Genomic DNA, 56354 nt, shown 5'->3' with positions numbered 1-56354 from the left:
CGGATCCCCTGCGTTAACTACGCATTCAGCATCCTGGAGAAGCTTGCCTATGATTTTCATTTGTGCGGCAGCATCTTTTCTGACCGAGGCATTAAAGGCGTTTGGTAAAATGGGCAGGTCTTCTTTTTTCCAGGCTTTATATTTTTCATCATATGCTTCGGGCTGATCCATTTCCAACAGATGGCCAAAGCACCAGGTCACGATATCCGGACCGCATTCTATGTAACCGTTTCTTTTTTCGGCTTCCCCCAGGCCTGCGGCAATGGCCCGGCCAAGGGATGGTTTTTCTGCTATGAAAAGTCTCATGGTTTCTTTCTCCTTTCAGATTACTTTGTTCTTTGTGGATTTTTATTTTTTCAGCATCTGTCTGCCCTTCAAGAAACCCGGCATGCCAGCTTAAGACCTCTGTGTTTTCCGGTTCGGCTTCCTGCTTCCGGAGTCCTGCCTCATAGCCCTCTTGCCAGGATTTTTTATCAACTTTCATAATTTGCCTTCATACGGTTCGCTGAACTCTAAATCTTTAACTGCTATGATGTTCAGGCGATAACCGGGCCGGATGGTTAACGTGGGGGACATGTTCATGTGTTTTTCAAGCAGCCCCATGGTTGTTCGCCCCATCTGGTCGGCAAAGGCCGTTCCCATGGACTCATTAAGCGTTGTTGTTTCATCACTGTTATCGCTGTCCAGGGTGTTCATGGCATAAGCGGTACCGCCGGTGACAAGGCTCATGAGCAGGGCATGGCCGTAAATCCTGAAATAGTGATTATTCACCTTGTCTTTCAGGCCGGCGTAACCCAGCTGGTCCCCGCCGGGCATATCCTTCAAGGTCATGGCCCGGCCATCCGGGAATATTAACCGCTGCCAGACGACAAACACCCTTTCCTGGCCCATGATGATATTGTTCTGATATTGGCCAAAGACTTTGGTGCCCTGGGGGATAAGCAGGTTATAACCGGTTGTGGTATCCCATACATTTTGACTCACCTGGCCGCTGATATAGCCAGGCAGGGTGGAATCAATCCCGGTGATCAGCAGCACCGGGATAATGGACCCGGTTTTAATGGATAAGGCATTGGTATCCTGATCCATGGAATAACCGTTATCCCACATTGAATCATCATTGCTTCCGGTTTGATTTGCAGATATTGATGCTGGGGAGTGTGACCCGGCTCCCCCAGGGCCAAGACTTGCTTTGGCGTTTGCAAGTTCACTGTTTAAGGCTGACAATCTTGCTGAAGATCCGTATTGCTGGCTGGTTTGGTCAAAAACACCGGCAGAGGTGCTGATATCCATTGAGGCATTTTTTTTGTAAGCAACCGGGTTGGACTCCAACGCCTGGCGTTGTTTTTCGAACCGGTACTGCAGTACAGTGACAAGCTCTTTTTGCCGCTGCTTATCCAGGGCTGCTTTTACAGGGTCCTGGGGAGGGGCGTTAGCGCGTACAACCTCAATAGGTTCAAGCACCTTTTGATCCCCCTTTTTGCCCGGGGCGTTCATATCGGTTTCAGAGGCAAGGCCCTTGCGTTCCTTCGGGGCTTTGGGCAGGTTAAGCCCTTCTTCGTCGGTTGATACGGATGACTGCCGGGGTTCTATCAACAGGGTCTCCTGGTCCTGGCCACTGTGGTTCTTATTTCTTTTGCCTTGATCAAAGATTGAAAAAAGCAGCAGCAATACAATGATGGCAATGAACAGAAACAGCAGCAATATAGGCTTTTTACTCAATACGGTTGTCATTACGCCCGGCCTTTGCAGCCCTCGCGGTGCGCTCATTTTTTAACCTCAATTTGGGTATAGGTGTCAGCCAGGTCATAGCCGGGCAGGCGGAACATCCGGCTGAAACCGAATCCGTCATTGCTTTTAAGATGAAAGTATCCGGTGCCGGGGGGGTCTGATAACACGTCAATGACATAGCTTATCCTGACAGCGGTTTGGGCCTGGCTGATGGTATAACCGGCCCGCCGGGCCTGTTTTTCAATCAGCTGGTCAAAGGTTGTATTGCCGCTTTTAAGAAGCCTTATCGTGGTTTTTGCCGGCGGATATTGCAGGGTCAGGCGGCTGATGATTTCATCACAAAGCTGTAACGGCGGCTCAGAACCAATTCTTACCCATGATCCTTTAGGGGAAAGGTGGGTGCAGGAAAAAAGGTTTAACGCCATAAAAAAAAGAAGGATCAGTCTGGTCAGCTTTTTCATTATTTCGCCTCCAGCCTGCTCAGGGTTAATTCTTCCTTATCCTTGCCCACACCCAGGATTAAATAGGCTTCGTCAAAGATCCGGTCCACAATGAAGCAGTTGTCTTTTACCCGGTAGTTTACAAGGCCCTTACCCGCAGTGGTTTTAACCATGAACATGGGCATTTCCTGCATTTTGGGCAGCTTGATATATGTTTTTATGCCGTTGTCAAAAACCTGTAAGGGCTTCCAGCCGGCATCCCCGGATATTTCATAATCAAAGTTCAGCCTGGCCATATCAAAACCTTCAGGGGTGGTTCTTTTCTCTTTTTCTTTAATCTCTTTTTCCCGGGCCGCCCGGGTGGTTGCGATATGATCTTCGGGGTAAATAAATCCTGTGTACAGCATGTGTTTGCTGCGGTCGGACTTGAGATTGATATGATAAACCCGCCTGTCAGTGGTGATCACGGCGGTGGTGGTGAGCCCGGAATCCAGGGCTTTAAAAACAACGTGACTGATGCTGATATCGCCGCTGCCGGAGAAAACGATTTCTGCGAACCATCGTGCGTTATCGCCCAGGACCATGGAATTAATCACCTCTCCGGGCTGCAGTTCCAGGTCAGCCACTTTATACGGGGTAACAATGATGGTGGGAGTTGAATGGCCGTAAACAAAACAGGTCATGCCGTTTCTGGCTGTGATCGGGTCCATGGTGTTTTTTTGCCATCTTGACTGCAGGGCTAAAGATTTCTTTTCTTTGCTGTCCAATTGGGCTGATACAGGGCTTACGAAATCCGCAGCCCGGCATGTTGCCAGGCCTGCAAAGGATACTGCCATTGCGATTATTAGAAGTTTTTTCATGGTTTAATCTCCTATTGTATTTTTTTGCTGTGACTGATTTCCGACACATATATGCCGCTGGCGTTATTGATGATTTCCTGTTGTGTTTCAGGAAGTTTGCGTTTGATGATAAGGTTGGCCTGAAAAGTGGTCCGGGAGAGTTCAACCCCTTTATGTGTCCGCTCTATTTCTCTCCATTCGACCAGCCAGGTTTCTCCGCTGACATAAAGAGGCAGGGCCATTATCCGCACCTCCACCAGTTTTTCTTCGCTGGAGATGTATGGATTGTTGTCTGCATACCATTTAGCCAGGATTCTTTTTGCAGCACCAATGGACATGAAACTTGATTGCTTTATATATTTTTCCTGCAGGGCGATATCCGCCGTGACTGTCCGCCAGGCCGTGATAAACTGGCCCAGGCTGTATTGAATCATCTCCTGGCTGGTCTCAAGCTTTCTGGCCATCTGTCCGCCGCTGATCCGCCCGGCCCGGTCAACCTCAACCATGTACGGGATCACTTTTTGCTGCCTGAGCTGTATGATATTTGCCGTGCAAAGCAGGACCGCAACAATCGAAACAAGCAGGGTTGACATCCGCCAGAGGTTTCTTTCCCTGATGAACGATCCATACATTTCTGACCAGGCTTTACGGCCTGCCAGGTAATGGTTTTCTTCCGCTGGTTGTAAAACCTGTTCCTGGTGTTCTGTGGCATTAATCATTATTCTTTTCCTCTTTGGGTTTTACTGCTTCGGCTATTTTTTCCAGGGCACTCAATGCGCCGCCCCTGGCACCGCTGAATGCCCCGGCCATGCCGCCGCTGGCAGCGCCGGCAGCGGCACCGACGCCCATGGAGGCCGCACCCGCAGCCATACCTGCGCCTGCCGCCATGGCTCCGGTCATGGCTCCGGCACTGCTGCCGCTGTGCAGTGTGACCATTTTGGCTATTGTGTCGGGCAATACTTTAATGAGAAACGCCAGAATGAAGAAACAGGCTGTGATAACAAGGGTTTCTGTAAAACTTTTAAAGGTGAATAACACCATATCTGCCAGGAATGAGCCCAGGATATATAGCAGGCAACGGATTACGAATAATTTAAGGCCGACACTGAGGGTGTATTTTAAAAAACCTGTGGCAAAGCCTCTGGTGTATCTCATACCGCCAAAGCCTAAAATAAAAATGCCAAGATTAAAGGATATGTAGGATTCACAGAGAATCACCAAATACATGCCGTAGATAAAAGCACCACATACGGCACTGCAGATTGAACACAGGCAGATGGCTGGAACTAACATAGGATTCCAGGAATACATCATGTTATCTGCGACCTTGAGGGCATCGGTGAAGACTTTTGCAAAGAACGCCTCACCAGGCGGCGAACCGCCGCCCGCAACATCCTGAGCCATTTTCAGCATACCTTGAATTAAATCAACACCCCAGGCCTGACCTTTTATGATGAGAGCCCAAAAGATACCGCCAAAAATTGCCGTCATGACAAGGTCTTCTACAACGTCTTGTAGTGTGGATTGTTTGAACCCCAGCTTTACGGCCATTACAACAAGCTGGATAACGAGAAGCCATTTCAGTAACCATAAAGCGTGGGTTTTGACGTTGTCGCCCCAGGTAGAACCTACGTCTTTGTATCCTTGTATGATTTTTTCGATAACTGTCTGATTAATATCAGCCATTGCTGAATTATTGAAAATAATTAAAGAACTTGCTATTATCAAAAAATAAAGACAAATTTTAACAGGAGTTCTTTTTATGTCTAAAAATTTGATCATCCTTACCATCTCCATCGTTGTCGCTATTAGTATCAGTGTCGGCGTTTATATCCGTGTGTCCGGTGACTCTGAGCCCGAGTGGAAAAGAATCGAAGCACAAGAGAAAAAAGTGGGGATAGATAGAGCTGACGCGGTTATAGTTCCTTGATTTATGGAATGATAACTGCATCTGTTCGGTCTACTCCAATTTTCATTTCCTGCTGCAAATCAGCATCCTTCAACTTTGCAGCATTGTGTTCTTGAGCCAAAGCGGCAGTCTGAGCCTGAACATAATTAGACAACAATGCCCTTGTCTGTCTCAATTCATGGACGGTGAGGGCGTTGATCTGGTTGCCGGCTTCAATTGCCTGCTGTCTGCCGGTTTTGCTTGAAAGAAGATCGTTCAAGTAGTCATCAAAATCCCCTGAATCCTGCAGGTCTTGTAACTGCTGGCCGCTAAGCTGGAAATTAGACTGTAAAACATTGTCAATTTTCTCAGAGGCCTTTGAAAACTGATCTAACTGCATTTGAATACGATCCTGCATCAATATGTCATCAATTTTTAAGTTCCGTAATTCAGGCCAGGTGTCAGTAAAAATTGTCAGCAGCGCTCCCATATCAGCCTTGTAAGAGTTCAGACGGTTCACATTGGCAACAGCTGCCCTGATTTGAGATTGAAGGTTGGGAAGCAGGTTGCCGGGCAGGTTCATGGTATTGGTGATGGCGTTTTCTGTTTGTTGAACGAGTTGTTCGTATTGTTTGACTGCTTCTGCCAACTGTTCAATATCTTTTATATATTCCAGGGCCTGGGTGAAATTCGTTGAACAATTCACACAAGTAACGGGTATCCCGGCCAGAGACACATTGACAAAGGCAATAACGGACAATAAAGCGATTGTGGTTTGGATTTTGTTTTTCATTTTAAGGCTCCTTAAATTTTAGGGATTTTATACTTCTGGCATGCAGCCATTGTGTCGGCCATTCAGGGCCGTACTCATTTATTAAATTCTTGATTGCGGCAATGTCTTCTTTGCCTGATACTCCGGCAAATGACAGGGCCAGGGGGGATAAAGATAAATTGATCAGGCGGCAGCCCTGTGAAGAGGTCACGTAATATTCACGTTTGGGGCGGGCCTGTGCGATGATTTTAACCTGGGTGGAATTGAGGCCCAGGCCGTGATAGAGTCCTTTTTGCGTCTCTTTCTCTGCATCCTGGTTTGGTAAAAATATCTTGGTTGGGCAGCTTTCCGACAACACATCTAAAATGCCTGAATTCCTGGCATCAGAAAGGCTTTGTGTGGCAAGCACAACGGCACAATTCGCCTTTCTGAGCACTTTTAACCATTCCCGTATTTTTTGCTGGAAAACAGGATGCCCCAGCATGATCCAGGCTTCATCCAGGATCAGCATGCTTGGCTGCCCTTTAAATGCTTTCTCTATGCGGTGAAAAATATACAAAAGCACCGGGATTAAGTTTGCTTCGCCAAGATTCATCAAATCTTCGATTTCAAACACTGTGTACTTTTCCAGGGTCATGGAATCGGCAGGGGCATCAAGGAGTTTGCCCATGGCCCCCTGGTTTGTATAATGCTGGATCGCCTCTTTGAGTTCCTGGTGCTGGATATAATGATACAGGTTGCTTAATGTGCGGTGCTGATCCGGGGAGTTCCTGATTTGTGTAACAGCGTCATGTATAGCTGTCCGGTGTTCAGGCTTGATATCAACTTTTTGCAGGGTGGCCAGGGTGGTTATCCAATCTTCCGCCCAGGCTTGTTCAGCATCTGTATCAATATATTTTAAAGGGCAAAAAGCCAGCCGGCTGTCATCGCCGGCAATGTGATAATGGGTGCCGCATGCTGCAGAGACCATGGGAAACATAGACAATCCCTTATCAAATGCAAAAATACACGCATCCTTATACCGCCGGAATTGTGCTGCGATCATGGCCAGCAAAACGGATTTACCCGCACCGGTAGGGCCAAAAATCAGGGTGTGGCCTAAATCGTTGACATGCAGGTTCAGCCTGAAAGGGGTTGATCCGTCTGTGGCGGCATACATCAGCGGCGGTGATCCCGGCGGATAAAAAGGACAGGGTGCTGTCGCAGATCCGGCATATATTGTTGACAAGGGTAAAATGTCGGCAAGATTCAGGCTGTGTAAAATAATGCGGCGCAGGTTGGAATAACTGTTGGCCGGGTGGGTTCCAAGCCAGCCTTCCAGGGCATTGAGGGTTTCCACCCGGGCAGAGAAGCCCTGGGATAAAACCACTTTCCGGATATCCCTGGTTTGCGTCTGCAACAACTCTTTATCTTCATTCAGCAGAATGATATTGCCGGAAAAATAACCGAATCCCACAAATCCGGATTGATTAATTAAATAGGCTTCCTCCGCATCCACGGCCATCAGGGCGGCATCTTTGTTTGGTTTTGCTTTGGCGTTATTGAAAAGCTTGTCAAAGAAACCAATGATTTTTTGGGACCAGCTTTTCCTGTAATTTTCTATCTGCTGCAAGGCTGTCCATTGATCCATACAGATATAACGGGTGTTAAACCGGTAGGGTATGGATAAACTGTCTAACCCGGACAGCATCATCGGGTAAGATTCTGCAGGGAAGCCGTCAATGGCAACGACACTGATATATTTATCCGCGATTTTCGGGACTATGCCGCCGGTGACATCCTGGGAGGATAAAAGATAATCAAGATACATAGGGATTTCCGGCAGTTTTATTTTGTGGCGTTCCCCTGTGATAATAAAGTTGATAATTTCCAGAACTTCTGAATATATGCCATTCTGGAGGGTTATATCCTTGAGTTGCCGGAGCCTAAAAGACAACGAAAGCCTGTCTTCGATTTCGACCAGGTTGTTTTGAAAGGTTTTTAACGCCTTGACACCGGCATCATCACCGTTTTTTCTCTGGCGTTCCTCCTTTTCTTCCGTATATAAAAAGGAATCCATTTTCTGCGCTGATATATCCGGCTTCCAGGTGATAAACAGATAATGGGTTGTGCGAAAATGCCTGCCCTTTTTAAAATATATTCTCCTTTCATCATCAATGGCTCTGGTGATCCTGTCAGGGAAATGATTTTCATTTTTATCAGGATAATAATCTTCAGGGCTCCGGATGCAGTCAAAATGCAGGGTGAAACCATCGCCTAAGTTTTTTAAAGATGCTGATATAGAACTTGAGAAGCTTTCAAGGTCTGTATCGGTTGAACTGGCCGTATCCCGGGTTGTTATTTCATAGCCCACCAGGAACGAACCGTTTTTACAAAGGATAATCCCGTTATCCGCCATCACGGCATACTGCAAAAGACTTTGCAGGCCCTTTTCTTTTCTGCCCATGGCATTGTAATGGATGGATTTATGGGGCAACTGCGGGCTGTCTTTGGCCGGGTAAAATTTTTTGTGCTGTACATGCTGCCGGAAAACCTTTGAGAGGATCGGCTCTTTTTTATTTGCTTTCCTGGCCAGGGCAAAGCCGCCCGACAGAATTACCAGACCTATCAGTATCTGCCAGGGGCGGTTGCCGCTGGATACAATCAGCACGCCGGCGGCAATACCAATGGGGAAAAGCAAATCCCGCTCTATGCCCATGATCAGGTCTGAACGATGCAGTGACCTATGTATTGCTATCCTTCGCATTATATTAATGCTCCGCTGCCGAATGTGAACAGCGTATCAATGATCGGTTCCGCCAGGGCCAGCACGGATATGATGCAGACAACAACAAGAAAACCTTTTGTCATCCCGTCCAAATCATCTTTTTTGAACCACATCACAAAAGCCGCCGCCAGGATCATCAGTATGGCAACGGATTTGGCCCACGGCCCGCGCAAGGTTTCCATCAAGGTTTCTGCCGGTGTTTCAAATTCCGAAATTGTTGATGCAAACGCAGTATCAACAAAGGTGATAACGCCAAAAAAAAGAAAGGTTGGTACAAGTAACGGTAAGACTCTTTTCATTTCTAAAACTCCTCTTTAAATAACCAGGTGAATTGACAGGCCTATAATGATGCCGAAAAGCACGGCGATCACCATATTCAGCGGGTTTGTTTTTTTGTTCGCCTCCTTGAATTTTTCTGCAAGAATATCTTGCTGGTCAGAAAGTTTTCGTGAGTATTCTTCGGCCATAAGCTCACACACAGTTGCAACGATCCAGACAGGATCATTGTCACTCACTGTCATTTTGTGCCTTTTGGCTATTTCCGCCTGGATTCTGTTTTTCATTCCTGCGGTTCCCGGGCCTCAATGATCAGGCCGGATTCATCCAGGATGTTCCAGATTTCATCCCTGGCTATTTTAAGCCGCTGTTTAGCCATGACGTTGAATTTGCCGGAATTGATTGCCTGGGCAAATGTCAGGCGGGACTTGAGCATCAGCTCCAGATCATAGCCAAAGGTTTCTTTTTTATACGTGGGCAAAACAATGGTGGTGCCGCCATGATCCCGGTTGGCCTTTTCCAGTTTGTGGTCTTTAAAGTCAATTTGACCGAAGAAAGGGTTTACCCATACTGTTATGGGGGTGTCCGGAAAACCTTCCATCAGGGAGGCAAGGCCCTGGATGGTATCACCTTCAGCCTGGCCGCCGGTGATCAGGGTATGCAGCGTGAGGTTGTGGCCGCTGGCTTGCAGGAAATTGGCAACATTGTTTTCCGACATGTAAGCAGCCAGGGGAACAAATGTGCTGGCACCGCTGTCAACAACGGCGAAGGCCTCATCCGGCAGCTGGATTAATTTTTCTATCATCGTGTCAAATAACCGGCTGTTAATGGAATCTCCTTCCATGATTTCTATTTTGGTCGCCTTTAATGCTTCATAGGCTGTCAGGGTTGCATTAACCGGATCAGCGTCCAGACATGCCAGTAACTGGTCTCTGTCAACCAGATATTGGCTTAAAAGACTGGCTGTAAAACTTTTCCCGACACCGCCCTTGCCCTGAAGGATCATATGTATTGATGCCATTTTTTCTCCCTTTATAATTGGTTATGGATGCAACTTGCTTTGCAGCATCCGGCTTTATCGCCAAGGCACATGGCATACATGGTGCCCCAGGCTAACATTATGATTTTTTGAAAATCCTTTTTGGAAACTTTGGTGAAATCTTCGAACCGGTGTTCTTTTTTGAATTTGTTGAATAAAAACTCATAGCTGATCCTGTCCTCGTAATAGGCCATGAAATCAAACAGCCCCCTTAAAGGCTGTAATTCATCTTCTGTGCAAAGATCTATAAACTCGTTCTGCAGTGTTTGTATTCCTGACCAGATGTACTCCATGGCGTTTTCATAACTTGATGTGGTGATGCCTTTCAGGTTTGTTATCTGCATAAAGGCACATAATTCAGCTTCAAGATTTTCAGCCGTGGTATTTTCAATCCATGCCCAAACCGAAATCAACCCTTTGAGCGCAAGCATCTTTTTTTCAGAAACATCGGCCCGCCGGAACCGCGGGGTAACACTTTGAACCGGCTGGGCCTGGACAGTCTCGACCCGGTCTTTTTGTGCGGTGACAGCCTTTAATTGTTCATACCCTTTTAATTGTGCAGCCCTGGCTGCCTGGCTGCGGAGGATATGCCCCATCATGCCAAGACCGGCCAAGGTGATCCCGTAGCCATCCTCTCTTGGGCCGTGATCTGCCACATGGCCCATTGGGATAAAATTTTCTGCCTTGAATGCAGCGGGGATATCAAGATAATGGATTTTTGTTGCCAGGGCATTGTGGGGCTGGTCAATTTCCCGGGCCAGTTTCCAGCTTGAAATGCCGAACTCGCCGGTGGGCAATAAAACTGTCAGATCGCTGTCTATTGGTATTTGTAACGCGGCTTTTAAATATAATTTATCCTTTTGAGCCCTTTCCATGGCGTTAAAAGCTTCAATGTATTTAATTTTCCACGCCATGGCTCTTTTGCCTGTAAAACCCATAACAAGCAAAACAAAACCATCACGGGTCATATTAAAAGCTGGTCGTTCCTCGCCTTTTGCATCGACATATTTAACGTCCTCAAAATTGAGGGCGTTAAAATCTTCTGGTATTTCAAGATGTTGAATTGTTCGGATAATATTATCATGTCTTTTTTTGAAATGTTCTGCCACCATCATTGAGGAAACCGTAAGTTTTCCGTTTGTGGTTAGAATATTGATTTTTTGTTTTTCTATTTCCATGTCCATCGTTAAACTCCCAAAAAAAATTAATGCTCTGTTTTAGGCTCCTCAAAACTGAGGAGTCTAAAATCAATAAATAATAAGAAATGCTTATTCTCCCTTCTTGATGAGGTTAAACGGTTTTTCATGTTCTTTTTCCGCCACAATAGAGTCAGTTGCATCTTCAATTGGGTACGGATCATTTGAATGGCTGAACTTTCCTTTTTGGGGGCTGGAGATTTGCCCTATGGTTTTTCGGGCTGTGGAAGTCTTCTTTTTTCGAGAGAACGGTGAGTTCTGGTCGTAGTTATCAACTATTTTCACCCAGGCTTTGTATGACATTGTGATTTTTTTCTGGGACACAAAATAATCAAAAACTGATTTTTTAGTGTAACCCTGTTCCAGAAGCTGCCGGGCTTCACCGTGAACTGCCAGATACTGACTTTTACATGTCGGTTTTAAATTCATTTTAAAGCCTTATTGATATCGAGTTTGTGGTGTTTTCTGACGTTATACTGGCGGCAAATTTCTGTGAAATTGGCATAACTGGTATTCCACTTGCCTTGTTTTAGAAGCATTCTATGAATTTGGGCCTTGGAGTATCCCTTGTTTAAAAGCACAATAATTTCATGCTTATTGGCCTGGAACTCAATTTCTCTGTCTCGGGCTATTTTAGGTCCCCGTTTCGGTGCAAGCCTGGGCGCTGGCGACTCGGCTAAAGATACATAAGTTTCTGTATAGTCTTTAAAAAACTTGGTAAAATGCGTGTACGACAAGGATATTTTACCGTCCTGACTAAGTTTTTGATGAATATGACTTATGGATAGGCCTTGAGAGAACAGCTGTGATATTTCTTCTATGTTTTCTTTAAATTCTTCATACCTAGTGGACTGAGGTTTAACAAACGGTTTCCAATAGGCGTCAAAAGCCCCTTTCAATTTTTTATACAGCCGTTGTATTGCCCTGCAGTCATCAAGCGCATTGTGCGTTTTGAGGTCAGACACATCAATACCCTGCTGCCGACAGGCCACTTCTAATTTTTGCCACTTCCAGGTACCGTAATATTCGTTGAATTCAATCTGAGCTATATCCGCATATGCTGCCCTTAAATCCCTGCATGGCGGGATAACTTGCGGCCAGACACGATCAAACGCCTCTGCTGTCTGCCGCATTAACCTGAAGTCAAAATCACAGTTATAGGTCATGATCGACTCTGCATTTTTTATGATCTCAAGAATATGGTCATGGTAATCCGCCCAGGTCTTGATGTGTGCCAGGGCACCAAGGGTAATGCCGTGTACAGATGCAGCCTGTTCCTTTATAAAAACAGATGGTTTGAACCTTTGATTAAAAAGTGTTTGGGTTGTATCTGCATCAATAATTGCCAGTTCAATAACCTGATCCTGGCTTTCCGTGCCGGTGTTTTCTGTACTAAGTATTAATTTCATCTAACCATCGTCTTTCTTTCAAAAACTTTGATAGTCCCGGTACCCAGCGGCCATTATCACGCTGCCAGTCCTGGGACATCTTGTTTTTTCCAATGATTTGTAAAAGTTCTGATGTTTTTGGTATCTCTCCAGCCTGAACAAGTTTTTTAAAATTGATCCAGGCCTGCCATTTCCCGGCTTTCCGGGGATATTGATTTAAAAGAACTTCAAATTGTTTTTTGAGAGGCAAACTATTTAATTCAGCTTCCTGCTGCTGTTTTTCAGCCAGAATCCTTTCCTGCTGTTCTTTGTGCTGCTGCCGTTGAATTTGATCCTTCAGCTTTTGATCGTCATCTTTTTTTCTTTGGCGTTCTTCCGAATAGACTTTAAAGACAAGGGTTTTAACGCCAAAAAAAGAAAAATCATCTTTGAGTATTTGACCGTAATGTTTTTCGATTCTTTGTAATGCTATTTCGTTTGGCCCTGACAGAATCACACTATCGTTCTTGATTTCAGCCTCCAGGCAGGGAAGCATTTTAGCTGCTAAATTAAGTTGGTCTTTTTCGATAATATACTCTCTGATTTTTGCCCAGGTTGCAGGCTCCTGGCGGTCTTGATTTGTGACTGATTCTGAGGGGGGTAGTGGGGGAGTATTTATATATAATCTATCTAGGGTATAATCCGACAAATTGCCGACATTTTGTTGATCCACAGCATGACACTCCCGGGTGGTCTCCAGGCCGCCGCCTTCTGGTAATTCTTGCTCAGCTTCAAACTCAATCTCCGCGGCCGCTTCCGGTTGAACCGGCGTGGGTGTTTCATCCGGTTTTTGATGAGGATTTGTTTTACCAGCCCTTAATTCCCTGAATTTAATGATTACAGGATGGGCAAGAAAATAATAGACCGTCTGCATCCAGCCGTTAAGTTCTTCCCTTACGGCGTTGATCAACCCTGCTTCCTGAAGGATCTTGACGTGTCTTTCAATGGTTCGATGGCATACATTTGTCCGGTTGGCTAAGGTTTCCATATTCACGAATGTATGGTCCTCACCAACCGCACATCTGACCATCGCCTTAAAAGTTTTTTCGATCCCTGCAGTCATTTTTCCACCATCTTTTCTTTCGATTTTCCCAAACCACAAATCAAGGTCATTCGCATAACCATGCGAAATTGTGAAAGTATTTGATCAGCGTCAATTATAATTCCCGCCGAACGACAATTAAAATTCCCGAAATTTAAAGAATCAAAAAATGGTAAAAGCATCCAAATTTTACTGAAGGAGTGATTTGGATGGTAACAAACCAACAAGTGAGGAGGTTGTTCAAGTTGATTCAATCTGAGAAGGATTTCGGGATCGCAGCAATGAAAGCAGGTATGGATGAGAAGACGGCTCGAAAGTACCGTGAAATTGGTAAATTACCAAGCGAGCTTCAACAGGAGCACGACTGGCGTACACGTAAAGATCCGTTTGAAGAGGCATGGGATAGTATCAAAGAAATGTTATCAATAAATCCGGGGTTGGAAGCCAAAACCATTTTTGAGGATATGCAGCGCAAACAGCCCGGCCGATTTGCCGATGGTCAATTAAGGACTCTGCAGCGACGGATCAAGCATTGGCGGGCCACAGAAGGTCCAGGCAAAGAAATATTCTTTGCACAAATACATAAACCAGGCGAACTATGCCAGTCTGACTTCACGCATATGGATAAGCTGGTGTCACCATAGGCGGCGTTCCCTTTGATCACATGATCTATCATTTTGTTTTAACCTTTTCTAACTGGGAAACCGGGAGCATATGTTTTTCTGAAAGTTTTGAAAGCCTGAGCCATGGCCTGCAAAATGCCTTATGGAACTTGGGCGGTGTTCCCCATCGTCACCGTACAGATTGTTTGGCGACGGCTGTTAACAAGGAGACCCATCCGGAAGAGTTCACCCGCAGGTATCAGGATCTTATGGACCATTACGGTCTGACACCTTGCAAAACGAACCCATCCAGTCCCAATGAAAATGGTGATGTGGAGCAGCGCAATTATCGATTTAAAAAGGCTGTTGACCAGTCCCTTCTGTTAAAAGGCCACCGGAATTTTAAAGACCGGGAGGAATATGAGTGTTTTCTGTCCAAACTGTTTTGCCAACTGAATGCCGGGCGAAAAGACCGCCTATCAAAAGAACTTGAAATTTTGCATCGGCTACCCAAAACCCGAATCGACTCATGTAAAAAACTGGATCTCAAAGTCGGTCCCGGCTGTACCATACGAGTTAATCACAACGTATACTCAGTGAACAGCAGGCTTATAGGAGAAAAAATACAGGTCCGCCTTTACATGGAATACCTGGAAATCTGGTACGGGCAAAAAAAGGTCGATACCTTGCCACGGTTACGGGGGGAAGGGAAGTACAAAATCAATTACCGGCATATCATTGACAGTTTGGTCAGAAAACCGGGGGCGTTTGAAAATTATCGATATCGTAATGACATGTTCCCCACCAGCCGTTTTCGGATCGCGTATGATTACTTAAAAGAGCGCTATACCGTTCAAAGCGCTGCGTCAAGATATCTGAAGATTCTATACCTTGCCGCAAAAGACAGTGAAGTGGCTGTAGACAATGCCTTGACGATTTTAATTAATGAAGGCCATGAGATCAGCAAAGATGCGGTCCAGCGGCTTATGAAATCTAATGCCCCTGTTGCCGGGCCGGATGATATCCATATCCCGGCCATTGATTTAAGCAGTTATGACCAACTTCTCAAAATGGTGGAGGCATGATGAGCGACAGAGACCAGATTGTAAACCATCTTAAAAGTCTGCACATGCCGACCATGCGCCGCAGCTATGAAGAAATGGCAGATCAGGCCCGGGCTGAGTCATGGGGGTATGAGCACTATCTTTTGCAGTTGCTGAATCTTGAATGTGAAGGGCGCTGGCAAAACCGGATAGCACGGAACCTGAGGGCATCCAGGCTGCCACCCTCGAAAACCTTTGAGAATTTTGATAAAAAGCGTCTTCCCATAAAGGTCGCTAATCATTTGAATGTACTGATCGACGGCTCTTTTTTAAATCAATCTGAAAACATTTTGGCCTTTGGAAATCCTGGAAGCGGGAAAACCCATCTGTTATGTGCCATTGGTCATGAATTGATTGCACAAGGAAAACAGGTCCTTTTCATCCCATGCAGCCATCTTGTCCAGGATCTGCTGATCGCCAAAAGGGAACTTGAGTTGACAAAAAAGCTCAAAAGTCTTTCCAGATTTGATGCCGTGATTATCGATGATATCGGATATGTCCAGCAAAGCCGGGAAGAGATGGAAGTTCTGTTCACCTTCCTGGCAGATCGGTATGAACAAGGCAGCCTGATGATCACCAGCAATCTTCCCTTTTCTAAATGGGAACAGATTTTTAAGGACCCTATGACAACTGCTGCGGCTATTGACCGGCTTGTTCACCACAGCATTATCTTCGAATTGAATGTTGAAAGCTATCGTATGGAGCAGGCCAAAAAGGAGGCAGAATCATGTTAGTGCATGAAATGAATACTCCGTATACCCGGGAAGAGATCGTAGAAATTGTCAAAATGATACGGCTACATTTATACAATAATGGGCTTCATTGTGGTGCCCGTGTTATCAGGGAGGACATGGAAGATGAGAATGTCCAGCCATTACCTTCTTTAAGCACTATTGGGCGTATCTTGTCACGCCATGGCTTAACACATGGCAGAACCGGAGTTTATAACAATCCCGTTTAAAAATAGGCGGATAATAAATAGTCATTTTTTTTATGCGAAAATCACCTGTATTTTTTGTAAAGCGTAATACATTTATCTATGGTTCTTTCATAGCAGAGCTTTCGGGTGTTTTTTCAAAGGAGACGGTATGCGTGGTGGATATAGAGGAAAACCAAAACCCAAATTGCCGACACATCTAAAGCGGGTTCCTGTAAATGCACGAATCCAGCAGTGGATGCTTCATGAACTCAAAAGAAGAGGTGAGGTTGGGATAGTTTTGGAATATATACTGATTGAAGCGGGTTTTAAGTACCAACCAGAAAAATGAAGAAAGGCCCAATGCCTCCGGCGGCCCTACGGAGTATTTGTTTCGCGCTATGGCGCGAGGATTTTACGCATTAAAGACAAAAACATGGGGGAAGGACAGCATACAGTAAAGTGCATACTGCCCCCCATGTCTTCGTCACCAGTCACGGCGCTCGGGGTGCTTCCCAGCAGTTGCCCTATCCTCCGGGCTGGGGTGGGGGATATTATCAATGTTACAAAAAATAGCAAGGGAATAATGGAAAACAAATACAAAATAAACAGGTTATAAAGAATGGGGAACGGGAATTTTAATTGTCGTTGAGGGGAAAAAATAATTGTCGTTGATCAAGATTCAATGTTCTCCTTCCTAACCGAAAAAACAAAACACCTCACCCTTCGCTTGACAAAACTCTTTTTTTGAGTTAACTTCTAAATTGAAAGTATTCAATTTAGAAGTTCAAGCTTCTACAGAAGGACCTCATCGGTGACCGCCGATGGGGTTTTTTTGTTTTTAGCGGTTACCTTTCTTTAGAAATAAGTTCACTCTCCATAAAAAAAATTTTATAATAGAGCGTAATGTAATAAAGAAAGAAGTTAGACGGGCGATCTGGTATTGTTTTCCAGACCACCACGTAAGGAGAGCCCAAATAAAAAAAGGCTCAGAAGAAAGAAATCTTCTAAGCCCTTAAAATTCGGTTTGGAGGCGGCTCCCGGATTTGAACCGGGGAATAACGGCTTTGCAGGCCGTCGCCTTACCCCTTGGCTAAGCCGCCATGTGGAGCGGGAAACGGGATTTGAACCCGCGACTTCGACCTTGGCAAGGTCGCACTCTACCACTGAGTTATTCCCGCTCAGCAACAGGAAATGTTTATAGTTGGATGCGCTGCGTTTGTCAATGAAATTTTAACATCATACTCATTTCTTCTTCTTTTTTTTCTTTTTCCAGTCTGCCAGGAAAGATTCGATGCCCTTGTCCGTCATATGATGGGCGGCCAGTTTTTTAAGCACGTCATAAGGGATGGTAGCAATGTCCGCACCCATCAGGGCGGACTGCAGGACATGCAGCTGGCTTCTCACCGAAGCCACAATGATCTGGGTGTCAAAATCATAGTTGGTAAAAATCTGGACAATTTCTTCAATGAGCCCCATGCCTTCCTGGGCCAGGTCATCAAGGCGGCCTACAAATGGAGAAACATAGGTTGCACCGGCCTTGGCAGCCATCAGGGCTTGGAGCGCGGAAAACACCAAAGTGACATTGGTGTTGATGCCTTCGGCAGATAATGTTTTAACCGCCTTAAGCCCGTCCACGGTCATGGGGATTTTCACGGCAATGTTATCGGCAATTTTCACAAGTTCCCGGGCCTCCGCGACCATGCCCTCATATTCCAGGCTGATTACTTCTGCGGAAACAGGACCGTCAACAATTTTGCAGATTTGGGCAATAATGTCTTTGAACTCACCTTCTTCTTTGGCGATCAGGGACGGGTTGGTGGTCACACCATCCACCATGCCCATATCATTGGCATCCTTGATCTGTTCAATATTGGCTGTATCAATAAAAAATTTCACGGGTCTCCTCCTTGGCCAGGGCAATCACCGCCTGGCTGTCATCTATTTTAATTTGTTCAAACAGTTCACCCACGGTCAGGCCGTTTACCGGGTGAACCAGATTCCTATCTATGTCGCAAAGGGGTTTCAATACAAAGGCGCGTTCATGCATTCTGGGATGGGGAATCACAAGAGTCGCCGTGTTTATCACGCTTTGACCGTAAAAAACAATGTCCAGATCAATCTTTCGCGGACCAAATCTGAAGGGTTTTCCGTTCGGATTCTGCTCTTTTTCAATGGTTTGCAGGACGTCTAAAAGCTGTTTGGGAGAACAAGTCGTTTGGATCTTAATGGCTGCATTCACAAACCAGTTCTGATCCGTATAATTTTGGGGCGCTGTCTTATAAAATTTTGACAGGGCCTCTATAAAAATCCCTTCTGTTGCCCCAAGGCGCCTGATGGCCAGAGCAATGTTGGCAATTTTATTTCCCACATTGGCACCGATGCTTAAAAATGCAGGCGTCAGGGATAAGGAATCAGGGAAATTCAATATAAAGGGTATCCGATACCTTACTTTTTATATTGCCATGCCCCAGGGCCTGGACCCTGAAATAATAATGAAGGTCCTTGTCAAGGGTGTATACAAAACTTTTCCCGGGCATGGGGACCACGCCCAGAGATTTGAATATAAAGGGGCATCCTTGGCAGCCATCCAGGGGTTTGGTGGCCATGAATATCTCAAACGCTTCAACCTTTGCCCCTTGTTCCTGATCCTGCAAAGGTCCACAGATCCATGAAAGAGTCAAATTACGATCCTTGAGCGTATATTTCAGATTTGTGGGAGCAGCAGGGATGTCAGCGTCCCGAATCGGGGCCACGGGCGGCCCTTTTTTACCGCATCCCGGGGTCACAAAAAGAATGCCTGCCCCCCAAAAGACAATCAAAACAGATATGACTATTCGCTCAAATATTCGGTTCAAATCCCGAGATCCTTTTTTGCCGCATCCACGGCCGCAGATACGTTCTCAAATCCGGTCCCACCATAGGAGTTACGCCGGGCCACCGTGGCATCCAGGCTGATAAAACCATAAACATCTTTTTCAATAAGATCACTGAAGGCATGCATCTCTTCAAGCGTCAAATCATCCAATTCCTTTTCCTGCTCTATGGCAAAGGCCACCGCCTTTCCAGCAATCCCATGGGCCGTTCTGAAGGCAACGCCTTTGTTAACCAGATAATCCGCAAAATCCGTGGCATTTAAAAAACCGGTCATGCAGGCAGCCCGCATCCGCTCCTTATGCACCTCAATGTGCGCAAACATTCGGGTATACACCTCAAGACAAACTTTCAGGGTATCAATGGTATCGAACAAGGGTTCCTTGTCTTCCTGCATATCCTTGTTATAGGCCATGGGCAAGGATTTCATGGTAGTTAAAATCGCCATAAGATTACCCACCACGCGCCCTGTCTTACCCCTGACAAGTTCGCACACATCCGGATTTTTTTTCTGGGGCATAATGGAAGAGCCGGTGGTAAAGGCATCGGAGATGGTGATAAAAGCAAATTCTGATGTGGACCATAAAATCAGCTCCTCGGACAACCGGGACAGATGGATCATGCAGATGGAGGCATGGGAAATAAATTCCATGACAAAGTCACGATCAGACACAGAATCCATGGAATTTTCCGATACCCGGGAAAAGCCTAGAACCTGACAGGTATATTCCCGGTCAATGGGAAAAGTGGTGCCGGCCAGGGCGGCGCAGCCCAGAGGCATCACATCCAGGCGCTTCAGGGAATCTTCCAGCCGCTCCACATCCCGCTTGAACATCTGATAGTATGCCAGCATGTGATGAGCAAACAATACGGGTTGGGCCCGCTGCATATGAGTATATCCGGGCATCACTGTTTTTTTGTTGGCATCGGCAAGGGTCACCAGTGCCGCCTGAAAATCTTTAAGCATCTGGATAAGGGTTAAGGTCTCGTCCTTGAGATAAATACGCACATCCAGAGCCACCTGGTCATTACGGCTTCTGCCCGTATGCAGTTTCCTGGCCACAGGGCCACAGACATCGCCTAAATGTTCCTCCACATGCATGTGTATATCTTCCAGGGCATCGGTAAATTCCATTTCATTATTATCAATACGGGCTTTTACCGTGTCCAGGCCCTGAACCAGGGTTTCTGCATCCTCTGATGAGATAATCCCCTGTTTTGCCATCATTTCAAGGTGGGCCTGACTGCCTTTTATATCGCTCTCATAGAGACGTTTATCCACGTTTATGGACGCGTTAACAGACTCCACCAGTTTATCCGTGGATTCGGCAAACCGACCGCCCCATAATTTCTCGCTCATTATTTTTTCTTCCTATGTAGATCTTCTCTTTCAGCCTAAAATTAAGCACTCGAGAATGGCCTTGTGCATATGCCGCTTATTTTCCGCCTGATCCCAGAACGCTGCATTTTCAGCTTCAAGAACAGATTCGGCAATCTCCTCCCCCCTGTGAGCGGGCAGGCAGTGAAGCACCAGACAATCATCCTTGGCGCCCTTGAGCAGTTGCTCATTGACCTGGAATCCCTTGAACGTTTTGAGTCGCCCTTCAAGCTGGTCTTCCTCACCCATACTGGCCCATACATCCGTATACACAACATCGGCACCCTTAACAGCCTCTTTGGGGTCATTGGTGAACACAATATTTTTCTTTGTGTCCGCCCCGGATGCGGCAATGATATCGGGCTTGATATGGTGATTGTCGGGACAGGCCACCATCAGCTCCAGCCCCAGCACGGAGGCTGCATTGACCCAGGAATTGGCCACATTATTACCATCTCCTACCCAGGCGATTCTAACATTTTCATACCCGCCTTTATGTTCAATCACGGTCATGATGTCGCTTAAAATCTGGCATGGATGATAGGTGTCTGTCAGCGCGTTAATCACTGGAATCGTCGAACTTTGGGCAAATTCTTCCACCAAATGGTGGTCAAAGGTTCTCATGGCCAGGCAGTCAATGTAACGGGATAAAACCCGGGCCGTATCCTTTGCCGGCTCATTTCTGGATATTTGGGTATCCTGAGTACTCATATATATGGAGTGTCCGCCCAGCTGGATCATGGCCGTTTCAAAAGCAATGCGAGTCCGGGTAGATTTCTTATCAAAAATGAGGCCCAGGGTTTTGCCGGCCAGAAGAGAATCGAAAATACCTTTTTTATGACGTTCCTTCAGACTTAAGGCCCTTTCAAAGAGGGTTATAAAATCCTGGGGTTCAAGATCCAGTAAACACAATAAATCCTTCTTCAATGATCTTCTCCTGCAAGCAGGCTGTCCAGCGTGGCAACCAACTGATTAATTTCGGCCGTCTCTATAATCAGGGGAGGTGCAAATCTAAGAATTTTATCTTGAATTGCATTAATAATAAAGCCTTTTTTGAAGCACTCAGACACATACTCTGTGGCTGTTTTCCCCTTGGAAATATCAAGCTCCATGCCGATAAGCAGGCCTTTTCCCCTGACATCCACCACTTTGCGATGCTTTTCTTTTAAACTATTGAGCTGCGCCATAAAATAAGCGCTTTTCTCACGGACAGATGCCAGAAAACCCTGTTCAGAAATCAAACGAACCACTTCAAGGGCTGCAGCCGTGGCAAGGGGAGTGCCGCCAAAGGTGGAGCCGTGGCTACCAATTTCAAATCCCTCGGCGGCCTCTTTATTGGCGAGCATAGCGCCGATGGGCACCCCATTGGCCAGGGCCTTGGCAAGGGTCATAATGTCAGGTACGACATCATAGGATTGGTGTGCGAACAGTGTGCCGCAACGGCCCATGCCGGTCTGGATTTCATCAAAAATCAGCAGAGTGCCGGTATCCGTGCACAGCTGCCTTACGGCCTTGATATATTCGGGATCGGCAGGGACGACCCCGCCCTCCCCCTGGACAGGCTCCATCATTACCGCACACACCGTATCATCTACAACAGCTTTAAGCGCCTCAATATCATTGAATGGCACATGGGCAAACCCATCCAGCAGGGGATAAAATCCCTTTTTGATTTTGTCCTGACCCGTGGCGGACAGCGTGGCCATGGTCCGTCCGTGAAAGCTTTGCTGCATGGTCACGATCTTGAACCTGTCGATCTCCCCCTTTGCCTGAAAAAACCGCCGGGCAAGTTTGATGGCAGCCTCGTTGGCTTCGGCCCCTGAATTGGCAAAAAACACGCGGTCAGCAAAGGATTTTTCAGTTAAAACCTTTGCAAGTTCGGCTTGAGGTCTTGTGTAGAACAAATTGGACACATGCAGCAGAGCGCCGGCCTGGGCACAAATGGCTGCGGTGAGATCGGGATGGCAATGCCCCATATTACATACGGCAATGCCGGCCAAAAAATCGGTATATACATTTCCCTGATCGTCATAAAGTTTGCTGCCCCGACCTTTGACAAAGGGCCGCCCCTCACGCAAATAGGTCTTAAACACATGATCTTGGGTAAGTTGAATGCTCATTATTTTATTTCCTTAATTATTAAACTTTTTGGCAAACAGCTGGGTGCCTATCCCTGAATCCGTAAACAGCTCCAGCAAAACCGCATGGGCAATTTTCCCGTTAATGATATGGGCTTTTTTAACGCCGGCATTCAAGGCGGAAAGTCCGCATTCCACCTTTGGAATCATGCCTCCTGAAATCCGGCTGTCCCGAATCATCTGGCGGGCCTGCTGCTCATTTAACGAAGAGATAAGCGTCTTGTCACTGTCCAGCACCCCGTCTACGTCCGTGACAAGAATAAGGCGCTCGGCACTAAGTGCGGAAGCGATTCTTGCCGCCACCACATCTGCATTAATATTGTATGTTTCGCCTTTGGTGCCCACACCCACCGGCGCAATAATGGGGATAAAGCCCTGGTCGCTCAACGTGTGAATGATCTCCGGATTTACCCGGGACACATCCCCCACCATGCCCGGATCAATGATCTCCGGTGGCTTGGTTTCATCTTCCTGGTGATAAATGGTCATTTTTTCGGCCAGGATCAATCCTGCATCCTTGCCCGTAAGACCTACGGCCCGTCCGCCTTCCAGGTTGATTCGGGAGACGACATCCTTGTTCACCTTGCCGCCTAAAACCATTTCCACCACATCCATGGTGGCATCGTCCGTATACCGCATCCCCTTGATAAAGGTAGATGTGATCCCCATGGCTTTGAGCGCTTTATTGATCTGGGGACCGCCGCCATGGACCACCACAGGATTGATTCCGATGGTTTTAAGCAGGATAATGTCCTTGGAAAATTTGGTTTTCAGTTCCTCATCTACCATGGCATGTCCGCCATACTTGATCACCACGGTTTTTCCGGAAAATTTTTGGATATAGGGTAAGGCCTCTATCAATATGTCTGCAACAGTATTTTTCATAAGATATACCTGCTTAAGTCCTGGTTTCTGGCAATAGTTGACAACTGTCGTTCAACAAAATCAGAATCAATGGTAATACTGGTGTACTCCACATCCGGGGCATCAAATAAAATCTCTTCAAGCAGCCGTTCCATAAGTGTATGAAGCCGCCTGGCCCCGATGTTTTCCATGGATGCATTCACCTCAACGGCAATCCGGGCAATTTTATCCACAGCCCCCTGGGTAAAACTTAATTCCACCCCTTCGGTGCGCAGCAGGGCTATGTACTGCAGCACCAGGGCATTTTTAGGCTCGGTGAGAATACGGGTAAATTCCGATGCGCCTAAAGAGGAGAGCTCCACCCGGATGGGAAATCTTCCCTGTAACTCCGGAATAAGGTCCGATGGTTTGGACACATGAAAGGCACCCGAGGCAATAAACAGAATATGATCTGTTTTGACGGTACCGTATTTGGTAGGCACGGAACTGCCTTCCACAATCGGCAAAAGATCTCTTTGCACCCCTTCCTTGGAGACTTCGGGTCCGTGACTCTTTTCTTTACCCGCAATCTTGTCGATCTCGTCGATGAAAATGATGCCGGACTGTTCGACCATTGTAATGGCATCGTTTTTGACCTCGTCCATATCCACCAGATGGGCCGCCTCCTCCTGGGCAATCAGGGCAAGGGCGTCTTTGACTTTTACATTGCGGCGCTTGGTGTTTTTGGGCATCAAATTGCCAAGCATATCTTTCATATTGATACCCATCTCCTCGATGCCGGCATTTGAAAAAATTTCCACCATGGGGAAATTTTTTTCCGGGACATCAATATCTATTTTACGGTCGTCAAGCTTGCCGTCATCAAGCATTTTACCAAGCTTTTCGCGGGTATGGGCGGAATTATCTTCAGGCTTTTGTGAATTATCATCCCCGGTATCCAGCCCGAAGCCGGGACTGCTTTTTGGGGAAGGCAACAGAATATCAAGCACCCGCTCCCGGGCGATTTTTTCCGCCTTTTCCTGAACCGCTTCCTGCTGACGGCATTTGAGCGTGTTTACCGTAAGTTCAACCAAATCCCGGATCATGGATTCCACGTCCCGGCCCACATACCCCACCTCGGTGAATTTGGATGCTTCCACTTTGTAAAATGGGGAATCCGTCAAATTGGCAAGGCGTCGGGCAATTTCGGTTTTGCCGACGCCTGTGGGGCCGATGAGGATAATATTTTTAGGTGCAATCTCATCCTGGAGATCCGGTTCGACTTGCCTTCTGCGCCATCGGTTTCTCAAGGCCACAGCCACTGATTTTTTGGCGGCATTCTGACCGATAATGTACTTATCCAATTCTGTTACAATCTGGTGGGGTTTTAAATCCTTCATTCAATGGTTTCCAATGGTTAAACGGACAATTTTTATTAACTTTCTCTTTATTAACTTATATTATTTCACTCTATGGTTTCAATGGTAACATGGTGATTGGTATATATACAGATATCTGCGGCAATTTTCATGGATTTTTCCACAATCTGCACCGGTGAAAGATCCGTATTTTCAATCAGGGCCACGGCTGCAGCCTGGGCCGCGGTGCTGCCCGACCCGATGCTGATGATGCCTTCATCCGGTTCAATCACATCCCCGTTACCCGAAAGAAGATACAGGTTTTCTTTATCGGCTGCAATCATCATGGCCTCAAGACGGCGAAGATATTTGTCCGTACGCCACTCCCGGGCAAGTTCCACACAGGCCCGGGTCAGGCTGCCACTGTACTGATCCAGTTTCTCCTCAAGCTTTTCGGCCAGGGTCAGTGCATCGGCCGTGGCCCCTGCAAATCCTGTAATAATCCGGTCATGGTAAATCCGTCTGACCTTCCGGGCTTTATGTTTTGTTACAACATTGCCTAAAGTAACCTGTCCGTCACCGGCGACCACCACCATGTCTCCGGTTTTAATAGCAAGAATTGTGGTACCGTGAAATTGTTGATTATCCATATATGCGTCTCTCCTGATTCTGTTCGCCATAAAATATGCCGACAGTCCGGTTTTTTTGATTAAATGTTATAAAATATTTATCTTCGAGGATGGGCTTTGTCGTACACGGCCATCAAGTGATCCATGCTCACATGGGTATACACTTGGGTGGTGGACAGGCTGACATGGCCTAGGATTTCCTGAATACCCCGAAGATCTGCGCCTGAATCCAGCATATGAGTGGCAAAAGTATGCCGCAGGGTGTGGGGAGATATTTTCAGACCCAAGCCGCATTCCATGACCACCTTATCAAGAATGCGCCGTATGGAGCGTCTGCCAAGCCTTCGAAAGTCTTTGTTTAAGAATACCGCTGGGAAATTTTCCTTGAAATGAGCCCGGTAGGTTTGAACGGCATCAAGAGCCCGCCTGCCCACGGGCATGATGCGTGCCTTGTTTCCCTTGCCCAAAACCCGAATCAGTCCGGCATGAAAATCAATATCCTGAATATTGAGCATGTGAAGCTCGCCGATTCGCATACCCGTGGAATAAAACGTTTCAAACATGGCAAGATTACGTCGCTCCATCCAGGTATCACGTTTCATGGTGTCCAACAGCCTGAAAATATCATCAATCCCCATGGCCTTGGGAAGGGTTTTCTCAAGTTTTGGGAAGGGGATGGTGTCGGCAGGATTTAACCCGATCAACCCGGCCCTGACCAGGTAATCAAAAAAAGATTTTAAGGCGGACAGACGCCTTGAAAGGGTTTTTTTACTTTTTTTCAAGGCTGTCTGGGCGGCAAGATATCTGCGCACAATCATCTTGTCTACCTGTTGGACCCTTTTTTCAAAGGCCTGTTCCCAGTTTTCATCATTGCAGTTACAGGTATCCAGATAAAAAAGGATAAAGCTTTTTATATCCGTAAAATAGGCCCGAAGCGTATGGGCGGAATACCCTTTTTCAGCTTCCAGAATATTCACATAGTCATTAAGAATCATGGCGGTCCAATCCTGTACAGGCCATGACCTGTTTAAGATCGTCCCAGGCCTGGCGTTTCAGGGCAGCGTTTTTCACAAGCACCGAAGGGTGGTGGGTGACCATGACCGGCACCCCGTGGCATTGAAAAAAATTTCCCCGGATTTCTGCCAGGGGATCATCCGTCTCCTTCATCATCCGGCAGGCCTTTTCTCCGAATGCCACCACGGCCAAAGGCTTATGCGTCAGTATGTGGCGGGAAAGCAACGCGTTGTCCGCAGCATTGCAGATATACACATCTGAAGGTGTGAGATGCATGGCGGCAAGCATCTTTATCAAAAGGCCGCCGGGCTCGCCCTTAAAAAAGGTTCCTTCACTGTCCACGAGAACAATGCGCGCATCCTCAGGGCCCTGGGCATCAAAAGGCGGCGGCGGCCATGACGGGGTACCCCATGTTTCAAGGATATGAAAAGCGTCCCTGCCCAGGACTATGGAGTGATTTCCTAAACTTTTTTGAAACTTTAGAAACCGATTTAACGCATTTAGGGCCTGGACAACCCCATGGCCGCAGTCTGAATCCTGAGCTGCATTCCCGTCAAAAATATCCATGGTTTCAAACGACCGCCTGGACAACAGCGTCCAAAATGGCGTGGGCGACCTTCTCCTTTGTCATCAAAGGCAGATCCGTGACTTGTCCGTCCCGGGTGAACAGTTTGACTTTATTGGTGTCTGCCTTAAAGCCGGAACCGCTTTTACCCACAATATTGGCAACAATCATATCCAGTTGCTTTTTCTCCATCTTGCCCACCGCATAGGTTTCAAGGTCACGGGTTTCTGCAGCAAACCCGACCAGGTACTGATTTTTTCTTTTTTTGAGCCCAATGGCCTTTAAAATATCCTTATTCTGGGTCAATTCAAGGGTGACAGCCCCTTGAGTTCCGCTTTTCTTGATTTTATGGGCCTGGACGGACACCGGTTTGAAATCACCCACAGCCGCCACTTTAATAATGATATCGGCCTGGTCCAAAGATTCAAGCATGGCATCATACATCTGATCGCAAGAGCCCACGGATACGCGTGTCACACCAACAGGGGGATCAAGGCTGACAGGGCCGGACACAAGGATAACATTGGCCCCTCTTTTTTCCGCAGCCCCGGCAATGGCATACCCCATTTTACCCGAGGAGTGGTTGCTTATAAAACGTACCGGATCAATGGGCTCAACCGTGGGGCCTGCAGAAACCAGGACGGTCTTTGCTTTCAGGTCCTTTTTGTAAAAAAGCGCACAAGCCCGGTCAAAAATAAACCAGGGTTCAGGCAGACGCCCGGCACCGGAGGTTCTACAGGCAAGCACGCCTGAATCCGGGTCCAGGATATGAATGCCTGTTTCTTCGAGCAGATCCAGGTTTTTCTGCACCCTTATGTTCTGATACATATCCGTGTTCATGGACGGGCAGATCAAAACAGGGCAGGTCATGGCCAGCATGGTGGTGGTCAACGCATCGTCGGCAATGCCGTGGGCCAGCTTGCCGATGCAATTGGCTGTGGCGGGCGCGATGACCGCAAGATCGGACCTTGACCCCACTTCAATGTGGGCAACGCCGGAACCGGGCCCTTCCCACAAATCCAGCAGCACCGGATTTTCCGAGAGCACCTCAAAGGTGGCAGGCCCCACAAACCGGGTGGCAGCCCGGGTCATCGCCACGACCACATCGGCCCCGGCCTTTTTGAAAAGCCTAAGCAGTTCAACGCATTTATACGCGGCAATACCGCCGGTCACCCCTAAAAAAATGTGTTTACCATTCAATGTCATCAATAGGTCCCATCGCTTGTGGGATTTTCCGATACGCCGCGGAAAATTGGGGCTATACCGATTTCAACATAGGTATAAATCTGCTCTTCACGAATTGTAATCACAGCACACCGGGTGGCCTTTTGAAATACCATGATAGTGGTTTCCGGGGCTTTAATCCTGGAAAGGACCGCCCAGTTGTCCTTTTCCATGCTCATGGAAAAAAAACTATAAAGGGAGTTTGGCTCCACCCGCCCTTTAAGGGTAAGAAGTCCGGATCTGAATCCGGGCGTTGACACCACAACCGTGCGGTTTCTAATAATTGTCAACTCCTCGGGCACCAGCACATCCTCAAAATCATGGTAAACAGCAAGGGGTTGCTTCGCTATCCCCGACTGGGGGGGCGTGACCTGATCCGAAGGAGATGCCCCCTTAGAAACCCCGCACCCTGAAACAAAAATAAGGGCTGTAAAGACCAAAGAAACTAAAAAAGCTGATGCCGGACAATGACGAATTTGCATTAATTTTCTCCAGGTTATTCGTTAGCGCAAATGCTATTTCTTCTAAAACGAATCTCCTTAAATGTCAATTCAATGATTAAAACCACAAAGTTCATGAAGAACACGAAGTTTAGGACGCGAATCTCTTCGTGAACTTCGTGTTCTTCGTGGTAAACACTCAATGCTTAAGCAGATTCGCCGTACGTTTAACCGCGCAAAAATCACCACACATGGTACAGACCTCTTGTTCCTCGGGTTGCGAAGATTTTCGGAAACTCCTTGCCTTTTCCGGATCCAGGGCACAGTCGAACTGACCCTCCCAGTCCAGCTCACCCCGGGCTTTGCTCATTTTATGGTCAATAATCTCGGCCCCTTTAAGCCCCTTGGCCAGATCTCCGGCATGGGCGGCGATCCGCGATGCCATAATACCTTCTTTAACATCGTCTGCGGTTGGCAGTCGCAGATGTTCGGCCGGGGTGACATAACATAAAAAGTCGGCACCATGCATAGCGGCCAGGGCTCCGCCGATGGCTGAGGTGATATGATCGTAGCCGGGGGCAATATCGGTAACCAGGGGGCCAAGCACATAAAACGGGGCGTTGTGGCAAAGCTTTTTCTGAAGTTGCATGTTCATTTCTATCTCATGCAGCGGCACGTGACCTGGGCCTTCAATCATGACCTGCACATTTTTTTTCCAGGCCTGCTTGGTCAGTTCTCCCAGGGTGATCAGTTCCTCGATCTGGGGGGCGTCTGTTGAATCCTTTATGGCACCCGGTCTTAGTCCGTCCCCCAGGCTGATGCAGACATCATGGGCCTGGCAAATATCCAGTAACCGGTCAAAGTGTTCATAAAAAGGATTTTCGTTGCCGGTTTTTTCCATCCATTCGAACAGGATGGACCCTCCCCGGCTGACAATGCCGCATAACCGGGGATTGGTTTTTATGCTTCGGGCACATTTTTGGTTAAGTCCGGCATGAATGGTAATAAAATCAATCCCGTTGGCAGCATGGATCTCAACGGTTTCAAACCACTCTTCCAGGGTTATCTCCTCTGTGGGTTTTCCGGTACGGGTTAAGGTGTCATAAATGGGGACCGTACCGATCATCACAGGGATTTGTTCCACCAGACGCTTTCGAAATGTTTCAGTGTCGCCGGATACGCTCAGGTCCATGACGGCATCTGCCTGGTATTCTATGGCCAACTGCGCTTTCCGTATTTCCGAATCAAAACAGCAGACATCTTTGGATACGCCTAAATTGACGTTAATTTTGGTTTTAAGTCCTTTTCCCACACCTGCCGCTTTCAGGTTTAAATGATGTTTATTGGCAGGGATGGCAATTCGACCCTGGGCAAGGCCATCCATGAGCTCCTCTTTTGAAATGGATTCATTGGCGAGAACCTGTTCCATCTGAGGGGTGAGAATGCCTTTTCGGGCTGCATCCATCTGAGTCGTATATGACTGTGACATATGTACATCTCCTGTTTTATATTTCTATCTATAAATATAGGGGGGAAACTGAAACGGAAGGGCCGGGAAATGACAGACAAGCTCTATGCCAAAGCTTCAACCACATTTCCTACGCCGGTACGAACCGGATCAGGTTCCAAGGGTTGAAGTCTTGAGCCAACTTCTCTCAGCTTTTACGAAAGCACCCCCGTGATTAACTGGAATGTCACATACTTGATTCGGAAGGTTCTGTCAATGGATTAGGTTTTCTACACGGTTAAAACAATGATTGAAAACCAATGATGCCTGTAGTATTAATTTTATTTCATGATTTTGGTGAAATTTAACCATGACGTCAGGCAACTTCTATACATTTTGCCTGGCTACCATCCGGAAAATTAAATATCTCTTAAAAAAAAGACAAATTTTAGATACATATACATGGGCTTAACATACCCGAAATAAGCGTATTAAGGTATGGTGAAAAAACCATGCTAATTTGTTCAATATTTCGTTGACGATGAGACTGAATGGAATGATTTTTGCTTTAACATTCAGCATATTTATAAAATCCGGTCTCAAATGAGGGCTTTCCCCGATTATAGCCTGATGGTTGAAAACCTGCCCGGATAATATATATAAACAACAAATTAAAAAAAATAACATGATTAAAAAATTTTTACTGAAAATGATGCCCAGACAACAACACAATGGGGGATTTACACTGATTGAAATGATGATTGTCATTGCAATTATTGGAATTGCCGCGTCAATAGGTGTTCCGAACCTGATGCTCTGGTTTGACAATTTAAGCGTCAAATCTGCCGCAAGGGACTTGTATTCCGCCATGCAGGAGGCCCGCATGATTGCGGTTAGGCAGAATGCCGATACGGCCATTGTTTTTGATACGGCAAACAGCCGTTATGAAATTCGCAGCGACTGGGGGAGTGGAAATAACCTTGAATCAAGAGTATTGCTGTCTTCATATAAAAACAAAGTTCAGTTTGGCAATGGCAATGCAACCGAAACCGAAACCGGGGACGCAGCCTTTGGTGACTTCATCACGTATGCATCAAATGTTCTCGTTGTTAACTCAAGGGGTATTGGCACGGCCGGATATGTCTATCTGGCCAATCCGAACAACGGCACTGCCTATGCCGTAGGCACACGGTCCAGCGGTCTTGTCAGACTCTCAAAATGGTATGGAACAGCAAAATGGCAGTAAACAACCAGAAGGGATTTACCCTAATCGAAATGATGATGGCCCTGGTCATCGGTGCAATGATCACAGCGGCGACCTATGCCACCTACTCTTCCCAGCAAAAAGCCTACCAGACCCAGGACCAGGTGGCTGAAATGCAGCAGAATCTTCGTGCAGCGCTTTACTTAATTATAGAAGAAATCCAAATGGCAGGCTATGACCCTGAGGACAGTGGAAATTTTTCCGTCACTTCGGCAATGCCAGGAAGAATCCAGTTTGAAACAGATAAAGACGAGGACGGCGACAGTGCAGATGAAGATAATGTAAATGATTCAAAGGAGACCATTGACCTCGGCCTGTCTCGCACTTTCGATGCGAACGGGGACGGTATTCCAGATACAGACAGTGACGGGGACGGAGTACCAGATCCTGTGGATATTGGCATTCAGACCGGCGGAGCAGGCGGATTTCAGGACATTGCCGAAAATATCCAGGCAGTTGAATTTTTATACCTTGATTCTGCAGGAATCAATCTCGCCCTGGCACCACCGGTAGATCTAAGTGCTATTCGTTCTGTTCAAATTACGATACTTGCAATAGCTGAACGTTCAGATCCTAAATTTATAAATTCCATGACATATACCACCCCTTCAGGCCAAAACTGGGGACCATACAATGACAACTTTCGCCGCCGGCTGCTCACAACCACAATAAAATGCCGCAATTTAGGAATATAAAAACATGACATTTTTGAGAAATAATCAAGGTTTTACGCTGATAGAATCTCTCATAGCAATGTTTGTACTGGCGGTTGGGATCCTGGCACTGAATACAATGCAGATAAGCAGCATAAGGGGGAATACATCTGCGAACAAGCTGACTGTAGCCAGTACACTTGCGGGGAACAGTTACGAACGCTTATTAAATGTTTCATATAATGATTCAACAATGGATCCTGCCACAAATCCTCATAGTGACGCGGAGCTTACCGGGCTGCAGTTGCCTTCTCATGTTTCTTCGGTTTCATGGAATGTTACTGAGTGGACAAATTCAGATGGCGTAGACAATGATGGAGATGGCGTCACCGATGAATCCGATGAACTGAACATCAAAGTTGTCTCACTTAATGTCAATTACAACGATGGAAGTCCAAAAACATTAACAATCAGTTTTTATAAAAGTGGAATGTTATGATCAAGCATATTCAACAGCCTGTCAAAGATATTCATAATGAAAAGGGATTTGCACTTATTACTACGCTTCTTGTTCTGTCAATTCTGACTTTTATAGGGATAGCAGCAACAAACACTACGAACTTTGAACTTAAAATAGCTGGGAATGAACGTGTTGCATACCAGAGATTCTATATAGCTGACAGCGGATGGAAGCAATCCGGCCCATTCTTAAACACCCTGGCTACGCCGCCTGCTTATATCAACGTGAACCCCGCAGATGTTGACTACAACTATGTGTGGGACGATTATAAACATCTTGTCCGCAATTTTGGTGACCGCACAGATTTTCCAGATGCAAATGATCCGCCGGAAGATTACCCTGTTGACGGGTCGGTCAGCGGTCTGCCCTACTGGTACCGGATACAGCATGATGGCGACCGGCAGGCTGCCGGATTTGGACCAGAATACCGCGATTTTCGGTATCAAGTGTCCTGCAATGCCGATGGTACGACTGAGGTCAATACAATAGTCCGAAAAGTGTACAAGGTAGGATATTGATCGGGCAACCATTCTGCAAAGGAGAAAACATAATGACAAATAAAGGCGCAAACCATCTTTTTTTTATTTTGATACTGTTCATTACACTCTGGATGATGCCCGGGCATGCCCTTGCCCTTTGCAGCATTGATCCAAACGGAACCTATATTGAAGCAGAACATTTCACAGGTGATTACCAGCTGGATCCCTGGTATCACCAATCAGGTGATTATTTTGAGTTGCATCCTGACAATTCAGCCAACGGAGAGATAATTCTTAAATCCGGAAGCAGCGGTGCTGCTGACAGCACTCCTGAAAATGAAGTGAAAAAATATGACGTAAATTTCACTGCAACCGGCACCTACTATATCTGGATGCGTGGAAAGGGATTCAACGGCTCTGAGGATTCAATGTTTTTCACTGTGGATAATGACTCCTGGAAGGCCTGGAATTTCGGCGGAAATTATGGGCGTTTTATCTGGACAGGTTCCATGCAGATTGGAATTGGGAATACAATCAGCATAAGCACGACAGGCCCCCATACCATCAAAATTGCCATGCGGGAGACCAATACGGAAATTGATGGTTTCTATATTACTAAAGGAACTGAAACTCCGACAGATGCAAGCGTCCCCTCGAAAGAGAACACCATCAATCCCCAAGCAGGGTGCAGTGGGCCGACCTGGGCAACAGATCCGTTACAGCTGGAGCCCACCTGCTTTGTAGGATACAATGCCACATCTTTAACCTTTGATATAACAAATACGGGGACAGCAAATGACACCTCCAGCGCCACTATCTCCAGTAGCGAAACCTGGGCCACAGTAAATAACAGCACCGTGCCGGCACTGGCAGTTAATGAATCCCACACCGTTACCGTGAATTTCAGCACATCTGCTCTGGCTGCTGGCACACACACAGCGACCCTGACCATCACCAGCAGCGGCAATGTGGAGAATTCACCCCTTGAGATTCCCATCACCCTGCTGGTAAAAGCTGCGCCATCCTCGGCCGCATGTGGAGAGATCCCACTGTATGCGGAAAATCTGGTTAACCCCGCCATCATGGTTCAGCTGGATACTTCAGGAAGTATGGATAACAAAATGGATACTGATGATGGATATATGACCCGGATTAGCATTGCAGAGGATGTATTAAAAGAGGTGTTCTTAGACCGCAGTATTTCCTGGGGATTTGCTACCTGGGCAGGCGGAAGTGGACGCTCTAACGATAGCGAGGGTTCGCCCACTTATTATACAAACTATCGTATCGGCTGCCATGACCATGATGAAGAGCATCAGGACGCACTCCAGAGCAAGGCAGATGATGGAAGTGCCTCCGGATACACACCCCTTGTCCCCGCCATGAAAGCAGCCCTTGCCTATTTTCAAGGAAATCGTCAGGATAATCACTATAATGAAAAATTCACCCAATTGTCATGTCAGCCCAGAATCCTGGTGCTGGTGACGGACGGATTGGGAAACACAGCAACAGACAACACTAAAATAGGTGCGATTACCGACAGCTTGATTGCCGAAGGCATCACCATTGTAGCCGTGGGGTTTGGCCTTGATGATGCGACCCAACTGGACCTCATTGTAAAAAAAATGAAGACTGCGGGTGAAGCCTCTGAAGATGATTATCTTTACCATCTGCACAATGAAGATGCCAACGGTGTTGCCGAGCCGTTCATGGCACAGAATCGGCAGGAATTTATCAATGCGATGAACGACATTGTTACAAGCGTCAAAGCTCAGGTGTTCCATGGGGCATCTCCAGCTCCCACCACCTCTGTGGATAACGGAGCGATTCTTTTGAATGCCAACTTTGATGCCTCGGACTGGAGCGGTAACCTGAAAGCAACATTGTTTAATGCCTTCACCGGCGAACTGGAATCCACGACCACCTGGGAAACGGCTAAAACTGTGACCAAAAACAATATTAACGCCTTTATCTATGATGCTGCCCAAGCAAATCACGTCAGTGAATATACGGAGGCTTCAATTTCCGGGGATAATTACCTTTGCAAGGCCATGGGAGATATCATCAACTCAACCCCTGCTATTGTTGGAGCCCCCCCCTACTTCTATAAATTTGGCAATGATACTGATAAAGACCTATATTATAATTTCAAATACAGTGCCGCCGTCAACAATCGGGATGAAATGGCCTACTTTGGCGCCAATGACGGCGCCCTCCATGCGGTTTGCGTGTCAGATGGTACTGAAAAATGGCGGTTTTACCCAAACAGCGTGATTTCAAAAATGGCCCTGGCAGACACAGATCCAAGTAAGGATCCCTGTTCAAGCGCCTATTGCCATCAATTTTTGTTGGACGGAACCCCCCAACCAGCGGATATTTATGTAAACACCACAACAAAATGGAGAACCATTCTGGTGACCGGGCTTGGAAAAGGCGGCAGCGCTTTTTTTACCCTGGACATTACCTATGGTAAAGATTTTGATGACTCGAGTGTTCCATCTCTATATTTGTGGGAATTCAACGAAACTGATGATGCAGAGCTGGGGTATGCGACCTCCTGGCCCACCATCGCAAGGTTGAGCAATGGGACAGGAACGGGATGGGCAACTGTTTTCGGTTCAGGGGCGGCAGAAAATGATCTGTTGCAGACTGGCAAGGAAGCTTATCTGTTTGCGGTAAACAGTTATGACAAAAGTAAGGTCTGGAAAGATGAAAACGATGACCCTGTTTACAAAATTAAACTTTCAAGCAGCGAGTTAAAAAATGACGTCCCCTCCTCACCACATCTGGTTGATATTTACGATGACTCTTTGTATGACCGGATCTATGTGGGCAACCTGTATGGGAATTTATACCGTGCCAAAAACATCGGTTTTGGTCAAAAACCCGAGGTCGAACTGTTTTTTAATTCAGAAAACACTGATCACCGGAATCCCGTCACAGCAAAGGCGTGCAGTGGATACGACGCCGGTAACGACATCTGGCTCTTTTTTGGAACCGGAAGATACCAGGACCAGATTGACAAAATCACTACGGATCAGCAGTACTTTTTCGGACTGTTTGATGAAGGTGCATCCAGGTCAACACCTTACACAAAATCAGATCTCGTTGAAATGCAGACGGAAATCGTTGAAGCGTATGCCCTGGATGATAATGGAAATCCCGTTGATCTGGACAAAGATGGAAATGATGACCTGAAACAATACCGGACTATCTCCTGTGATTTGCCCGATAAAGAAGGCAGATGCAACCCGGACAATAAATCGTGGATGCTTAAACTTGCAATCCCGAGCGGTGGGGCCAGCGAAAGATCTATTTCACAGCCTCTGGTCGTGGGGGGGGTGGTTTTTTTTACAACATTTATCCCTGATGGGGATGTGTGTGAAGGAAACGGGGACACCTATCTTTTTGCGGTGGACTGGGAAAGCGGAGAATTTGTATCAAACGAAGTGTTTGATATTAATGGAGACGATAAATATACAGAAGCGGATAAAACCGTTAAGGATCCTGGCGATCCGGATAACCCCAAAAAAGTGGTGGGACTTTATATCGGCACCGGAAAACCTGTTCCGGAACTGGTAATCCATAATGACATCCTGTTTGTGGGAACCACTGATGGAGAACCGGCAGTGATCAAGGTAAATTTAGAGGATCTGCAAAGCAGGCTGAGATCCTGGAAAAGGCAATTTAATTAATAAAAAAATCGCAGGAAGATCATATGAATTTAATAATGGGAGAAACCATGAAAGCAAATATACTCATCGTCTGTTTTGTTTTTCTTATTCTCATTCTTATCGTTCCCCGTTTTTCAATGGCTGACGAGATTCAGCCGGACCAGCAACCAGAAGAAGAAACTCAACAAAGCCAGGAGCCGGACTACAGAGAATTCACCGATATTATTTATGAATGGACACCCGGCGGGACAGTGATTCAGGTGGGAAACCAGACCATCTCCAGGTTCAATTCTGTATGGCTTGACAGAGGGGAGAAAACGCTTGAAAAGGTCAGTCAAAGCTATCTTAAAGTTGGGAAACCGGCACGGGTCATTCTTTTGGGAAAAGATAAAGACGGTTTCTGGGAAGCTCATAAAATTGTTGTATTTTCAGGAAAGGGCGTGGAAAAAGCGATGAGTCTGCTCCCCAAAATTAGGAGAAAAGAACTTTTAGATCGTTCCGATTAATCCTATCCCAACCAACTATCGACATCATGGAAGATTTGGGGTCACCCATTAAAGGCCGGGTCACCCTTGATTTGGACTGATTATAAGGGATTTGGGGGGCCCGTCCGTAAGCCTCCCAATGAATCCGCAATAATCAAGGTTTGACCCCATAACCCGGCTTGTTTATTTGCTTAATCCTGAATTTATTTTTTTGAAAAACACAAAAACAATTTGCTATTTTAGATGAATAGTTACCCAGGAGAAACTTGATAACTTCCAGCTTTTCGGGGACGGTTGCATCTTCTAATCGAAGCAATAAAACGCCATAATGGTCCATACAGGAGTGGTAGACCAATTCTCCAAAATCTTTATCCATGGTTACAACCATTCTTTTTTCAGTTGCAGCCAAACGGATGATATTATCATCGCTCATGGCCGGATCAATTTCTCTAACGGCCTTGGCGTCATAGCCTTTATCCCGTAAATAATTTTCGATACTTTTACCCACCCCGACATCAACAATAAACTTGATTGAGTTATGATTCACGCAGACACCTGGATAGGAAAGACTTGTTCCTCTTCAACCAGCGCAGCAACATAGGCAAATACCGCCTGAAAATCTTCTGCTTCAAGTTCCGGATATTCGTCAAGTAAATCCTGTTGAGATATTCCGGCCGATAAAGATTTTAAAATCTGTTCAACAGTGATCCTCATTCCTCTAATAGTTGGCTTACCAAGCATAACTTTGGTGTCAATTGTAATTCTTGAAAATAAAGGATTTGATTTTGTCATTATTATATCCTCCAATCTTTAAGCAGGTAATTTCTATTGAATATAGTATCATTGGTCCGAATATAATAGCAAACTGTCCTTTTTTTATTTTATCAATGGAAAGCTTATCTAAAAACGTCTGGGTTAACGATGTAAAGGATCTTTACACGGCTGACAGCAAATACTATAAGAACGGGACATGGAACGGAAGTGACACAACAGTACTCAACGCCATAGCTGTGGATAAAGTCATTGCGGACTGGGCCAAGATTCAGGCAGGCTTTAACCAAAAATAAGAACAGATACCTATTCCAGGCAGATCTCGCCGATGCATGGTAGAAAATTAAGAAGGGAAAAATGACCGCACAACCCCAAGAAAAAAATAAAATGACACCAAGGGAATACCTTACGCGTGAAAGAAATTCTTTTGATATTAAACATGAATTTTTTAACGGTGAAATTTTCGCTATGGTTGGCGCCGAAAGAAATCATAACCGTATCAATATCAACCTCACAGCAAAGTTATATAATAAGTTTGAAACTGATAAATTCGCTTGTAATCTATTCTCCAACGACATGCGGGTAAAAATTGAAGATAGCTATGCCTACCCTGATATTGTCATCTTCTGTGGAGATGCAAAATTTGAGGATAATGAATTTGATACGCTGACAAACCCGGTTATCATTATGGAAATTCTTTCAGATTCAACAGAGGCATTTGATAGAGGGGATAAATTTGCTTATTACCGAGCGATCCCCACACTCAAAGAATATATTCTTATTTCTCAAAAAAAAATCCGGGTTGAACAGTTCATACTCAGGGATGATAACAAATGGGAATATCGTTCATATGAAGGTACGAACCTGGTTTTAAATATGCAATCTATTCAGTGTGAATTGCCGTTATCTGAAATTTATTTGAATGTTAAGTTTGAATGAGGGTGGATTTGGGGTCAGAAGATTTTTTTGCTATTTAGATTGAGCGCCCGGCGACGCCAAACCCAACCCGGTAGTATATATCTGATAACAGCAGCTCAGCATCAACAGAATCAATCCTAACCGTCTGCTTCATCTCCTCATAGGAGAAGTATCTCCAGCTATCATCCCCACGAACAAATCTTTCAACCTGGCAATGGTTCTGGGAGACCAGGATATACTCCTGAAGGGAAGAAATGAGCCGGTAACAGGAAAACTTCTTCCCCCGGTCATATGCTTCAGTTGAGTCCGAAAGAATTTCAAAAATAACGACCGGGTTAAGCAGGGTCTCAACCCCATTAATTTCTTCCAAAAGGATGTCGTCACAGGCAATGACAATATCGGGATAAGTATATTGTTCCTTTGCCTGGATTTTAACCCGCATATCGCTGGATAAATTTTCACATGAAGATCCCTTTAGCAGCACCCCTAATTCTCGTTCTATATTTCTACTGATCCGATTGTGATTTAAACTGGCCCCGGTCATGGCAAACATCTCGCCGTCAAAAAACTCATGCTTGATCTTTGAGTTTTTTTCAAATGCAAGATATTCTTCCGGGCTCATCCATTTTTTTTCCTGCAGCTTCTGGGTCATGGCAGTTTCTCGAGTTTAACTTTCTGGCCGAGAAGTCCCCTTCCGAATCTTTGATTCGGTGGGGATGAATCGGCCTATTGGCTTATAATTGTTTGATTTTTGCATATCAGTGATATCTCCCGCAAATCGACCTGTTTGTATGTCTTCATTGGATTCTTGATATAATTGCCTTTGATATCTACAATATAGCAGGAGGATGACCCTGTGAATCCGGAGATAAAACCGACTCTCCCTTTGTATTGCACAGTATCCCACCGGTTAAAACCTCTCAGGGTAAATACGTTTTTGTTATTCCGTTTCTGGGTTCGGTTCGGGGTTTTCCTTCCTTTTCTTGCAATTGCTTCATGCAAACTTCTTTTCCGTGACTGCACATGTTTTGTCTGTATCTGCCGGTCCAGAGGAGTTGCCTGTTTATCTGCAATGATAACAGCATCATTGACATGGGATTTTTCTATCCCGGCATTGTTCCGAAAATGACTGGTGATATACCCGAATGTCGTCCGTAATGGCGCGATTCGTGACAACTTAGCTTGCAGATAGTGCTTCCCCTGCTGGACATGTGCTGCCGACATGTAGAAGGAACTCTTTTGTTTCGGAAGTTTGAGCCCTTCTTTATGATGTCGATCATGGCAGAGATCACAAAGCGTCATCAGATTTGAGAGCTTGTCTGTCCCGCCCTTTGCCCTTTGACGGATATGATGGCATTGCAGTTTTGTTTGCGCACCGCAAACACGGCATCTGAACTTGTCACGCACCAGACACGCCTGTTTGAAATTCTTGTGATAAAGCAGATCTCCATGCTGATACTGCTCACCGGAAATGTCCGGATTCTCCATTGCCTGGAAATCGAAATAGAGATCTTCCAGCACAATTCGGGAAATGGGCAGTGGGATCTGCTTGACCACCCGGATAATCGCATCTTTTTTTGCCTTGATTGATGGTGGGATTCGGAAAACACTTTTTTTGATCTTCGCATATTTCTGATGAACCCCATCCGCTCTGTTCAGACAGGATCGACAGATCACCTGAGATGCCGGGGCATTCCCGCCACACACCTTGCATGTGGGAATGGATGACTTTCTGTTCAGAAATCTTGACTTTCGATACCTTGTTTTGCGGTTTCTTCTGGATTTACGGTATTGCCTCCGGGTATCCAGTTTTGACTTGACGTCCGAACGTAAAACAACTTCCTGTTGAAATAAAACCTTGCCGTTTGAAACCGCTGCAATCCCGATATTGATCCCTCCGTCATCAAGCCCAACGGTTATCGGCTGAATATGCTCGGTGGTCTCATAAAGCAAGTGAATTGCAAAGGGTGTTCTTTGAATCACCGTTGCCTTGCCCTGCTTGAGCAAAATTCTGGCATTTGCCGGATTTGTCGGCATCAGCCATTTACCTGATTGTGATTTGACAGACACTTTCATAAAAAACCTTTCAGTTATGCACACCCTCCAAAGAGGGGTAAGGTTCGCCTCGCCAATGTTCAGCAGGCTTCACAACGTGGTTGACCGCTCCTTCCTCACAGAGCTTTTACAGAGCCACGACAGAGCTTCGGACTGGCGATTACATCCAAAGGTATCTACATCCTGCCGAACGTAGTCAATTAAGACTTAGGCTAGTCAACTTGGGCTTTTACAAGCCCCTTCTCAATCTCTGATTCAGGAGGGGTAGTTGACTCTCTTTTGGAATAAATATTTCCGGAGGCTCCGGCAGGGGCAGACGCCCAAGGGCATGTTTTATGGCAACCTCCCAGGAACTTGCTGCACTCCAGAACAGCACATTGTTGCCGTCCCGGATAACATCAAAAGCAGCGGATGATAATTGGGCATCATCGGTAATCTACCATAAAAAAGTGTGGGTGGCCAAAAGGAATTTCACTGTTCAAACGCTTTAAGGATATCTTGTGGAAGCGGCTCAAAAAAATCAGAAGGAACCTTGAATTTCCCTTTGGCTGAGCCCGGTCTGCGGGGGCTGATATCTTTTGATATCGGCACAAGTTTTGCGACAGGCTTACCATGGCGGGCTATAATAATTTCTTCCCCGTTTTCAACAGATACAATTAATTTTGAAAACTGTGTTTTTGCTTGGTGTATATTAACTTGGGGCATGATTGCTCTTCTTTTATTAAAACAGGCTAAGATTAGGCTATTTTATTGATGCGTGCTTGTCAACGTTTGCAAATAAAAATCTTCCATTTTTTCTGCCTGGTCCGACCACAAAAGAAAAGTCGCATGCCGTGGCGTCGAGGCAAAGATATCGTGCATAAAACCAAAAATGAACTGGCGACTGAAATGCTGAAATGGATAATTGACAATGGATTTCCTAAATGTACGATTTTGACTGATTCATGGTTTGGCGTTGAGCCCTTTATTAAAGGGTTAAAGCGTTTGAAATTAAATTACGTCGTTGAAATCAAGTCCAACTTGATGAGAGCAATCACACCAAAATTGCCAATATCAGTCTCAATGCGATATCGGGTACGCATCGTGTGGTAGAACGTTTTAACCCCACCACAACAGTCATCCAAACAATACCTTTTCCAGTTTGTGAGCTGCTTTGCGGCGTTTGTCCGGGGGCATCCGCTCCAGGTTTAGCAGTTTCCACTGGATAGCAGGTAAAATCTGCGCCTGGGGCAGTGGAAATTTTTGCCAATCCGCATTTCCCTGTTTAAGATCCAGCAAAAAAATTCTGTCATCATCATTCAGGGCTTTATGAATTTGAACAACCAGTTCCGGCAAAGTATCCTGTAATCGCTCAAGGTCTAATGGTTCATATGCCATGCCATCAAACTCTGTTCTGTACATCGGAGAAATATCTTGGGATTTGGGCGCTAAAAGTTCAGCCATGGGCCGGTTATGCCCTATGAGATAGACCATGAACGCATTTTTTAAAGACTGCGTAATCCCCTCATGCTGCAGCAGCCAGTAGGTATCATATAGATCACGAGGGTGCTGCCGGTCTAAGGTTGCACAAATTTTTCCGGCAAAAAGATCTTCAAAACTCAGCAACGTCATACTGGCAAAGCCAAAAGCTTTTTCGGCATTGTCTGACACTCGGCGTGTTTGGGGCGGGTAGACGCTACCCCGCAGCACCGGAGTTACTTCAATTTTGACATGGGTTACACCTTGTTGCACTAACAGTTTATACCGATTATCTGTACCTTTCAGCTTCATTTCCGTTACCCGGGCTCGCGGGATTCGTTTTTTAATTTCCTCAATGATATTACCAAGCGCCCCATCAATTCCCTCAAGGCTTTGATCTCGGCCCTCTACCGGCAGATAGGCCAGGTCAATATCCACAGATAAGCGCGGCATGTCTCTTACAAACAGATTTATAGCTGTGCCGCCTTTTAAGGCAAAACAGGTTTGCTTTTCCACAATAGGCAAAAGATTCACGAGCAGGCGCACTTGGTCAGAATAGGGAGTTTTCATCTTCTTTGACCATCTGTTTGGGAATCGTTATCTGATAAGCAGCATCAAAAACACCGCTTTTGACAAGCATGCGCTTACCCCGGCCTAAATCTATACTCTTGGTTTCCAGCTCTTTCAGCCAAGCATGATCATGGCGATCACTAAACCATAAAAATAGTCTTTTTGCCTTTACCTGCTTGCAGCATGTCAGCAACTTAACAAGCAGTTTCGGTCTTAAATTGACGGCGCTTTCAAAAAATGTATCCGCTGTTAAAAAATCAGCAATGTCCCGCACATCCGCCAATAATTCAAGCAAGGCAAGTTCCGGAGTACTAAATGGAATCGGCCAATCCCAGGAACCAAAAGGCCGGGTGATCAACCCAGGCTTGGGAAGTTCTTCAAACAGTTTTTTATTATGAATTTCAAATTCGAAAGAATCTGTAAAAATGCGCGTCCAACTTGGTATTTTTACAGTGCTGTATAGACGAATACGTTGTGTATCACCCAGCGGCAGATAATGAGCTAAGCCTTGCAATTCAAGCGCACTGCGACCGCCCACATGTACATCATATCCCATTTCATTCAGCGAAAAGACCACATGCTCCCATTTAAGAGGAGGCCCTGGACGTCTGTATATACCACGACTTAAGGCCACGAGCTTACCTGCCCGTAAGGCATAATCTACCCTGGGCCGACTAAACCCCCGCTCCTTTAACCAGGTGCGACTCACTACTTGCCCATCAGGGAGGGATTGCTCAAGATTTTTTGTATTTTCAGGCGGCATGGTTTATAATTACATCTTCATGCATAGTTTATATATGCATCGAGGATAAATTTCAAACCATTTATTTAACTTCAATCGACATTGGGCAGACCTATTCAAAAAAAATTTGATATATTTCTGATACTCATATTCTCATCTTTTGGTATGCGGGAGTCAATCATTTCGATGTTTTTTAAAATCCAAGAAGTCAGAATGGATATTTTGCTGATCACCGACACATTTAATTTATAATGTCTAATAATCAAGGTTTGACTACCTCCTTTGAATGGTGATCGAATACTATTTTTCCGGTTCCAGGACTGTATCCATAGGAAACGGAATATGGATTTACAGGCAGTGTTTGAAGAATGCCTTTTGTTACAAGCATATCCAGTGATAGGGGATAATAATGATATACCGCCTTATATCGATCAAGTGCCTTTTCAATGATCCTGATTCCGGTCAGAGCAATAATTCTGTTTTCTATCTCTTTTTGGGCATTTTTCGTTAAACCAGGATTTTGTTTCATCTGTTCAAGAACTTCCAGAGAGGCCTCAATTCGTTTCCCCTTAACGGCAAAGCGACTGCCAAGAAGGGCAATCAGAACGGGAGCATCTTTTATCTGTGAAGTCTTTAAAAAAATTTCTGACGCCTTGTCATAGTCGTCCAAAAAATAGTAATGATCAAATCCGATATAATAGCCTGGTCGCCAATCCCAAGGCCTTTTTACACTTGATTTTTCAAGGATAGCAATGGCGGCTTTGGGCATGCGGGCCTCCCAGGAAAGAAAGGCCTGGGCCTGGAGATATGTTTGCTCAAAGTAGGGATCTAATTCCATAACCTGTTCAAATCCCCGGCAGATATCCTTCCACTGTTTTTTTGTGATAGAGTGTCCGCTTCCGATAAACGAATTCATTTGTAACAAGAGATTATCTGCAACAATTCCTTTAAATTCACCAGCCAAAAAAGGGATGGCTTTTGCCGGAATGGGGATAGTCTGAAAGGAATAAGTAGCATTCAAGTTTTTTCGATCTTTTTTTATTTCAGCGTTGCACAGAGCAAAACCTGTTGCAAAAACAAATAGACAGAAAAAAAATACATAATTATTCAAATTTTTCAGATTTTTCACAATAACCTTTAAATTTCACGTTTTTGAAAAATAATGATATTTAAACAAAGACAGATGCTTGCGTAAAAGAAACCGTAAAGGACAATTTTTGTCATCTCACCAAATCCCAAGGATAGTCCGTGGGCAATGGTTGTTTTGATATCAAATAGTGCCAGATTAGGAAATATCCAGGATGCAAATTCCATGGCCTTGAGTGATGGGGAATCGGGGCTTAAAAGCTTGGTGGAAGTCATTATATTTTTAACATTTTCCATGTTCTGCCCGACAAAATAACTCATCAGGGTAAGAATCATGGCCGTGAATTGATTAGAGGTAAGCATTGTCCACAGAAAAGCCAAAGCCAGTAGCACCAGCAGGGAAAGGGTCTGAAAAAATACGGATAAAGTGAACATTCCCCATGAAAAATTATTAGCTATGGGTACTCCCATGGCAAGGGTGGAAATTGAGATTGAACATACGGCGCATATTCCCAGGATGGTACTTGAAATCAGGACTATCAGACCCAGTCCGGTAAATTTACCTAGAACATAATGGGTCCTGGTAATGGGTCTTGCAAGGATCAGGTAAATGGTTTTTTTTTCAAAATCTCCGGCCAGCATGGTCATGCACAGAAAAAAAACAACTATTAAACCTGCAAAAGAGATGGTCGAAAGCCCCATGTCCACCGCTACTTTACCCGGTTCCCAGGAGAACATTCCTGTAAAGATAATGTTTGCGGAAAACAGAATCACCCCCATGAATAAAATGCCGTAAAGGGCTTTATTTCTAAGACAATCCACAAAGGTGATCCAGGTGACAAGCCAAATTTTATAAAGCGTTCGCATTGTTATCATTTCCAATCATTCGGATGAATGAATCTTCTATACTGGAGATATCGGAATTTGAGTCCATGAGACCGTAGACTGAACCGTTATAAAGGAGACGCCCTTTATTCAGAATGCCGATTCCGTCGCATAATTTTTCAATATCACTTAGAATATGGGAACTGAAAAAGACAGTTTTCCCTCGCTCTTTCAATTCCAGAATAACATCGGTTATCAGTCGACGCCCCAAGGGGTCAAGGCCGCTCATGGGCTCATCAAGAATGAAAATCCCGGGATCATGGATAAGGGTCATGGCAAGGCCGAGACGCTGTTTCATGCCCTTTGAATATGCCTTTATCCGTTTGTCTTTTCCTGACTCAAGATCCAATTTTTTTAGTATGTGAATGGCATTGTTCTTCAGGGACACCCCTTTGATGCCCGAAGATCTTCCGGCAAAAAGAAGCGTCTCAAGGCCGGTCAGATTCTCGTAAAAGCATGGAATTTCGGGAAGGTAACCGATATGATTCTGGATGGTATCTTTTCCGACCTGAAGATCGTTGATAAAAATTTTCCCGGAGTCGGGACGGAGAAAGCCCAGGAGCAATTTAATAGATGTGCTTTTGCCTGCTCCATTGGGACCAAGGAAACCGAATATCTCCCCCTCTTTTACCTTAAGGGAGATATCGAACAGGACCGGATAATGCTTAAATCCGGCGTGAAAGGATTTATTGATATGACTGAAACGTATCATTATAGATCTTTTAAATATAAATCTTCCCCCTTTTTGCCTTGAAAAGGGGGAAGATCTTTAGTTGCATTGATTTTAAGTTATATTGTCTTATCTAACCCTTGTCCAGTTACCTGTAGGATTGCCTCCACCGACTTGACCATTAATGTCGTCACCACCATTAATTGCCGGTGCAATAGCAGTCGCGCCAAGACCTGCATTATTGGGCCAGGTAGTTGCATCTGAAACGCTGCACAGCACATTTTCAACCTCTTCATCAATGGCGTAGGCAGTGTCCCCCTTGAAATGCCTTGCAAAGGCATGGTAGGTAGATTGATCATTTACATCGTTGACATCTTGGACATCGGCAATCATGTTGGCGCCAATGGAAATACCCACTGCGAGCGATCTTGCATCATCATTGGTGGTTCCAGCCAGCCTTGCACCAGCTGCTCCGGATGTTGCTGCAGCGATCAGACCAGTATCTGCAACTGAATCTGCTGCGCCAGCACCTGCATCACCAGCATTTAATGCCGCGGCTGCTGCCTCTGTATGCCCGTACACGCCAAGTTCGGAATTGAGATTTGCACTATCGGCCTTCAGGTTGTGAACAACCGCCTTTGCAGCGGCATTATAGGACCTCATTCTATATGATGCGAACTGGGGCACTGCAATTGCGGCAAGAATTCCGATGATGGCGACGACAATCATCAACTCAATCAGGGTAAAACCTTTCTGGTTGTTTCTGATAAGTTTTGTCATTTTTTTACTCTCCTTTTTTTAAGTTAAATGATGTGACAAACTTTTTTTCATTTTCATTAATCATTAATGACAATGATTATTGCAACAGGAGTGCCAGAACAAAAAAAACTTATATTTATTTACAACCGCTTAATTTAAAAAGGATTTATTTTAACGAACTAAAATACCATCAGGCATTAAAAACGATTTTTCGCTGAAATTTAACAAAAAAGATAATCCGATTGACAAAAAATGTCAATCCTGACTCCCTTACTCCGCATCACTATCCCCGGACTCGTTTTTGTCCGGCATGGTTTTGTCCAGGCGATACCTGAAAGATCTTAAGCTTAAATTTAAAAGCTCGGCTGCTTTGCTTTTATTACCCTGGCAAACTTCCATGGCTTTTTTGACATATGCGCCTTCGATGTCGGACATGATTTTGTCCAGATCCACACCGGACACCACATCTTCCAGGTCATAGCGATTATTCTGAATGCCCTCTATCCAGCGCCGACGTTTATGCGAGGAGATAGTCAGGCTTTCGGGCAGAATGATATTGGTTGAAGAGAGTGCAACAGAGCGCTCGATCAGGTTTTCAAGCTCCCTGACATTGCCGGGGAAGGAATACCGGTTCAAAAAATCAATGGCATAGGACGACAGCTTTACAATATCCTTGCCCAATTTTTTCGAGTATTTCTCCACGAAATGGGCTGCAAGCAATTCAACATCCCCTTTTCTATCGCGCAACGGCGGCACTTTGATGGGTATGACGTTAAGCCGGAAAAACAGATCTTCCCTGAAATTGCCGTCAATGACCTCCTGCTCCAGCTTTTTATTGGTAGCAGAGATAATCCTGACATCCACATCAATTTCCCGGGTGCCGCCCACGGGCTTGAACCGGGTTTCCTGGACGGCACGCAAGAGTTTTACCTGCAGAAATGTGGACAGTTCCCCGATTTCATCCAAAAAAATAGTGCCGGTATTGGCCGCCTCAAACAATCCCTGTTTGTCTGCCACAGCCCCTGTAAATGATCCTTTAACATGACCGAAAAATTCGCTCTCCATGAGCGTCTCCGGAATCCCGCCGCAGTTGACCACCACAAAGGGCTTATCTTTGCGCTCAGAGTTATCGTGGATGGCCCGGGCGATAAGCTCCTTGCCTGTCCCGCTTTCACCGGTGACCAGGACATTGGTCCTGGTGGGGCTGATCTGGCGGATCCGCTGGTAAATCGCCTGCATGCCCGGGCTGTTGCCGATGATACGGTTAAAATGCAGATGGCTTTTAAGTTCAGTTGACCGGTACGCCTTTTCCTGCTCCAGGGTCAAAAGGGCCAGGGACTTGGCAATGGTGGCGCAAAGTTCATCATTATCAAAGGGCTTGGGCACAAAATCGTAAGCCCCCTCGTTCATTGCCTCCACAGCGATTTCCGTTGTAGAGTAGGCGGAAATCATGATCACCACGGTATCCGGGTGCTCCTTTTTCACGGCCCGCAACACATCCAGGCCCGTAATGTCGCCTAAACGGATATCGGTGAGCACCAGATCGTATTTTTTCTGCTTAATACTGCCCAGGGCCTGCTTGCCGTTTTTGGCAAGCGTGACCTGATACCCTTTTTGGGACAAAAGCATCTCCAGGAACTGGCGCATGCTCAGTTCATCATCCACCACCAGAATGCTGTGTGCGTCTGCCATGAGTTCTATCCTGGGTTAGTCCCTGATCAATGTCATAAAGTTAAAATGCTTTTTCGGGCTTGATGTGCGAACGTAAAACCACCTCCAAGGATTTGAAGTCATTATCGATAAATTCTCTTTCGGAAATTGCTATCAAATGATTCTCCACCATGATTAAACAGCTACAGGGGTAAGGATAAAAACATCTGCAAGTTGAGTGGCGGTTTTTACATCCCCTCTTCTTAGAGCATCGCGAACATCGTCCAACTTTAATGCGTCATCAAGTGACAAATAGGGTGACCAACCATCGTCAGTATCAATCAGCTCAATGTTAACCTTAGCTACATACTGTCCTTCATGAATTAATTTTTGATGATCTCTTTTTTTCATTGTTTTCTCCTCATCAAATCATTTGACCACCTATTTGGATCTGGTCTGTATGCAGTAACTAAAACAGCAGGCGATGAAGAACCTTTAGGTATTCCCCATACTGCATGGATGGGATTACCTTGACGGTCTTTTTGTAAAACCAAAACACAAGATCCCTTAAAATAATCGGGATAATCTTCAACGACTATTCCGTTAGCGACACCTGATATAATATCATTCACAGAAATTGCATCTTCAGCAAGCTCATCATATCCATGGTCTGATATCATCACTTCTCTATGCTTGACCAAAGCCATAATCTGCTCAAGTGTCTTGCTTATTTCCATTATAACATAATTCCTTCAACAACACGAAGTTCACGAAGATATTAGCGCAATATACTTCGTGTTCTTCGTGAACTTCGTGGTTTTAATTTGAAAGCATCTTAACTTTATGACATTGAACCCCTTTTATAAACAATCCGACCGCCAACAATGGTCAAAACAGCCGCACCCGTAAGCCTGCGACCGGCAAAAGGCGTATTGCGTCCTTTGCTGACAAACAAATTTGGATCGACAATCCAGTCGGCATCCATATTAATCAGGGTGAGATCTGCCGGATTTCCCGGTACAATATCGTTGTTGATCCCCATGAGATCTGCCGGGGCTTTAGCCATTTTTTGCACCAGCTGCGCCAGGGTCAAATGGCCCTGGGCCACAAGCGCCAGGCTTAGCCCCAAGGAGGTTTCAAGACCCACAATACCGAATGCGGCAAGGTCGAATTCCACCTGTTTTTCATCCTCGGCATGGGGGGCATGGTCCGTGGCAATCATGTCAATGGTGCCGTCGGTCAGCCCCTCAATAATGGCTGCCCGGTCCTTTTCACTGCGCAATGGCGGATTCATCTTGAAATTGGTGTCATAGGCAGGCATATCCGCATCCGTGAGGGTGAAATAATGGGGAGCGGTTTCACAGGTGACCGGCAGCCCCTTTGCCTTGGCCGCACGGATGGCCTCAATGGACTGGGCCGTACTCATGTGGCAGAAATGCACCCTGGCGCCCGTCAGTTCAGCCAGGGCAATATCCCGCATCACCATGACGGATTCAGCAGCATTGGGAATCCCTTTTATCCCCATCACCGTGGCAGGCAGACCTTCGTTCATGGCTCCGCCATCGGCAAGCCGCTTGTCTTCAGCGTGAACAAGCACAGGCAATTCTAAGGATTTGCAGTATTCCAGGGTCCGCCTCATGAGCTGGGAATCGGTTACCGGCATACCGTCATCGGTCACGGCCCGGATCCCGGCTTTTTTCATATCCGCAATATCGTTGAGCTTTTCTCCTTCAAGATTTCTGGAAATGGCCCCCACCGGATATACCCTGGAGGCATTTGCCTTTTTGGCCTGGGAGAGGATAAAGGCGGTAACCTGGGCATTGTCGTTCACGGGTTTGGTATTGGGCATGGCACAGACCGCGGTGATCCCTCCGGCAGCGGCAGCCTTTAATCCCGTCTCTATGGTCTCTTTATATTCCTGGCCGGGCTCGCGCAAATGCACATGCACATCTATAAGCCCCGGCACGGCAATCAGGCCCTGGCCGTCAATCACTTTGACATCGCTGGCATCTTTGGCAACTTCCGGCAACTGTCCCGGTTCCGACACCGCCTCAAACAGGCCGTCTTTTATACTGATATCCCTTATACCTTCAATGTTGCCCGGATCAACGACCCGGACGCCTTTAATTTGAATCTGCATTTCTACTGCCTCCTGCCACCAGATAAAAAAGAGCCATGCGAAGGGCCACCCCATTGGTCACCTGGTCCAGAATGACGGATTGTTCCCCATCCGCCACCAGGGTTGAAATCTCAACGCCCCGGTTCAACGGCCCCGGGTGCATGATCAGAGCATCCTTTGCCGCCAGGGCCAATCGTGTCTGATTCAGCCCGTAAAGTGCCGCATATTCGCGCTCACTTGGAAAAAGCAGGCTGCCCCCCTGGCGCTCCTTTTGAATCCTGAGCATCATGACCACATCTGCATCTGCCACACACGCGTCCATATCCCTGGCCACGGTACATCCCATATGTTCAATGCCCACGGGAATCATGGTCCCTGGCGCACAGATGGTTACATGAGCCCCCATTCTGGATAAACCGACTATATTAGACCGGGCCACCCTGGAATGGGAAATATCGCCGACAATGGAAACCCTTAACCCCTCAAACCCGCCTTTTTCCTCCTGGATCGTCATCATGTCCAAAAGGGCCTGGGAGGGATGGGCATGGGTACCGTCTCCGGCGTTGATAACCGAGCATTGCACCCACTTCGCCACCTGGCTCGCCGCGCCCGAAGATGAATGGCGCATCACGATGATATCAGGCTTCATGGACTCAAGGGTCCTGACCGTATCCCTTAACGTTTCCCCCTTGACAATGCTGGAGGAGGACTTGGATATGGCCACCGTGTCTGCAGAAAGACGCTTGCCGGCCAACTCAAAAGAGATCTTGGTCCGGGTTGACGGCTCCTGGAAAAAAAGCACAATGGTTTTGCCGCGGAGGGTGGGCACTTTTTTAACGGCCCGCTGGGAGATCTCCTTCATCCCCCGGGCAGTGTCCAGGATATACGTGATCTCCTCACGGCTCAGGGAATCAATATCCAGAATATCTTTTTTTTCAAACCGCATATGTAGTATTCCTTAAAACAGCAACGTGCCGATCCGGTTAAAACGGACGCTGAAATGGGCCTTGTCCCAGGACCAGTAAATAATCATGGCTTCGCCCCGCACTTCACTTAAATCCACAAAACCCCAGAACCGCGAGTCATGGCTGTTGTCCCGGTTGTCTCCCATGACAAAAAGCTTGTTGGCAGGCACGATGATTTTTCTTAAGTTATCCCGGGTGGTAATCTGACCCGGCAGAATCCGAAAATCCTTGTACTGGGCCCAGGGCTGGTCAGTGACAACTTTATCATTGACATACAGCTTTTTATTCACAATTTCCAGGGTGTCGCCTGCAACGGCAACAACCCGCTTGATATAATCCTTGGACGGATCTTCCGGATATTTGAACACCACAATGTCATTGTGCTGGGGATTTTTCACCGGGATCAGGGTTTTTCCGTCGGTAAAAGGAATTTTCACCCCGTAAATAAATTTATTGACAAGAATCTGATCTCCGATCTGAAGCGTCTCAAGCATTGAACCCGAAGGGATCTTAAAGGCCTGGACAATAAAGGCACGGATAAACAGAGCAATCACAACGGCAATGAGAATCGCTTCAATATTCTCCCGCCAGGCGTTTTTCTTTTTTTTAGTCATTATTTTTTAATCTCTTATCAGCAGAACAGATGCTGGGGGACCCCGATATAAAATCTGGATTTCTGGATTTCGGTTTTCAGAATCTGGGCAATCTTTCTTGCCTTGACCATACTGGATAAAGGCACCGTGGGAACGGGTTCCCCCTTGATCATGATGGTGCCGCTTTTAAGCTCGGCATAACTGACCTGACCGTAAGACTTGGAGATGCCTTTGGGGTAATCATATCCGTAGTCGATGATTTGTGTAAAAATCTCTTCATCAGAAACTGACGTATATTTGAGGATCTCTTCATTTAAAATGGGAATGGGGATGCCAAGCCCCACAGACAGCGACACCCCATAGCCGCGGATGCTCTGCCCCACCAGCCACTCGGGAGACATCTGCTTAAGGTCCCCGATAACGGATAAGGTCCCGGCCCCGCTCAAGGGCACGCCGTTCAGGCCTCTGTCCACATCTTTTTTATGCTGGGTACCGGTCCAGGTCACGTATCCCTGGGCGCCGCCCAGGAAAATCCTTGTACCCAACCCGATGGTTTTCAAATAGGGATCGTTGAACAAAGGGCTCAAACAACCGGAAGTGGAATAGTTGGCATTGGCCATATTTGGTTTAAGGGTGCCCATGTATGTGTACTTTGTCTTGTCCGAGCGGTTGATGGCGCAATTATAGTTCTGATATGCATTTCTCGGGTTACACAGGATGGCATTGGGCAAATCCTTTAAGGTGACCGTTTTCTCAATTGCAAGATTGGGATAACAATCGGTACCGTAACTTTCCGCCTTCACGTGTACCTGTTTACCGGCCACAAGATCCTGAATGACATGCCCGCCCCCGTAATTGAACTCACCCGGGTGATATTTATTCAAGGGATCTTCTTCACAAACAGCCGTGGCCCCCAGATAGCAGTCCACCGCTGCAATGGCCGAATAGGCCGGTACATTGTTGAACCAGGTTTTGGTCGTGCGAATCACAGGCGAGGACTGGCCGATATTTATAAACGCCCCGGATGAACACATGGGCGCAAAGGTCCCGGTGGTCACCACATCCACTTTGCGGGCCGCTTCCACAACCCCTTCTTTTGCCGCGATATCAATAATCTCTTCCGCCGTCACCACCACAGCCTCTCCAGCCGCAATCTTGGCGTTTATCTCTTCGTAGGTCTTATTCACCTGACAGGTACTCATGATTTAAATTGTCCTGATTGTCTTTAAAGGTTATACGTTTACTGAATCTGCGCTTTAACAGACTCAATTTTTGAGGTGATGTTGTTTGTTATCCAGACCGGATCCCACCACTCCACGGGGTTGATAAACACATTGTGAAGCATCATGGAAAAATGCAGATGATCGCCTCCGGCAAGCCCGGTCAGGCCGGTTCGGCCAATGATATCATCCTTTTTGACCATATCGCCTTTGGCCACGCTCATCTGGCTTAAATGGGCATAAAGGCTGGCAAGACCAAGCCCGTGGTCAATGATAACGGTATTTCCGAAAATACCGACATTTTCCGCCATGATGATCCGTCCATTGTTGGTCGCCCCCACCGGCGCATTGGATGTAGAGGCCAGGTCAATACCCAGATGGGTAGAATGACTGACAACCTTTCCATTGTATTTGTATGTGCGTTTATCTGCGAACTGTGCCCGGTTTGCAGCCCCGGAAAGGCGGTTGAAACGATCTTGCCACATCAACTCGGTACGGGTATCCGAAGGCACTTTAAGTACGGTTTCCACATTCTGTCGGCGAAGGGTTTCGTTAATATATAAAAATTTTGCCAGCAAAGGATTCTGTTCGGTCAAAAATTGCGCTTCCAGGGGGCCTAAGTCAAAGTCCGGCATTTTGAATTCCAGAAAACCGTCTGAGATGTTCAGGGTGTCCGACCTGAAGGTCTTATCTTTAATGTAATGATAAAATCCGCGCTTGGTCTCATTTCCGGCAGGATCCCGGGCTTCTACCAAAATACGGGTATCAGGTCCCTGGGTGTGGGACAGAGCAAAGAGGGCTGTAATTACCATAGGGTCATTAAATACACCGGAATATCCGGGAAAAAAATTCTCCCCTACCCTGACGCCGCTTTGAACATTTTCTTCATCAAGTTTGTAAATCACAAGGCCGACCCCGCCCTTGGACACATTATGCTGGGAGGTTAAAACCTGGAATCGGGGCGGCACCGTATCAATGATCACCGGCCGCTCTTCGTAAAAGCGGTTGCCTTTGGTCCATTTACGCCAGGCATAATCCGTTACAACAATCCGGATAACGGCCTGGCCGTCGCTCATCCCGTATTTACCCGTCTCAACGGGAATCACAAAGGTATCTGACACGATTGCATTATCACTGAACAAAGAGAGAATGGAAGCGGGTGGATAAGATTTATCCAAAAGGACTTTTTCATTATCTTTTTGCACTATGGAAACAGTGACATGCCTCAAACCGGCCCCTTTATCCGTTGCGGTCATGTTTATTTCATAGGATTGTTTCAGATACCGGGAGGGCAAACTGATATCAGCTTGGGGGAGATCGCCCTCATATTTGCAAAACAGAACCCAGCCCACAGGCACGACAATTGCCAGAAATACAATCAGAAACAGTGTCCTTTTCATCAAACAACCTTATTTTTCAAGAAGTTAGACGACCACATTAAAAACGAATTTAGGATATCAGCAAACGCCTTTCTTATCAAGGAATTTTCCCCGGCACTGATCCACCTTGACATTTACCCGGACGAATAATAATTAGGGCTATCATCATTTGTTTTTTTTTGTTTGAAGGATAAGCTCTATGACAAACTTTTTTTTTGACCTGACCCATAACAATCCAGATCGTTTTTTTCTCATTGCCGGACCCTGTGTTATAGAGGATTTAGACACAAGCCTTGGCATTGCAAAATACCTGAAACAGGTCACAAGCGACTTAGGTATTCCTTATATTTTCAAAGCATCCTATGACAAAGCAAACCGCACTTCGGTTCAGTCATTCAGAGGTCCCGGCCCCGAACGCGGCCTTGAAATCCTAAAACAGATCAAAACAGAACTGAACATCCCTGTTCTTTCGGACATTCACTTGCCTGACCAGGCGGAAAAATCTGCACGAGTACTTGATATTATACAGATCCCTGCATTTTTATGCCGACAGACAGACCTGATTTTGGCCGCCTGCAGGACAGGTAAACCTGTAAATATTAAAAAAGGGCAGTTCCTTGCACCGGCCGATTGCCGGAATATCGTTGAGAAAGCCGAATCTACAGGGAACCGTGACATTGCGATCACGGAACGCGGTACTTGTTTCGGATATAACAACCTTGTGGTGGATTTCAGATCCATACAGATTCTACGGGAATTGGGCCTGCCCGTAATTTTTGATGCCACCCACAGTGTGCAGCTTCCCGGCGGCAGCGGCAATGCATCGGCAGGGGAAAGACAGTTTGTAGCACCCCTTGCAAGGGCCGCAGTGGTCTGCGGTGCCCACGGCCTGTTCATGGAAACCCACCCCGATCCGGACAAAGCCTTGTGCGACGGACCGAACTCCATCCCCTTAAGTCAAATGAAAAATCTTTTGACCCATCTGGTTAATATCAGAAAAGTTGCAGGACCGTCTCTATGACAACACCATTGGCAGATATCCGGCTGCTGCTTTTAGACGTGGACGGGGTCCTCACCGACGGCAGCATTACCTATACAGACACAGGTGAACAGATCAAAAGCTTTAATGTCAAAGACGGTCTAGGTATTCGCCTGCTCATGGAGGCAGGCGTTGAGGTGGGGATTGTCACGGCAAGGATCTCCGGGGCCCTGCGCCACCGGTGCGACAATCTGGGCATCACCCTGGTTGTTGACGGTACCAAGGACAAGGCCAAGGCATTGGAATCCATATCCGCAAACACTCAAATCAACACCGCACATATTGCATTCATGGGAGATGACCTGATAGACCTGCCCGCCATGACCCGGGCCGGATTTGCCTTTACAGTGGCCGACGCCCCTGCTGAAGTTAAAACCCGGGCAGATATGATTACGGATCTGCCCGGGGGAAAAGGTGCTGTCCGCCAGGCTTGTGAAGCCATTCTCAAAGCC

General features: G+C 46.3%; 62 protein-coding genes, 2 tRNA genes, 2 pseudogenes and 1 riboswitch (2 of these 67 cut by a window edge). Of the genes and pseudogenes, 15 read left to right on the top strand and 51 right to left on the bottom strand.

Annotation, left to right across the window (positions count from 1 at the left end; translation table 11 throughout):
* The 6 genes from DESPODRAFT_RS05850 to trbL all read right to left on the bottom strand — a co-directional run.
* On the bottom strand, positions 1-306 hold the 5' portion of the coding sequence (locus DESPODRAFT_RS05850; protein WP_004072118.1) for a DNA topoisomerase III. Its footprint begins 1842 nt before the window's first position; the window shows 306 of its 2148 coding nt (coding positions 1-306); it begins with the start codon at positions 304-306; its stop codon lies off the left edge, out of view.
* A 174-nt stretch (positions 307-480) separates the two neighbouring features.
* Positions 481-1770, bottom strand: coding sequence for a TrbI/VirB10 family protein (locus DESPODRAFT_RS05845; RefSeq protein WP_004072116.1), 1290 nt, complete (start codon positions 1768-1770; stop codon positions 481-483).
* Positions 1767-2192: a conjugal transfer lipoprotein TrbH gene (locus tag DESPODRAFT_RS05840; RefSeq protein ID WP_004072114.1), complete on the bottom strand. Its 426-nt coding sequence runs from the start codon at positions 2190-2192 to the stop codon at positions 1767-1769. Before DESPODRAFT_RS05840 ends, DESPODRAFT_RS05845 begins: the two co-directional genes overlap by 4 nt.
* Positions 2192-3031 carry a P-type conjugative transfer protein TrbG gene (trbG, locus tag DESPODRAFT_RS05835; RefSeq protein ID WP_004072112.1) on the bottom strand — a complete coding sequence of 280 codons (840 nt, stop codon included), beginning with the start codon at positions 3029-3031 and terminating at the stop codon, positions 2192-2194. The genes DESPODRAFT_RS05840 and trbG overlap by 1 nt, the downstream gene beginning before the upstream one ends.
* Positions 3032-3042: 11 nt before the next feature.
* Positions 3043-3729, bottom strand: coding sequence for a VirB8 family type IV secretion system protein (locus DESPODRAFT_RS05830; RefSeq protein WP_004072110.1), 687 nt, complete (start codon positions 3727-3729; stop codon positions 3043-3045).
* Positions 3722-4696 (bottom strand): P-type conjugative transfer protein TrbL, encoded by a 975-nt coding sequence (trbL, locus tag DESPODRAFT_RS05825; RefSeq protein ID WP_004072108.1) that lies wholly within the window; start codon positions 4694-4696, stop codon positions 3722-3724. The genes DESPODRAFT_RS05830 and trbL overlap by 8 nt, the downstream gene beginning before the upstream one ends.
* 76 nt (positions 4697-4772) lie before the next feature.
* Between trbL and DESPODRAFT_RS20260 the strand changes: the two genes are divergently transcribed.
* The gene (locus DESPODRAFT_RS20260) at positions 4773-4940 is read left to right on the top strand and encodes a hypothetical protein (protein WP_004072106.1); all 168 of its coding nucleotides are present in this window, start codon (positions 4773-4775) and stop codon (positions 4938-4940) included.
* A 1-nt stretch (position 4941) separates the two neighbouring features.
* Here the strand turns inward: DESPODRAFT_RS20260 and trbJ are convergent, their stop codons facing one another.
* From trbJ to DESPODRAFT_RS21840, 10 genes and pseudogenes are all read right to left on the bottom strand, one after another.
* Positions 4942-5691, bottom strand: a complete 750-nt coding sequence (trbJ, locus tag DESPODRAFT_RS05820) for a P-type conjugative transfer protein TrbJ (protein ID WP_004072104.1) — start codon at positions 5689-5691, stop codon at positions 4942-4944.
* A 1-nt stretch (position 5692) separates the two neighbouring features.
* The gene (locus DESPODRAFT_RS05815; RefSeq protein WP_004072102.1) at positions 5693-8416 is read right to left on the bottom strand and encodes a VirB4 family type IV secretion/conjugal transfer ATPase; all 2724 of its coding nucleotides are present in this window, start codon (positions 8414-8416) and stop codon (positions 5693-5695) included.
* Positions 8416-8736 carry a TrbC/VirB2 family type IV secretion system protein gene (locus DESPODRAFT_RS05810; RefSeq protein ID WP_004072101.1) on the bottom strand — a complete coding sequence of 107 codons (321 nt, stop codon included), beginning with the start codon at positions 8734-8736 and terminating at the stop codon, positions 8416-8418. Before DESPODRAFT_RS05810 ends, DESPODRAFT_RS05815 begins: the two co-directional genes overlap by 1 nt.
* A gap of 15 nt (positions 8737-8751) precedes the next feature.
* A complete protein-coding gene (locus tag DESPODRAFT_RS05805; RefSeq protein WP_004072099.1) occupies positions 8752-9000 on the bottom strand; it encodes a hypothetical protein in 249 nt (82 codons plus the stop codon).
* Positions 8997-9734, bottom strand: a complete 738-nt coding sequence (locus tag DESPODRAFT_RS05800) for a nucleotide-binding protein (RefSeq protein ID WP_004072097.1) — start codon at positions 9732-9734, stop codon at positions 8997-8999. The genes DESPODRAFT_RS05805 and DESPODRAFT_RS05800 overlap by 4 nt, the downstream gene beginning before the upstream one ends.
* A gap of 11 nt (positions 9735-9745) precedes the next feature.
* Positions 9746-10936, bottom strand: a complete 1191-nt coding sequence (locus DESPODRAFT_RS05795) for a Rha family transcriptional regulator (protein ID WP_004072095.1) — start codon at positions 10934-10936, stop codon at positions 9746-9748.
* Positions 10937-11020: 84 nt separating this feature from the next.
* Positions 11021-11377 carry a TraK family protein gene (locus DESPODRAFT_RS05790; protein WP_004072092.1) on the bottom strand — a complete coding sequence of 119 codons (357 nt, stop codon included), beginning with the start codon at positions 11375-11377 and terminating at the stop codon, positions 11021-11023.
* Positions 11374-12357: a 3'-5' exonuclease gene (locus DESPODRAFT_RS05785; protein ID WP_004072090.1), complete on the bottom strand. Its 984-nt coding sequence runs from the start codon at positions 12355-12357 to the stop codon at positions 11374-11376. The genes DESPODRAFT_RS05790 and DESPODRAFT_RS05785 overlap by 4 nt, the downstream gene beginning before the upstream one ends.
* Entirely contained in the window at positions 12341-13048 is a 708-nt protein-coding gene (locus DESPODRAFT_RS20890) for a hypothetical protein (protein WP_245532091.1), read from the bottom strand. The genes DESPODRAFT_RS05785 and DESPODRAFT_RS20890 overlap by 17 nt, the downstream gene beginning before the upstream one ends.
* Positions 13049-13291: 243 nt before the next feature.
* Positions 13292-13405 (bottom strand): annotated as a pseudogene (locus tag DESPODRAFT_RS21840) (helix-turn-helix domain-containing protein); the annotation flags it as partial.
* A 260-nt stretch (positions 13406-13665) separates the two neighbouring features.
* On the opposite strand from DESPODRAFT_RS21840, the pseudogene istA reads away from it, so the two are divergent.
* The 3 genes and pseudogenes from istA to DESPODRAFT_RS05760 all read left to right on the top strand — a co-directional run bounded on the left by istA (position 13666) and on the right by DESPODRAFT_RS05760 (position 16390).
* Positions 13666-15104: pseudogene (istA, locus tag DESPODRAFT_RS05775) on the top strand (IS21 family transposase).
* Positions 15101-15856 (top strand): IS21-like element helper ATPase IstB, encoded by a 756-nt coding sequence (gene istB, locus DESPODRAFT_RS05770; RefSeq protein ID WP_040015801.1) that lies wholly within the window; start codon positions 15101-15103, stop codon positions 15854-15856. Before istA ends, istB begins: the two are co-directional and overlap by 4 nt.
* Before the next feature lie 354 nt (positions 15857-16210).
* Complete coding sequence (locus DESPODRAFT_RS05760) at positions 16211-16390, top strand: hypothetical protein (RefSeq protein WP_004072081.1); 180 nt, start codon at positions 16211-16213, stop codon at positions 16388-16390.
* A gap of 676 nt (positions 16391-17066) precedes the next feature.
* Here the strand turns inward: DESPODRAFT_RS05760 and DESPODRAFT_RS05755 are convergent.
* The 16 genes from DESPODRAFT_RS05755 to thiC all read right to left on the bottom strand — a co-directional run bounded on the left by DESPODRAFT_RS05755 (position 17067) and on the right by thiC (position 29990).
* Positions 17067-17141: transfer RNA gene (locus tag DESPODRAFT_RS05755), tRNA-Cys, on the bottom strand.
* Between the two features lie 3 nt (positions 17142-17144).
* A tRNA-Gly gene (locus tag DESPODRAFT_RS05750) sits at positions 17145-17219 on the bottom strand.
* A gap of 64 nt (positions 17220-17283) precedes the next feature.
* Positions 17284-17937: a fructose-6-phosphate aldolase gene (fsa, locus tag DESPODRAFT_RS05745; protein ID WP_004072079.1), complete on the bottom strand. Its 654-nt coding sequence runs from the start codon at positions 17935-17937 to the stop codon at positions 17284-17286.
* A complete protein-coding gene (gene folK, locus DESPODRAFT_RS05740; RefSeq protein WP_004072077.1) occupies positions 17921-18466 on the bottom strand; it encodes a 2-amino-4-hydroxy-6-hydroxymethyldihydropteridine diphosphokinase in 546 nt (181 codons plus the stop codon). The genes fsa and folK overlap by 17 nt, the downstream gene beginning before the upstream one ends.
* Positions 18453-18896: a hypothetical protein gene (locus DESPODRAFT_RS05735; RefSeq protein WP_004072075.1), complete on the bottom strand. Its 444-nt coding sequence runs from the start codon at positions 18894-18896 to the stop codon at positions 18453-18455. The genes folK and DESPODRAFT_RS05735 overlap by 14 nt, the downstream gene beginning before the upstream one ends.
* On the bottom strand, positions 18893-20272 hold the full coding sequence (gene argH / locus DESPODRAFT_RS05730; protein WP_004072073.1) for an argininosuccinate lyase: 1380 nt from the start codon (positions 20270-20272) through the stop codon (positions 18893-18895). The genes DESPODRAFT_RS05735 and argH overlap by 4 nt, the downstream gene beginning before the upstream one ends.
* A gap of 30 nt (positions 20273-20302) precedes the next feature.
* Positions 20303-21217, bottom strand: coding sequence for an ornithine carbamoyltransferase (gene argF / locus DESPODRAFT_RS05725; RefSeq protein ID WP_004072071.1), 915 nt, complete (start codon positions 21215-21217; stop codon positions 20303-20305).
* A complete protein-coding gene (locus DESPODRAFT_RS05720) occupies positions 21214-22410 on the bottom strand; it encodes an aspartate aminotransferase family protein (RefSeq protein WP_004072070.1) in 1197 nt (398 codons plus the stop codon). Before DESPODRAFT_RS05720 ends, argF begins: the two co-directional genes overlap by 4 nt.
* Before the next feature lie 12 nt (positions 22411-22422).
* On the bottom strand, positions 22423-23313 hold the full coding sequence (argB, locus tag DESPODRAFT_RS05715; RefSeq protein WP_004072068.1) for an acetylglutamate kinase: 891 nt from the start codon (positions 23311-23313) through the stop codon (positions 22423-22425).
* Positions 23310-24671 carry an ATP-dependent protease ATPase subunit HslU gene (hslU, locus tag DESPODRAFT_RS05710; RefSeq protein ID WP_004072065.1) on the bottom strand — a complete coding sequence of 454 codons (1362 nt, stop codon included), beginning with the start codon at positions 24669-24671 and terminating at the stop codon, positions 23310-23312. The genes argB and hslU overlap by 4 nt, the downstream gene beginning before the upstream one ends.
* Positions 24672-24736: 65 nt before the next feature.
* A complete protein-coding gene (gene hslV / locus DESPODRAFT_RS05705) occupies positions 24737-25279 on the bottom strand; it encodes an ATP-dependent protease subunit HslV (RefSeq protein WP_004072064.1) in 543 nt (180 codons plus the stop codon).
* Positions 25280-25356: 77 nt separating this feature from the next.
* Complete coding sequence (locus DESPODRAFT_RS05700) at positions 25357-26253, bottom strand: tyrosine recombinase XerC (protein ID WP_004072062.1); 897 nt, start codon at positions 26251-26253, stop codon at positions 25357-25359.
* Entirely contained in the window at positions 26243-26839 is a 597-nt protein-coding gene (locus DESPODRAFT_RS05695) for a uracil-DNA glycosylase family protein (RefSeq protein ID WP_004072060.1), read from the bottom strand. Before DESPODRAFT_RS05695 ends, DESPODRAFT_RS05700 begins: the two co-directional genes overlap by 11 nt.
* Before the next feature lie 4 nt (positions 26840-26843).
* The gene (gene coaBC, locus DESPODRAFT_RS05690) at positions 26844-28043 is read right to left on the bottom strand and encodes a bifunctional phosphopantothenoylcysteine decarboxylase/phosphopantothenate--cysteine ligase CoaBC (protein WP_004072058.1); all 1200 of its coding nucleotides are present in this window, start codon (positions 28041-28043) and stop codon (positions 26844-26846) included.
* On the bottom strand, positions 28043-28543 hold the full coding sequence (locus DESPODRAFT_RS05685) for a hypothetical protein (RefSeq protein ID WP_004072047.1): 501 nt from the start codon (positions 28541-28543) through the stop codon (positions 28043-28045). The genes coaBC and DESPODRAFT_RS05685 overlap by 1 nt, the downstream gene beginning before the upstream one ends.
* A gap of 157 nt (positions 28544-28700) precedes the next feature.
* Complete coding sequence (gene thiC / locus DESPODRAFT_RS05680; RefSeq protein WP_004072039.1) at positions 28701-29990, bottom strand: phosphomethylpyrimidine synthase ThiC; 1290 nt, start codon at positions 29988-29990, stop codon at positions 28701-28703.
* 87 nt (positions 29991-30077) lie between these two features.
* A riboswitch (TPP riboswitch) is annotated at positions 30078-30189 on the bottom strand.
* A 444-nt stretch (positions 30190-30633) separates the two neighbouring features.
* On the opposite strand from thiC, the gene DESPODRAFT_RS21435 reads away from it, so the two are divergent.
* The 6 genes from DESPODRAFT_RS21435 to DESPODRAFT_RS05650 are packed head-to-tail and all read left to right on the top strand — an operon-like array spanning position 30634 to position 37044.
* Positions 30634-31194: a GspH/FimT family pseudopilin gene (locus DESPODRAFT_RS21435; RefSeq protein WP_004072038.1), complete on the top strand. Its 561-nt coding sequence runs from the start codon at positions 30634-30636 to the stop codon at positions 31192-31194.
* The gene (locus DESPODRAFT_RS05670) at positions 31185-31907 is read left to right on the top strand and encodes a prepilin-type N-terminal cleavage/methylation domain-containing protein (protein WP_004072036.1); all 723 of its coding nucleotides are present in this window, start codon (positions 31185-31187) and stop codon (positions 31905-31907) included. Before DESPODRAFT_RS21435 ends, DESPODRAFT_RS05670 begins: the two co-directional genes overlap by 10 nt.
* A 4-nt stretch (positions 31908-31911) precedes the next feature.
* On the top strand, positions 31912-32364 hold the full coding sequence (locus DESPODRAFT_RS05665) for a prepilin-type N-terminal cleavage/methylation domain-containing protein (protein WP_004072035.1): 453 nt from the start codon (positions 31912-31914) through the stop codon (positions 32362-32364).
* On the top strand, positions 32361-32903 hold the full coding sequence (locus DESPODRAFT_RS05660; RefSeq protein ID WP_004072033.1) for a pilus assembly PilX family protein: 543 nt from the start codon (positions 32361-32363) through the stop codon (positions 32901-32903). The genes DESPODRAFT_RS05665 and DESPODRAFT_RS05660 overlap by 4 nt, the downstream gene beginning before the upstream one ends.
* Before the next feature lie 32 nt (positions 32904-32935).
* Entirely contained in the window at positions 32936-36559 is a 3624-nt protein-coding gene (locus DESPODRAFT_RS05655) for a PilC/PilY family type IV pilus protein (RefSeq protein WP_004072031.1), read from the top strand.
* A 23-nt stretch (positions 36560-36582) separates the two neighbouring features.
* A complete protein-coding gene (locus DESPODRAFT_RS05650; protein WP_004072030.1) occupies positions 36583-37044 on the top strand; it encodes a hypothetical protein in 462 nt (153 codons plus the stop codon).
* A gap of 133 nt (positions 37045-37177) precedes the next feature.
* On the opposite strand, the gene DESPODRAFT_RS05645 is transcribed toward DESPODRAFT_RS05650, so the two are convergent.
* A complete protein-coding gene (locus DESPODRAFT_RS05645) occupies positions 37178-37570 on the bottom strand; it encodes a DUF5615 family PIN-like protein (protein WP_004072029.1) in 393 nt (130 codons plus the stop codon).
* Positions 37567-37815, bottom strand: a complete 249-nt coding sequence (locus DESPODRAFT_RS05640) for a DUF433 domain-containing protein (RefSeq protein WP_004072028.1) — start codon at positions 37813-37815, stop codon at positions 37567-37569. Before DESPODRAFT_RS05640 ends, DESPODRAFT_RS05645 begins: the two co-directional genes overlap by 4 nt.
* On the opposite strand from DESPODRAFT_RS05640, the gene DESPODRAFT_RS19900 reads away from it, so the two are divergent.
* Positions 37809-38090 (top strand): hypothetical protein, encoded by a 282-nt coding sequence (locus tag DESPODRAFT_RS19900; RefSeq protein ID WP_157488421.1) that lies wholly within the window; start codon positions 37809-37811, stop codon positions 38088-38090. The two genes, DESPODRAFT_RS05640 and DESPODRAFT_RS19900, sit on opposite strands and share 7 nt — an antisense overlap.
* 61 nt (positions 38091-38151) lie before the next feature.
* Positions 38152-38733 (top strand): Uma2 family endonuclease, encoded by a 582-nt coding sequence (locus DESPODRAFT_RS05630; RefSeq protein WP_004072026.1) that lies wholly within the window; start codon positions 38152-38154, stop codon positions 38731-38733.
* A gap of 34 nt (positions 38734-38767) precedes the next feature.
* Here the strand turns inward: DESPODRAFT_RS05630 and DESPODRAFT_RS05625 are convergent, their stop codons facing one another.
* From DESPODRAFT_RS05625 to DESPODRAFT_RS05615, 3 genes are all read right to left on the bottom strand, one after another.
* Positions 38768-39364, bottom strand: coding sequence for a Uma2 family endonuclease (locus tag DESPODRAFT_RS05625; RefSeq protein WP_004072025.1), 597 nt, complete (start codon positions 39362-39364; stop codon positions 38768-38770).
* 74 nt (positions 39365-39438) lie between these two features.
* The gene (locus DESPODRAFT_RS05620) at positions 39439-40788 is read right to left on the bottom strand and encodes an RRXRR domain-containing protein (RefSeq protein ID WP_004072024.1); all 1350 of its coding nucleotides are present in this window, start codon (positions 40786-40788) and stop codon (positions 39439-39441) included.
* 450 nt (positions 40789-41238) lie between these two features.
* Positions 41239-41472, bottom strand: a complete 234-nt coding sequence (locus DESPODRAFT_RS05615; protein ID WP_004072023.1) for a type II toxin-antitoxin system Phd/YefM family antitoxin — start codon at positions 41470-41472, stop codon at positions 41239-41241.
* A gap of 48 nt (positions 41473-41520) precedes the next feature.
* Here DESPODRAFT_RS05615 and DESPODRAFT_RS21690 point away from each other — a divergent pair, with 48 nt between their 5' ends.
* Positions 41521-41859: a transposase gene (locus DESPODRAFT_RS21690; protein WP_083843547.1), complete on the top strand. Its 339-nt coding sequence runs from the start codon at positions 41521-41523 to the stop codon at positions 41857-41859.
* Positions 41860-41883: 24 nt separating this feature from the next.
* Here the strand turns inward: DESPODRAFT_RS21690 and DESPODRAFT_RS05605 are convergent, their stop codons facing one another.
* The 14 genes from DESPODRAFT_RS05605 to DESPODRAFT_RS05535 all read right to left on the bottom strand — a co-directional run bounded on the left by DESPODRAFT_RS05605 (position 41884) and on the right by DESPODRAFT_RS05535 (position 54884).
* Positions 41884-42795 (bottom strand): nucleotidyl transferase AbiEii/AbiGii toxin family protein, encoded by a 912-nt coding sequence (locus DESPODRAFT_RS05605; protein ID WP_004072022.1) that lies wholly within the window; start codon positions 42793-42795, stop codon positions 41884-41886.
* A complete protein-coding gene (locus DESPODRAFT_RS05600) occupies positions 42776-43558 on the bottom strand; it encodes a type IV toxin-antitoxin system AbiEi family antitoxin domain-containing protein (RefSeq protein ID WP_004072021.1) in 783 nt (260 codons plus the stop codon). Before DESPODRAFT_RS05600 ends, DESPODRAFT_RS05605 begins: the two co-directional genes overlap by 20 nt.
* Before the next feature lie 241 nt (positions 43559-43799).
* Positions 43800-44558 (bottom strand): tetratricopeptide repeat protein, encoded by a 759-nt coding sequence (locus tag DESPODRAFT_RS05595; protein WP_157488420.1) that lies wholly within the window; start codon positions 44556-44558, stop codon positions 43800-43802.
* A gap of 116 nt (positions 44559-44674) precedes the next feature.
* On the bottom strand, positions 44675-45490 hold the full coding sequence (locus tag DESPODRAFT_RS05590; protein WP_004072019.1) for an ABC transporter permease: 816 nt from the start codon (positions 45488-45490) through the stop codon (positions 44675-44677).
* A complete protein-coding gene (locus tag DESPODRAFT_RS05585) occupies positions 45474-46220 on the bottom strand; it encodes an ABC transporter ATP-binding protein (protein WP_004072018.1) in 747 nt (248 codons plus the stop codon). The genes DESPODRAFT_RS05590 and DESPODRAFT_RS05585 overlap by 17 nt, the downstream gene beginning before the upstream one ends.
* Before the next feature lie 87 nt (positions 46221-46307).
* Positions 46308-46958 carry a type IV pilin protein gene (locus DESPODRAFT_RS21430; RefSeq protein ID WP_004072016.1) on the bottom strand — a complete coding sequence of 217 codons (651 nt, stop codon included), beginning with the start codon at positions 46956-46958 and terminating at the stop codon, positions 46308-46310.
* 249 nt (positions 46959-47207) lie between these two features.
* Entirely contained in the window at positions 47208-48629 is a 1422-nt protein-coding gene (locus DESPODRAFT_RS05570; RefSeq protein WP_004072015.1) for a sigma-54-dependent transcriptional regulator, read from the bottom strand.
* Between the two features lie 153 nt (positions 48630-48782).
* Positions 48783-48998: a hypothetical protein gene (locus DESPODRAFT_RS05565; protein WP_004072014.1), complete on the bottom strand. Its 216-nt coding sequence runs from the start codon at positions 48996-48998 to the stop codon at positions 48783-48785.
* Positions 48995-49324 (bottom strand): DUF4258 domain-containing protein, encoded by a 330-nt coding sequence (locus DESPODRAFT_RS05560; protein ID WP_004072013.1) that lies wholly within the window; start codon positions 49322-49324, stop codon positions 48995-48997. Before DESPODRAFT_RS05560 ends, DESPODRAFT_RS05565 begins: the two co-directional genes overlap by 4 nt.
* 104 nt (positions 49325-49428) lie before the next feature.
* Positions 49429-50727 (bottom strand): dihydroorotase, encoded by a 1299-nt coding sequence (locus DESPODRAFT_RS05555; protein WP_004072012.1) that lies wholly within the window; start codon positions 50725-50727, stop codon positions 49429-49431.
* Positions 50711-51652 (bottom strand): aspartate carbamoyltransferase catalytic subunit, encoded by a 942-nt coding sequence (locus tag DESPODRAFT_RS05550; protein WP_004072011.1) that lies wholly within the window; start codon positions 51650-51652, stop codon positions 50711-50713. Before DESPODRAFT_RS05550 ends, DESPODRAFT_RS05555 begins: the two co-directional genes overlap by 17 nt.
* A 12-nt stretch (positions 51653-51664) precedes the next feature.
* Positions 51665-52285, bottom strand: coding sequence for a signal peptidase I (gene lepB, locus DESPODRAFT_RS05545; protein ID WP_004072010.1), 621 nt, complete (start codon positions 52283-52285; stop codon positions 51665-51667).
* A 17-nt stretch (positions 52286-52302) separates the two neighbouring features.
* Positions 52303-53466: a homocysteine biosynthesis protein gene (locus DESPODRAFT_RS05540; protein WP_004072009.1), complete on the bottom strand. Its 1164-nt coding sequence runs from the start codon at positions 53464-53466 to the stop codon at positions 52303-52305.
* Positions 53467-53504: 38 nt separating this feature from the next.
* On the bottom strand, positions 53505-54884 hold the full coding sequence (locus tag DESPODRAFT_RS05535) for a M23 family metallopeptidase (RefSeq protein WP_004072008.1): 1380 nt from the start codon (positions 54882-54884) through the stop codon (positions 53505-53507).
* 178 nt (positions 54885-55062) lie between these two features.
* Here DESPODRAFT_RS05535 and kdsA point away from each other — a divergent pair, with 178 nt between their 5' ends.
* Positions 55063-55884, top strand: a complete 822-nt coding sequence (gene kdsA, locus DESPODRAFT_RS05530; protein WP_004072007.1) for a 3-deoxy-8-phosphooctulonate synthase — start codon at positions 55063-55065, stop codon at positions 55882-55884.
* Positions 55881-56354 carry the 5' portion of a KdsC family phosphatase gene (locus DESPODRAFT_RS05525; RefSeq protein WP_004072006.1) on the top strand. Its footprint extends 42 nt past the window's final position, so only the first 474 of its 516 coding nucleotides appear in the window; it begins with the start codon at positions 55881-55883; its stop codon lies off the right edge, out of view. The genes kdsA and DESPODRAFT_RS05525 overlap by 4 nt, the downstream gene beginning before the upstream one ends.

This window comes from Desulfobacter postgatei 2ac9 (assembly GCF_000233695.2).
Lineage (GTDB): Bacteria > Desulfobacterota > Desulfobacteria > Desulfobacterales > Desulfobacteraceae > Desulfobacter > Desulfobacter postgatei.
The sequence above is the reverse complement of the archived record's forward strand: the minus strand, read 5'-3'. Positions and strand labels throughout refer to the sequence as shown.

Bases quoted from the DNA above. Each gene is read 5' to 3' on its own strand.
- DESPODRAFT_RS05845 (WP_004072116.1), bottom strand. From the start codon at position 1,770: ATGAGCGCACCGCGAGGGCTGCAAAGGCCGGGCGTAATGACAACCGTA.
- DESPODRAFT_RS05840 (WP_004072114.1), bottom strand. From the start codon at position 2,192: ATGAAAAAGCTGACCAGACTGATCCTTCTTTTTTTTATGGCGTTAAAC.
- trbG (WP_004072112.1), bottom strand. From the start codon at position 3,031: ATGAAAAAACTTCTAATAATCGCAATGGCAGTATCCTTTGCAGGCCTG.
- DESPODRAFT_RS05830 (WP_004072110.1), bottom strand. From the start codon at position 3,729: ATGATTAATGCCACAGAACACCAGGAACAGGTTTTACAACCAGCGGAA.
- trbL (WP_004072108.1), bottom strand. From the start codon at position 4,696: ATGGCTGATATTAATCAGACAGTTATCGAAAAAATCATACAAGGATAC.
- DESPODRAFT_RS20260 (WP_004072106.1), top strand. From the start codon at position 4,773: ATGTCTAAAAATTTGATCATCCTTACCATCTCCATCGTTGTCGCTATT.
- trbJ (WP_004072104.1), bottom strand. From the start codon at position 5,691: ATGAAAAACAAAATCCAAACCACAATCGCTTTATTGTCCGTTATTGCC.
- DESPODRAFT_RS05815 (WP_004072102.1), bottom strand. From the start codon at position 8,416: ATGCGAAGGATAGCAATACATAGGTCACTGCATCGTTCAGACCTGATC.
- DESPODRAFT_RS05810 (WP_004072101.1), bottom strand. From the start codon at position 8,736: ATGAAAAGAGTCTTACCGTTACTTGTACCAACCTTTCTTTTTTTTGGC.
- DESPODRAFT_RS05805 (WP_004072099.1), bottom strand. From the start codon at position 9,000: ATGAAAAACAGAATCCAGGCGGAAATAGCCAAAAGGCACAAAATGACA.
- DESPODRAFT_RS05800 (WP_004072097.1), bottom strand. From the start codon at position 9,734: ATGGCATCAATACATATGATCCTTCAGGGCAAGGGCGGTGTCGGGAAA.
- DESPODRAFT_RS05795 (WP_004072095.1), bottom strand. From the start codon at position 10,936: ATGGACATGGAAATAGAAAAACAAAAAATCAATATTCTAACCACAAAC.
- DESPODRAFT_RS05790 (WP_004072092.1), bottom strand. From the start codon at position 11,377: ATGAATTTAAAACCGACATGTAAAAGTCAGTATCTGGCAGTTCACGGT.
- DESPODRAFT_RS05785 (WP_004072090.1), bottom strand. From the start codon at position 12,357: ATGAAATTAATACTTAGTACAGAAAACACCGGCACGGAAAGCCAGGAT.
- istB (WP_040015801.1), top strand. From the start codon at position 15,101: ATGATGAGCGACAGAGACCAGATTGTAAACCATCTTAAAAGTCTGCAC.
- DESPODRAFT_RS05760 (WP_004072081.1), top strand. From the start codon at position 16,211: ATGCGTGGTGGATATAGAGGAAAACCAAAACCCAAATTGCCGACACAT.
- argH (WP_004072073.1), bottom strand. From the start codon at position 20,272: ATGAGCGAGAAATTATGGGGCGGTCGGTTTGCCGAATCCACGGATAAA.
- DESPODRAFT_RS05720 (WP_004072070.1), bottom strand. From the start codon at position 22,410: ATGAGCATTCAACTTACCCAAGATCATGTGTTTAAGACCTATTTGCGT.
- argB (WP_004072068.1), bottom strand. From the start codon at position 23,313: ATGAAAAATACTGTTGCAGACATATTGATAGAGGCCTTACCCTATATC.
- hslU (WP_004072065.1), bottom strand. From the start codon at position 24,671: ATGAAGGATTTAAAACCCCACCAGATTGTAACAGAATTGGATAAGTAC.
- hslV (WP_004072064.1), bottom strand. From the start codon at position 25,279: ATGGATAATCAACAATTTCACGGTACCACAATTCTTGCTATTAAAACC.
- DESPODRAFT_RS05700 (WP_004072062.1), bottom strand. From the start codon at position 26,253: ATGATTCTTAATGACTATGTGAATATTCTGGAAGCTGAAAAAGGGTAT.
- DESPODRAFT_RS05695 (WP_004072060.1), bottom strand. From the start codon at position 26,839: ATGGATATTTTTGACGGGAATGCAGCTCAGGATTCAGACTGCGGCCAT.
- coaBC (WP_004072058.1), bottom strand. From the start codon at position 28,043: ATGACATTGAATGGTAAACACATTTTTTTAGGGGTGACCGGCGGTATT.
- DESPODRAFT_RS05685 (WP_004072047.1), bottom strand. From the start codon at position 28,543: ATGCAAATTCGTCATTGTCCGGCATCAGCTTTTTTAGTTTCTTTGGTC.
- thiC (WP_004072039.1), bottom strand. From the start codon at position 29,990: ATGTCACAGTCATATACGACTCAGATGGATGCAGCCCGAAAAGGCATT.
- DESPODRAFT_RS21435 (WP_004072038.1), top strand. From the start codon at position 30,634: ATGATTAAAAAATTTTTACTGAAAATGATGCCCAGACAACAACACAAT.
- DESPODRAFT_RS05670 (WP_004072036.1), top strand. From the start codon at position 31,185: ATGGCAGTAAACAACCAGAAGGGATTTACCCTAATCGAAATGATGATG.
- DESPODRAFT_RS05665 (WP_004072035.1), top strand. From the start codon at position 31,912: ATGACATTTTTGAGAAATAATCAAGGTTTTACGCTGATAGAATCTCTC.
- DESPODRAFT_RS05660 (WP_004072033.1), top strand. From the start codon at position 32,361: ATGATCAAGCATATTCAACAGCCTGTCAAAGATATTCATAATGAAAAG.
- DESPODRAFT_RS05655 (WP_004072031.1), top strand. From the start codon at position 32,936: ATGACAAATAAAGGCGCAAACCATCTTTTTTTTATTTTGATACTGTTC.
- DESPODRAFT_RS05650 (WP_004072030.1), top strand. From the start codon at position 36,583: ATGAATTTAATAATGGGAGAAACCATGAAAGCAAATATACTCATCGTC.
- DESPODRAFT_RS05640 (WP_004072028.1), bottom strand. From the start codon at position 37,815: ATGACAAAATCAAATCCTTTATTTTCAAGAATTACAATTGACACCAAA.
- DESPODRAFT_RS05630 (WP_004072026.1), top strand. From the start codon at position 38,152: ATGACCGCACAACCCCAAGAAAAAAATAAAATGACACCAAGGGAATAC.
- DESPODRAFT_RS05625 (WP_004072025.1), bottom strand. From the start codon at position 39,364: ATGACCCAGAAGCTGCAGGAAAAAAAATGGATGAGCCCGGAAGAATAT.
- DESPODRAFT_RS05620 (WP_004072024.1), bottom strand. From the start codon at position 40,788: ATGAAAGTGTCTGTCAAATCACAATCAGGTAAATGGCTGATGCCGACA.
- DESPODRAFT_RS05615 (WP_004072023.1), bottom strand. From the start codon at position 41,472: ATGCCCCAAGTTAATATACACCAAGCAAAAACACAGTTTTCAAAATTA.
- DESPODRAFT_RS21690 (WP_083843547.1), top strand. From the start codon at position 41,521: ATGCGTGCTTGTCAACGTTTGCAAATAAAAATCTTCCATTTTTTCTGC.
- DESPODRAFT_RS05605 (WP_004072022.1), bottom strand. From the start codon at position 42,795: ATGAAAACTCCCTATTCTGACCAAGTGCGCCTGCTCGTGAATCTTTTG.
- DESPODRAFT_RS05600 (WP_004072021.1), bottom strand. From the start codon at position 43,558: ATGCCGCCTGAAAATACAAAAAATCTTGAGCAATCCCTCCCTGATGGG.
- DESPODRAFT_RS05590 (WP_004072019.1), bottom strand. From the start codon at position 45,490: ATGCGAACGCTTTATAAAATTTGGCTTGTCACCTGGATCACCTTTGTG.
- DESPODRAFT_RS05585 (WP_004072018.1), bottom strand. From the start codon at position 46,220: ATGATACGTTTCAGTCATATCAATAAATCCTTTCACGCCGGATTTAAG.
- DESPODRAFT_RS21430 (WP_004072016.1), bottom strand. From the start codon at position 46,958: ATGACAAAACTTATCAGAAACAACCAGAAAGGTTTTACCCTGATTGAG.
- DESPODRAFT_RS05570 (WP_004072015.1), bottom strand. From the start codon at position 48,629: ATGGCAGACGCACACAGCATTCTGGTGGTGGATGATGAACTGAGCATG.
- DESPODRAFT_RS05565 (WP_004072014.1), bottom strand. From the start codon at position 48,998: ATGAAAAAAAGAGATCATCAAAAATTAATTCATGAAGGACAGTATGTA.
- DESPODRAFT_RS05560 (WP_004072013.1), bottom strand. From the start codon at position 49,324: ATGGAAATAAGCAAGACACTTGAGCAGATTATGGCTTTGGTCAAGCAT.
- DESPODRAFT_RS05555 (WP_004072012.1), bottom strand. From the start codon at position 50,727: ATGCAGATTCAAATTAAAGGCGTCCGGGTCGTTGATCCGGGCAACATT.
- DESPODRAFT_RS05550 (WP_004072011.1), bottom strand. From the start codon at position 51,652: ATGCGGTTTGAAAAAAAAGATATTCTGGATATTGATTCCCTGAGCCGT.
- lepB (WP_004072010.1), bottom strand. From the start codon at position 52,285: ATGACTAAAAAAAAGAAAAACGCCTGGCGGGAGAATATTGAAGCGATT.
- DESPODRAFT_RS05540 (WP_004072009.1), bottom strand. From the start codon at position 53,466: ATGAGTACCTGTCAGGTGAATAAGACCTACGAAGAGATAAACGCCAAG.
- DESPODRAFT_RS05535 (WP_004072008.1), bottom strand. From the start codon at position 54,884: ATGAAAAGGACACTGTTTCTGATTGTATTTCTGGCAATTGTCGTGCCT.
- kdsA (WP_004072007.1), top strand. From the start codon at position 55,063: ATGACAAACTTTTTTTTTGACCTGACCCATAACAATCCAGATCGTTTT.